This window comes from Micromonospora sp. CNZ295 (genome assembly GCF_004217535.1).
The window spans coordinates 3,993,165-4,050,371 of the sequence record NZ_SHKZ01000001.1; the positions used below are offsets into that span (position 1 = coordinate 3,993,165).

The 57,207-nt window shown below is 70.6% G+C and carries 50 protein-coding genes and 3 pseudogenes (2 of these 53 running past the window's edge); 20 read left to right on the top strand and 33 right to left on the bottom strand.

The window, feature by feature from the left end; genetic code table 11:
- The 3 genes from EV376_RS18760 to EV376_RS18770 all read right to left on the bottom strand — a co-directional run.
- A protein-coding gene (locus EV376_RS18760; protein WP_130325030.1) for an ABC transporter ATP-binding protein crosses the window boundary here: on the bottom strand, window positions 1-686 show its 5' portion. It extends 379 nt beyond the left edge of the window; 686 of the gene's 1,065 nt are visible here — the first part of the coding sequence; its start codon is at window positions 684-686; its stop codon lies off the left edge, out of view.
- Window positions 687-761: 75 nt separating this feature from the next.
- Window positions 762-2,438, bottom strand: coding sequence for an ABC transporter substrate-binding protein (locus tag EV376_RS18765; protein WP_130325032.1), 1,677 nt, complete (start codon window positions 2,436-2,438; stop codon window positions 762-764).
- 106 nt (window positions 2,439-2,544) lie between these two features.
- Window positions 2,545-3,546: a LacI family DNA-binding transcriptional regulator gene (locus tag EV376_RS18770; protein ID WP_130325034.1), complete on the bottom strand. Its 1,002-nt coding sequence runs from the start codon at window positions 3,544-3,546 to the stop codon at window positions 2,545-2,547.
- 298 nt (window positions 3,547-3,844) lie between these two features.
- Between EV376_RS18770 and EV376_RS18780 the strand changes: the two genes are divergently transcribed.
- Window positions 3,845-4,465, top strand: a complete 621-nt coding sequence (locus tag EV376_RS18780) for an L-threonylcarbamoyladenylate synthase (RefSeq protein ID WP_130325036.1) — start codon at window positions 3,845-3,847, stop codon at window positions 4,463-4,465.
- Window positions 4,466-4,492: 27 nt separating this feature from the next.
- Here EV376_RS18780 and EV376_RS18785 read toward each other — a convergent pair whose 3' ends face one another.
- From EV376_RS18785 to EV376_RS18825, 9 genes are read right to left on the bottom strand one after another with little or no spacing between them, the layout of a single operon-like run.
- The gene (locus EV376_RS18785; RefSeq protein ID WP_130325038.1) at window positions 4,493-5,401 is read right to left on the bottom strand and encodes an SRPBCC family protein; all 909 of its coding nucleotides are present in this window, start codon (window positions 5,399-5,401) and stop codon (window positions 4,493-4,495) included.
- Complete coding sequence (locus EV376_RS18790) at window positions 5,401-6,522, bottom strand: XdhC/CoxI family protein (RefSeq protein WP_130325040.1); 1,122 nt, start codon at window positions 6,520-6,522, stop codon at window positions 5,401-5,403. The genes EV376_RS18785 and EV376_RS18790 overlap by 1 nt, the downstream gene beginning before the upstream one ends.
- Before the next feature lie 49 nt (window positions 6,523-6,571).
- The gene (locus EV376_RS18795; protein WP_130325042.1) at window positions 6,572-7,177 is read right to left on the bottom strand and encodes a nucleotidyltransferase family protein; all 606 of its coding nucleotides are present in this window, start codon (window positions 7,175-7,177) and stop codon (window positions 6,572-6,574) included.
- Window positions 7,174-8,574: a VWA domain-containing protein gene (locus EV376_RS18800; protein WP_207228206.1), complete on the bottom strand. Its 1,401-nt coding sequence runs from the start codon at window positions 8,572-8,574 to the stop codon at window positions 7,174-7,176. Before EV376_RS18800 ends, EV376_RS18795 begins: the two co-directional genes overlap by 4 nt.
- Window positions 8,567-9,445, bottom strand: coding sequence for an AAA family ATPase (locus EV376_RS18805; protein ID WP_486482690.1), 879 nt, complete (start codon window positions 9,443-9,445; stop codon window positions 8,567-8,569). The genes EV376_RS18800 and EV376_RS18805 overlap by 8 nt, the downstream gene beginning before the upstream one ends.
- Window positions 9,442-10,401: an XdhC family protein gene (locus EV376_RS18810; protein WP_130325044.1), complete on the bottom strand. Its 960-nt coding sequence runs from the start codon at window positions 10,399-10,401 to the stop codon at window positions 9,442-9,444. Before EV376_RS18810 ends, EV376_RS18805 begins: the two co-directional genes overlap by 4 nt.
- Window positions 10,398-12,791 carry an aerobic carbon-monoxide dehydrogenase large subunit gene (locus EV376_RS18815; protein WP_130325046.1) on the bottom strand — a complete coding sequence of 798 codons (2,394 nt, stop codon included), beginning with the start codon at window positions 12,789-12,791 and terminating at the stop codon, window positions 10,398-10,400. Before EV376_RS18815 ends, EV376_RS18810 begins: the two co-directional genes overlap by 4 nt.
- Complete coding sequence (locus EV376_RS18820; protein WP_130325048.1) at window positions 12,788-13,333, bottom strand: (2Fe-2S)-binding protein; 546 nt, start codon at window positions 13,331-13,333, stop codon at window positions 12,788-12,790. The genes EV376_RS18815 and EV376_RS18820 overlap by 4 nt, the downstream gene beginning before the upstream one ends.
- Window position 13,334: 1 nt before the next feature.
- Entirely contained in the window at window positions 13,335-14,210 is an 876-nt protein-coding gene (locus EV376_RS18825; RefSeq protein WP_130325050.1) for an FAD binding domain-containing protein, read from the bottom strand.
- Window positions 14,211-14,362: 152 nt separating this feature from the next.
- On the opposite strand from EV376_RS18825, the gene EV376_RS18830 reads away from it, so the two are divergent.
- Window positions 14,363-15,430, top strand: a complete 1,068-nt coding sequence (locus tag EV376_RS18830; protein ID WP_130325052.1) for an NYN domain-containing protein — start codon at window positions 14,363-14,365, stop codon at window positions 15,428-15,430.
- A gap of 59 nt (window positions 15,431-15,489) precedes the next feature.
- Here the strand turns inward: EV376_RS18830 and EV376_RS30250 are convergent, their stop codons facing one another.
- The 4 genes and pseudogenes from EV376_RS30250 to EV376_RS18855 form a co-directional block, all read right to left on the bottom strand.
- Window positions 15,490-16,140 (bottom strand): hypothetical protein, encoded by a 651-nt coding sequence (locus EV376_RS30250; RefSeq protein ID WP_165438029.1) that lies wholly within the window; start codon window positions 16,138-16,140, stop codon window positions 15,490-15,492.
- Between the two features lie 280 nt (window positions 16,141-16,420).
- Window positions 16,421-16,808 (bottom strand): annotated as a pseudogene (locus EV376_RS18845) (DUF6114 domain-containing protein); the annotation flags it as partial.
- A gap of 78 nt (window positions 16,809-16,886) precedes the next feature.
- Complete coding sequence (locus EV376_RS18850) at window positions 16,887-17,498, bottom strand: DUF6230 family protein (RefSeq protein ID WP_130325060.1); 612 nt, start codon at window positions 17,496-17,498, stop codon at window positions 16,887-16,889.
- A 285-nt stretch (window positions 17,499-17,783) separates the two neighbouring features.
- Complete coding sequence (locus EV376_RS18855; protein WP_130325062.1) at window positions 17,784-19,046, bottom strand: FAD-dependent oxidoreductase; 1,263 nt, start codon at window positions 19,044-19,046, stop codon at window positions 17,784-17,786.
- 131 nt (window positions 19,047-19,177) lie between these two features.
- Here EV376_RS18855 and EV376_RS18860 point away from each other — a divergent pair, with 131 nt between their 5' ends.
- From EV376_RS18860 to EV376_RS18875, 3 genes are all read left to right on the top strand, one after another.
- Window positions 19,178-20,734: a helix-turn-helix domain-containing protein gene (locus EV376_RS18860; RefSeq protein WP_130325064.1), complete on the top strand. Its 1,557-nt coding sequence runs from the start codon at window positions 19,178-19,180 to the stop codon at window positions 20,732-20,734.
- Window positions 20,735-21,006: 272 nt separating this feature from the next.
- Window positions 21,007-21,549 carry a DUF6817 domain-containing protein gene (locus EV376_RS18870; protein ID WP_130325066.1) on the top strand — a complete coding sequence of 181 codons (543 nt, stop codon included), beginning with the start codon at window positions 21,007-21,009 and terminating at the stop codon, window positions 21,547-21,549.
- On the top strand, window positions 21,546-21,995 hold the full coding sequence (locus EV376_RS18875; protein ID WP_130325068.1) for a hypothetical protein: 450 nt from the start codon (window positions 21,546-21,548) through the stop codon (window positions 21,993-21,995). The genes EV376_RS18870 and EV376_RS18875 overlap by 4 nt, the downstream gene beginning before the upstream one ends.
- Window positions 21,996-22,047: 52 nt before the next feature.
- Here EV376_RS18875 and EV376_RS18880 read toward each other — a convergent pair whose 3' ends face one another.
- From EV376_RS18880 to EV376_RS18920, 9 genes are all read right to left on the bottom strand, one after another.
- A complete protein-coding gene (locus tag EV376_RS18880) occupies window positions 22,048-22,989 on the bottom strand; it encodes a sugar phosphate isomerase/epimerase family protein (RefSeq protein ID WP_130325070.1) in 942 nt (313 codons plus the stop codon).
- Window positions 22,990-23,007: 18 nt separating this feature from the next.
- Window positions 23,008-25,119, bottom strand: a complete 2,112-nt coding sequence (locus EV376_RS18885) for a PQQ-dependent sugar dehydrogenase (protein WP_130325072.1) — start codon at window positions 25,117-25,119, stop codon at window positions 23,008-23,010.
- Window positions 25,120-25,491: 372 nt separating this feature from the next.
- Window positions 25,492-25,785, bottom strand: coding sequence for a hypothetical protein (locus tag EV376_RS18890; protein ID WP_130325074.1), 294 nt, complete (start codon window positions 25,783-25,785; stop codon window positions 25,492-25,494).
- Between the two features lie 23 nt (window positions 25,786-25,808).
- A complete protein-coding gene (locus EV376_RS18895; RefSeq protein WP_130325076.1) occupies window positions 25,809-26,177 on the bottom strand; it encodes a hypothetical protein in 369 nt (122 codons plus the stop codon).
- Between the two features lie 112 nt (window positions 26,178-26,289).
- A complete protein-coding gene (locus EV376_RS18900; protein WP_130325078.1) occupies window positions 26,290-26,556 on the bottom strand; it encodes a hypothetical protein in 267 nt (88 codons plus the stop codon).
- Entirely contained in the window at window positions 26,553-27,296 is a 744-nt protein-coding gene (locus tag EV376_RS18905) for a hypothetical protein (protein ID WP_130325080.1), read from the bottom strand. Before EV376_RS18905 ends, EV376_RS18900 begins: the two co-directional genes overlap by 4 nt.
- An 88-nt stretch (window positions 27,297-27,384) precedes the next feature.
- On the bottom strand, window positions 27,385-28,305 hold the full coding sequence (locus EV376_RS18910) for a hypothetical protein (protein WP_130325082.1): 921 nt from the start codon (window positions 28,303-28,305) through the stop codon (window positions 27,385-27,387).
- Window positions 28,306-28,365: 60 nt separating this feature from the next.
- Entirely contained in the window at window positions 28,366-28,890 is a 525-nt protein-coding gene (locus tag EV376_RS18915; protein WP_130325083.1) for a hypothetical protein, read from the bottom strand.
- Between the two features lie 79 nt (window positions 28,891-28,969).
- Entirely contained in the window at window positions 28,970-29,506 is a 537-nt protein-coding gene (locus EV376_RS18920) for a DUF4352 domain-containing protein (RefSeq protein ID WP_130325085.1), read from the bottom strand.
- Between the two features lie 99 nt (window positions 29,507-29,605).
- Here EV376_RS18920 and EV376_RS18925 point away from each other — a divergent pair, with 99 nt between their 5' ends.
- The 5 genes from EV376_RS18925 (at window position 29,606) to EV376_RS18945 (ending at window position 41,705) form a co-directional block, all read left to right on the top strand.
- Window positions 29,606-31,513 (top strand): N-6 DNA methylase, encoded by a 1,908-nt coding sequence (locus EV376_RS18925; RefSeq protein WP_207228208.1) that lies wholly within the window; start codon window positions 29,606-29,608, stop codon window positions 31,511-31,513.
- A gap of 123 nt (window positions 31,514-31,636) precedes the next feature.
- Window positions 31,637-32,716 (top strand): serine/threonine-protein kinase, encoded by a 1,080-nt coding sequence (locus tag EV376_RS18930; RefSeq protein WP_486482691.1) that lies wholly within the window; start codon window positions 31,637-31,639, stop codon window positions 32,714-32,716.
- Window positions 32,717-32,729: 13 nt separating this feature from the next.
- Window positions 32,730-35,531, top strand: coding sequence for a DEAD/DEAH box helicase (locus tag EV376_RS18935; protein ID WP_130325087.1), 2,802 nt, complete (start codon window positions 32,730-32,732; stop codon window positions 35,529-35,531).
- The gene (locus tag EV376_RS18940) at window positions 35,528-40,462 is read left to right on the top strand and encodes a class I SAM-dependent DNA methyltransferase (RefSeq protein ID WP_130325089.1); all 4,935 of its coding nucleotides are present in this window, start codon (window positions 35,528-35,530) and stop codon (window positions 40,460-40,462) included. Before EV376_RS18935 ends, EV376_RS18940 begins: the two co-directional genes overlap by 4 nt.
- A gap of 64 nt (window positions 40,463-40,526) precedes the next feature.
- Window positions 40,527-41,705 (top strand): TIGR02391 family protein, encoded by a 1,179-nt coding sequence (locus EV376_RS18945; protein ID WP_165438030.1) that lies wholly within the window; start codon window positions 40,527-40,529, stop codon window positions 41,703-41,705.
- Window positions 41,706-41,900: 195 nt separating this feature from the next.
- Here EV376_RS18945 and EV376_RS18950 read toward each other — a convergent pair whose 3' ends face one another.
- Window positions 41,901-42,095 carry a DUF397 domain-containing protein gene (locus EV376_RS18950; protein ID WP_130325093.1) on the bottom strand — a complete coding sequence of 65 codons (195 nt, stop codon included), beginning with the start codon at window positions 42,093-42,095 and terminating at the stop codon, window positions 41,901-41,903.
- Window positions 42,088-42,969 (bottom strand): Scr1 family TA system antitoxin-like transcriptional regulator, encoded by an 882-nt coding sequence (locus tag EV376_RS18955; protein ID WP_130325095.1) that lies wholly within the window; start codon window positions 42,967-42,969, stop codon window positions 42,088-42,090. The genes EV376_RS18950 and EV376_RS18955 overlap by 8 nt, the downstream gene beginning before the upstream one ends.
- A 492-nt stretch (window positions 42,970-43,461) precedes the next feature.
- On the opposite strand from EV376_RS18955, the gene EV376_RS18960 reads away from it, so the two are divergent.
- The 5 genes from EV376_RS18960 to EV376_RS18975 all read left to right on the top strand — a co-directional run bounded on the left by EV376_RS18960 (window position 43,462) and on the right by EV376_RS18975 (window position 45,320).
- On the top strand, window positions 43,462-43,749 hold the full coding sequence (locus EV376_RS18960) for a DivIVA domain-containing protein (RefSeq protein ID WP_130325097.1): 288 nt from the start codon (window positions 43,462-43,464) through the stop codon (window positions 43,747-43,749).
- A complete protein-coding gene (locus tag EV376_RS18965) occupies window positions 43,746-43,997 on the top strand; it encodes a hypothetical protein (protein WP_130325099.1) in 252 nt (83 codons plus the stop codon). Before EV376_RS18960 ends, EV376_RS18965 begins: the two co-directional genes overlap by 4 nt.
- A 42-nt stretch (window positions 43,998-44,039) precedes the next feature.
- The gene (locus EV376_RS30255; RefSeq protein WP_165438031.1) at window positions 44,040-44,216 is read left to right on the top strand and encodes a hypothetical protein; all 177 of its coding nucleotides are present in this window, start codon (window positions 44,040-44,042) and stop codon (window positions 44,214-44,216) included.
- 253 nt (window positions 44,217-44,469) lie between these two features.
- Complete coding sequence (locus EV376_RS18970) at window positions 44,470-44,862, top strand: hypothetical protein (protein ID WP_130325101.1); 393 nt, start codon at window positions 44,470-44,472, stop codon at window positions 44,860-44,862.
- Window positions 44,859-45,320, top strand: a complete 462-nt coding sequence (locus tag EV376_RS18975; RefSeq protein ID WP_130325103.1) for an NUDIX domain-containing protein — start codon at window positions 44,859-44,861, stop codon at window positions 45,318-45,320. Before EV376_RS18970 ends, EV376_RS18975 begins: the two co-directional genes overlap by 4 nt.
- A 108-nt stretch (window positions 45,321-45,428) precedes the next feature.
- On the opposite strand, the gene EV376_RS18980 is transcribed toward EV376_RS18975, so the two are convergent.
- Window positions 45,429-48,464: an N-6 DNA methylase gene (locus EV376_RS18980; protein WP_207228210.1), complete on the bottom strand. Its 3,036-nt coding sequence runs from the start codon at window positions 48,462-48,464 to the stop codon at window positions 45,429-45,431.
- Window positions 48,465-48,617: 153 nt separating this feature from the next.
- Here EV376_RS18980 and EV376_RS18985 point away from each other — a divergent pair.
- Window positions 48,618-48,870, top strand: a pseudogene (locus EV376_RS18985) (hypothetical protein).
- Window positions 48,871-49,020: 150 nt separating this feature from the next.
- Here the strand turns inward: EV376_RS18985 and EV376_RS18990 are convergent.
- Genes EV376_RS18990 through EV376_RS19000 form a run of 3 tightly spaced genes read right to left on the bottom strand, consistent with a single transcriptional unit; the run spans window position 49,021 to window position 52,294 of the window.
- Entirely contained in the window at window positions 49,021-51,414 is a 2,394-nt protein-coding gene (locus EV376_RS18990; RefSeq protein ID WP_130325105.1) for a tetratricopeptide repeat protein, read from the bottom strand.
- 3 nt (window positions 51,415-51,417) lie between these two features.
- Window positions 51,418-52,029, bottom strand: coding sequence for a DUF6879 family protein (locus EV376_RS18995; protein ID WP_130325107.1), 612 nt, complete (start codon window positions 52,027-52,029; stop codon window positions 51,418-51,420).
- On the bottom strand, window positions 52,022-52,294 hold the full coding sequence (locus EV376_RS19000; protein ID WP_130325109.1) for a hypothetical protein: 273 nt from the start codon (window positions 52,292-52,294) through the stop codon (window positions 52,022-52,024). The genes EV376_RS18995 and EV376_RS19000 overlap by 8 nt, the downstream gene beginning before the upstream one ends.
- A gap of 95 nt (window positions 52,295-52,389) precedes the next feature.
- Between EV376_RS19000 and EV376_RS19005 the strand changes: the two genes are divergently transcribed.
- On the top strand, window positions 52,390-52,782 hold the full coding sequence (locus tag EV376_RS19005; protein WP_130325111.1) for a hypothetical protein: 393 nt from the start codon (window positions 52,390-52,392) through the stop codon (window positions 52,780-52,782).
- An 87-nt stretch (window positions 52,783-52,869) separates the two neighbouring features.
- Here EV376_RS19005 and EV376_RS19010 read toward each other — a convergent pair whose 3' ends face one another.
- Entirely contained in the window at window positions 52,870-53,190 is a 321-nt protein-coding gene (locus tag EV376_RS19010; RefSeq protein WP_130325113.1) for a helix-turn-helix domain-containing protein, read from the bottom strand.
- Window positions 53,187-53,561: a type II toxin-antitoxin system RelE/ParE family toxin gene (locus tag EV376_RS19015; RefSeq protein ID WP_486482692.1), complete on the bottom strand. Its 375-nt coding sequence runs from the start codon at window positions 53,559-53,561 to the stop codon at window positions 53,187-53,189. The genes EV376_RS19010 and EV376_RS19015 overlap by 4 nt, the downstream gene beginning before the upstream one ends.
- A 1,047-nt stretch (window positions 53,562-54,608) precedes the next feature.
- On the opposite strand from EV376_RS19015, the pseudogene EV376_RS19020 reads away from it, so the two are divergent.
- From EV376_RS19020 to EV376_RS19030, 3 genes and pseudogenes are all read left to right on the top strand, one after another.
- Window positions 54,609-54,908: pseudogene (locus tag EV376_RS19020) on the top strand (transposase); the annotation flags it as partial.
- 221 nt (window positions 54,909-55,129) lie between these two features.
- Window positions 55,130-56,326: a site-specific integrase gene (locus EV376_RS19025; protein WP_165438021.1), complete on the top strand. Its 1,197-nt coding sequence runs from the start codon at window positions 55,130-55,132 to the stop codon at window positions 56,324-56,326.
- Window positions 56,323-57,207, top strand: partial view of a tyrosine-type recombinase/integrase gene (locus EV376_RS19030; RefSeq protein WP_130324601.1) — the 5' portion only. It continues 66 nt past the right edge of the window; 885 of the gene's 951 nt are visible here — the first part of the coding sequence; its start codon is at window positions 56,323-56,325; the stop codon falls past the right edge of the window. The genes EV376_RS19025 and EV376_RS19030 overlap by 4 nt, the downstream gene beginning before the upstream one ends.

A 57,207-nucleotide genomic window follows, 5' to 3' on the forward strand; every position in this document is an offset into this window, starting at 1 on the left:
ATGTAGAGGATCGCGAGGTCGAGCCGTTCCTTGAGGTCGCGCAGCAGGTTGAGCACGCCGAGGCGGATCGAGACGTCCAGCATGGAGACCGGTTCGTCGGCGAGCAGCACGTCCGGGTCGGCCCCGAGCGCCCGGGCGATCGCGACGCGCTGCCGCTGGCCGCCGGAGAGCTCGTGCGGGAACGCGTCCAGGTAGCGCTCGGGCGGGGTGAGGCTGACCCGGGTGAGCAGGTCGGCGAGGGCCCGCTCCAGGTCCTCGGCGCTGCGCCCGGCGTTGCCGTGGATCCGCAGCGACCGGGTGAGGTGGTAGCGGACGGTGTGCACCGGGTTCAGCGACGCGAACGGGTCCTGCAGGATCAGCTGGACGCGTCGTACGTACGCCCGGAACGCGCGTCCGCCGCGGACCCGGGTGGACGTGCCGTGCAGGCGGATGTCGCCGGCCGTGCGGGGGTGCAGCTGGGTCAGCAGCCGGGCCACCGTGGACTTGCCGGAGCCGGACTCACCGACCAGCGCGGTGACCCGGCCCCGGCGCAGCGCGAACGAGACGTCGTCGACGGCGTGCACGGCGGCGGTGGTCCGGGAGAGGAGGTCGCGCAGGCGCCTGCGGACGGGGAAATGCTTGGTCAGGCCGACGGCCTCCAGCACCACCTCGTTGACCGGCGCCTCCGCGCTTTCGCTCGACGTCATGGGCGAGTTCCTGTCTCAGGGGTGGGGCCTCCGCCCCGGCCGTCCCGTGGCCGGCCGGGGCGGAGGCGTCGGGGATCAGCTGCCGGCGGGCTTGAGGTGCAGGACCACGTCCAGCGCGTTGGGCTGGGTGGGCTGCATCGCGCCGTACGGGTTCGAGTCGTCGGGCCAGCCGGTCCAGTTCTTGGTGCTGTACGCGCCGCCGATGTTGTCCGCGCCGACCGGGATCATCGGCATCTGCTCGACGAAGATCTTCTGCAGCGTGTGCAGCGCGGTGGTACGGGCGGCGTCGTCGGTCGCGTTCGCGTAGGCCACCAGGGCGTCGGTCGCCTCCTTGTTGTTGAAGCGGCCGAAGTTGCCCGCCGGGGAGGCGGTGCCGATGGGCTTGAGCACCCGACCGTCCATGATGGTCCGGTAGATGTCGTACGGCGTGGCGCCGCCCTCGGTCCACCGGAAGGTCGCGTCGAAGTTGCCCTGCTCGACGTTGCGGAACCAGGCGTCCTGGTTGGCCTTGTCGACCGTCGCGGCGATACCGATCTTGGACAGGTTGTCCTTCACGATCTCCAGGCTGGTCTGGTAGTCGGACCAGCCGGCCGGGTCGGTCAGGGTCAGCGTGACGGCCTTGCCGGTCTTGTCCTTGAGGGTGTTGCCCTCCAGCTGGTAACCGGCGCCGGCGAGCAGCGCCTTGGCGCCCTCGACGTCCACCTTGTGCTCCTGGCCCTTGAACTCCGGGGCGATGAAGGCGTCACCGGCCGGACTGGGCAGGCCCGTCACGCTCTTCACCAGCGGGTGGAAGTACTCGGCCTCGGCCGTGACGAAGATGTCCTCGCGGTCGATGACCATGTTCATCGCGCGGCGCAGCGCCGGGTCGTCGAACGGCTTCTTGGTGGTGTTGATGTAGAGGCCGTGGATGCCCAGGATGGCCGGTGCCCACACCTTGTGGTGGGCCGGGTCCTTGTCGACGAAGACGGTCTTGTAGTTGGGGATGAAGACGAAGCTCCACTCCGACTCGCCGTTGGCCAGCGCGGTGGTCTGCGCGCTGTTGTCGGTGTACGACGTGAACCGCAGCTCCTTGACCTTCGGCGGGTCCTGCCAGTAGCCGCTGTCCCGCACGGTCAGCGTGGTGGTGGCCGGGGTGAAGGACTTCAGCGTGTACGGGCCGCTGCCCACCGGCTGCTTGACCGGGTCGGTCGTCGGGTCGCTGATCTTCTCCCAGATGTGCTTGGGGACGATCGGCACCCGCCACAGCACCTTCTGCTGGTTGACGAACTGCGGGCTGGACGTCTTGATCGTGACCTCGTTGCCGCTGGCCGTCGCCTCCGTGTACGGCACGCCCTGGTCGTTGAGCGCCGGGAACTTGACGAGCAGGTTGTAGGTGAACGCGACGTCCTCGGCGGTGACCTTCGGCCCGTCCGACCAGGTGGCGTTGTCGCGGATGGTCACCTTGACCGAGGTGTAGTCCGCCGACCACTCCGCCTTGGTGGCCAGCCAGGGCTTCATCGGGTCGGCCGGCTTGACCGGGTTCCACATCATCAGCGGCTCGTAGAGCTGCCACCGGTAGCCCAGCGAGGCCGCGGCCGAGGTGGTGAGGAACGGGTTGTTGTTCTCGGTCTGCGGGCCGTTGGGCATGCCGACGTTGAGGACGGTGGCGGCCGGGCCGCTGTCCCGGTTGGCGTTCGGGCTGTCGCCGCAGGCCGCCATGGTGGTGGCCACCGCGCCGGCCAGCGCGATGGCGAGGAGCCGTCGTCTTCTCATGGGGGTCTCCCTCGGTGTTCCCCGAGCGGGGATGTGATGGATGGAGGGTGTGCGGTGTTACCACCGGTGGGCGGTGCCCGCCGGCGTCGTCGGTGTCGGTGTGCGGTCAGGTGGCGCGGGTCGAGGCGCGCACGGTGAAGCCGGTGGGGATGACGATGGGGGAGTCGGGCAGTGGTGTGCCGTCGAGGTGGGAGATGAGCGTGCGGGCGGCCGCCGCCCCCATCTCCCGCAACGGCTGGCTCACCGAACTCAGTGGCGGGTGGGTGTGCCCGGCCAGGGGCAGGTCGTCGAAGCCGACGACCGCGACGTCGTCGGGCACCCGGCGGCCGGCGTCCATGAGGGCCTGCAGGGCCCCGGCGGCGGACAGGTCGTTGTGGGCGAACACGGCGTCGAACGGCACGGCGGCGGCGAGCATGCGCTGCACCGCCGCCCGGCCGCACTCGAAGGTGAAGTCCCCCTCCACCACGCGGTCCGGGTCGATCGGCTGCCCTGCCTCGGCGTAGGCCTCGGCGAAGCCGTCCGACCGCTCCTTCGTGCAGCCGAAGTGCGCCACGCCGGTGACCACCACGGGTCGCCGCCGCCCCAGGTCGAGCAGGTGTCGCGCCGCGGCCCGGGCGCCGGCCCGGTTGGTGGTCTGCACCGACGGGAAGCGGGGCCGGTGCGCCCGGTCGTCGATGAGGATGACCGGCAGGCCCTGCTCGTGCAGGGCCGTGATGTAGTCCAACGTGCCCTCCGGCTCCACCACCAGCAGGCCGTCGAAGGACTTCGCCGAGACCTGGGAGGCGAACCGCCGCATCGACTCGTCGCCGCGGTTGCAGCTGAACAGCAGCAGGCCGTACCCCTCGTCCTCGACCACGTCCACCGCGCCCTGGAGCACCTCGCCCATCCACGGCCAGGTCAGGGCGGGCACCAGCATCCCGAGCACCCGGGTCCGGCCGCGGGCCAGCCCGACCGCCCGCGCGCTGGGCACGTAGCCGAGGGCCGCGATGACCGCGCGCACCCGGTCGGCCGTGCTCTGGTCCACCTCGCCCTTGCCGTTGAGCACCCGGGACACGGTCGTCTTGCTCACGCCGGCCCGGCTGGCCACATCGGCAATGGTGATCGGCACGGAGGCGCTCCTCGGCGACGGTCGGAACCGGTTGCGGAACCGGTTGCGGAACCGGTTCCGTCGCAGTCAACTAGAGTGACCACGGTCACGTCAATAACGCGCCGGTAACAATGGTTAACCTTCTTGCCTGTGCCTGTGCCTGTGCCTGTGCCTGTGCCTGTGCCTGTGCCTGTGCCTGTGCCTGTGCCTGTGCCTGTGCCTGTGCCTGTGCCTGTGCCTGTGCCTGTGCCTGTGCCTGTGCCTGTGCCTGTGCCTGTGCCTGTGCCTGTGCCGGCCGGCAGCGCCTAGGCTCTGGCGCATGGCGAGGTACTACGACGTGCACCCGGACAACCCGCAACCCCGGATCCTCCGGCAGGTCGTCGACCTGGTCCGCGACGGCGGCCTGATCGCGTACCCCACCGACTCGTGCTTCGCGCTCGGCTGCCGGCTGGGCAACCGCGACGGGCTGGACCGGATCCGCGCCATCCGCGACCTCGACGAGCGGCACCACTTCACCCTGGTGTGCCGGGACTTCGCGCAGCTCGGCCAGTTCGTGCACGTCAGCAATTCGGTCTTCCGCCTGGTGAAGGCGTCCACCCCGGGCAGCTACACGTTCATCCTGCCGGCGACCAGGGAGGTGCCGCGCCGGATGCTGCACCCGAGGAAACGCACCGTCGGCGTACGGGTGCCCGCGCACACCGTCACCCAGGCGCTGCTGGCCGAGCTCGGCGAGCCCCTGGTGTCGAGCACCCTGATCCTGCCCGGCGAGCAGGAGGCGCTGACCCAGGGCTGGGAGATCAAGGAACGGCTGGACCACGTCCTCGACGCGGTGCTGGACGCGGGCGACGGCGGCAAGGAGCCGACCACCGTGGTCGACCTGTCCGGGGACGAGCCGGAGGTGTTGCGCCGGGGCGCCGGCGACCCGTCCCGCTTCGAGTGACCGGCGCCCGGCTCCGGGTCGGCCCGCTCAGCCCAGCCACGCCGTCAGCAGCGCGCCGACCAGCGCGCCGGCCAGGAACGTCAGGGCGTACGGCGCGACCCGTCGGGCCGTCGCGCGCACCCCGGTGACGGCGAGCAGGTCGATCGGCTCGGCCGGGCCGCGCGGGGCGGGCACCGCCGGGGCAGCCGCCGCCGACGGGGCGGCGGCGGGCTGAGCGGCCGGCGCGGCGGGCGGGCCGACGGACGACGCCGGCACGCTGTCGTCGGCGACGGCCGTCAGCGCGGTGGCGCCGTCGGTCGACGGGCCGGCCGCGGTGGCGGCCCGGTCCTCGACGGCGGCCGTGACCCCTCCGGCGTCCGGCGCGGCAGCCGTGACCCCTCCGGCGTCCGGCGCGGCAGCCGTGACCCCTCCGGCGTCCGGCGCGGCAGCCGCGGTGTCGCCGGGGTCCGGCGCGGCGGCTGTGGACCCGCCGGCGGGGGCCGTGGCGGCGGTCGCCGGGGCGAGCTTCCCGGCGAGGCAGGTGGTGAACTGCTCCAGCAGGCGGGCGCTCACGTCCGCGATCATCCCGCGCCCGAGCTGGGCCACCCGCCCGGAGATGGTGAGGTCGGTCAGCACGGTGACGGCGGTGACGGCACCGTCGGCGCGCAGGGTGGCGTGGACCCGGGCGGACGCCGAGCCGGCCCCCTTGGTGTCCCGCCCGGACGCCTCGACCACCACCCGGTGCGCCGTGGCGTCGCGTTCGACGAACCGGCCCCGGCCGGCGAACGTCATGACCATCGGCCCGAGCTTCACGCGCACGGTGCCGGTGAACTCGTCGCCCTCGTACGAGGTGAGCGCCGCGCCGGGCATGCACGGCACGATCCGTTCCAGGTCCAGCAGCACCTCCCAGGCACGGTCGACGGGTGCCGCCACGACGAAGTTCTGTTCGAGCTGCATCAGTACCGATCCAGGTTCTCGTGAATGGAACCGTCCAGTCCGGACAGTCGTTGGCCACTGCCGCCCCACCGCGCGGCGATCAGCTCCGCGGCGATGCTCACCGCGGTCTCCTCCGGCGTCCGCGCGCCGAGGTCCAGCCCGATCGGCGAGGCGAGCCGGGCGAGCTGCTCCGGCGTGACCCCCTCGGCCCGCAGCCGGGCGACCCGGTCGTCGTGGGTGCGCCGGGAGCCCATCGCGCCGACGTACGCGAACGGGTGCCCGAGCGCGACCCGCAGCGCCGGGACGTCGAACTTGGGATCGTGGGTCAGTACGCACACCACCGTGCGCCGGTCGACCCGGCCGGCCTCGATCTCGCCGGTCAGGTAGCGGTGCGGCCAGTCGACCACCACCTCGGCCCCGGGGAACCGGCGGGCGGTCGCGAACACCGGCCGGGCGTCGCAGACGGTGACCCGGTAGCCGAGGAAGCCGCCCAGGCGGGCCAGCGCCCCCGCGAAGTCGACCGCGCCGAAGACGATCATCCGTGGGGGCGGCGCGAACGCGGCGACGAACACGGTCAGCTCGTCGCCGAGGCGTTCGCCGTCCACCCCGTACCGGACCGGACCGGTCCGTCCGGCGGCGAGCATGCCGCGGACGTCGTCGGTCGCGGCGTCGTCGAGCCGGGCGGCGCCGAGGCTCCCGGCGCGCCGGTCGGGCCAGACGACCAGCCGCCGGCCCAGCCGGTCGGCCGGGCCGCGCACCACCGTGGCCACCGCGACCGGCCGGCCCGCCGTGACGGCCTCCGCCACCTCGCCGAGCTGCGGGTACGACGACCGCTCAACCCGTTCGACGAAGATCTCGATGGTGCCGCCACAGGTCAGCCCGACCTCGAACGCGTCGTCGTCGCTCACGCCGTACCGGGCGAGGCTCGGCTCGCCGGACTCGGTGACGGCCAGGCCGAGGTCGTAGACGGCGGCCTCGACGCACCCGCCGGAGACGCTGCCGACCGCCGTACCGCCAGGCCCGACGAGCATCACCGCCCCGGGTGGTCGGGGCGCACTCTGCCAGGTGCCCACCACGGTCGCCATCGCGACCGGCCGGTCCGCCCGCCACCACCCCAGGAGATCGTCGAGCACCTCGCGCATGCTCACCCACCTCCGGCGGTAGTTGACGGCACAACCATCACTATGACCCTCACGGGACCGTGCCGCCAGGGTCGATCCCGAACCGGCGGGCATCCTCGGCGGTGTCCACGTCGGCCGGGTCGGCGAGGCCGTCGCAGGGCACCTCGACCACCGCCGTGCCGGCGGCGCGCAGGTACCGCCGGGCACCCACGTCGCCGGCGGCCTCGGCGGCGATCGCCGCCCAGTGCGCCCGGCCGAGCAGCATCGGGTGGCCGCGTCGGCCGCTGTAGGTCGCGCAGGCGAGGGTGTCCTCGCCGCCGAGCGCCGCGACCCGGCGTACCGCCTCCGCGCCGACGCCCGGCGTGTCGACGAGCAGGACGACCGCCGCCGTGGCGTCGGTCCCGGCGAGGGCGGCGAGCCCGGCGCGCAGCGAGGAGCCGAGCCCGCTCGCCCAGTCCGCGTTGACGACCACGGTCGCCGCGGTCAGGTCGGCGACGGCGCGCACCCGGTCGGCCGCCGCGCCGAGGACGACCACCACCGGCGCGCAGCCGCCCTCGCGCGCGCTGCGCACCGCCCGCTCGGCCAGTGGCCTGCCGTCCAGCCGCAGCAGCGCCTTCGGGCCGCCGAGGCGGCGTCCGGCGCCGGCGGCCAGCACGAGGCCCGCGACGCCGCTCACCGCGACCGCCGGCCGGCCGGGGCGCGCGCCGCCGCGGCGGCGCGGCCGGGCGGTCCCGCCTGCCCGAGCGCCGCGAGCAGGTCGTCCAGGGCCGCCACGTCGTGGGCGCTGACCACCGCGTCGCAGTACGGCCAGGCCGCCGCCATCCCGCCGACGAGCGGTCGGTACCGGGCGCTCTTCGTGCGCGGGTTGGCCCAGACGATCCGGTACGCCAGCCGCGACAGCCGGGCCATCTCCCGCCCCAGCCGCGCGGCGTCGCCGGTGTCCCAGCCGTCGGAGATGACCAGCACGACGGCGCCACGCGCCAGACCACGCGCCCCGTACCGGTCGTTGAACTCCTTCAGCGTGGCGCCGATGCGGGTGCCGCCGGACCAGTCGGGCGCGGTCCGCCCGGCCCGCTCCAGCGCCGACGCCGGGTTGCCGCTTCGGCCGAGCCGCCGGGTCAGCCGGGTCAACCGGGTGGCGAACGTGAACACCTCGGCGTCGGCCCCGCCGGCCGCACACCAGAGCAGCTGGAGCATCGCCCGCGCGTACGGCGCCATCGAACCGGAGATGTCGCAGAGCACGACGAGGCGGCGCGGCCGGTGGCGGGGTCGCCGCCGGCTCAGCCGTACCGGCTGGCCGGCGGTGCGCCGGGCCTGCCGCAGGGTGGCCCGCAGGTCCACGGTGGAGCCCCGGGCGGCCGGCCGCCTGCGCCGGGTACGCCGCAGCGGGGTGGCCAGCCGCAGCCGGCGCATCAGCTCGGCCAGCCGCGCCAGCTCGTCGGGGGTGAGGTCGGCGAAGTCCCGCTCGGCGAGCCGCTCGGTGGCGGCGGCGAGTGCGCGGTGCGGCGTCTCGGTGGCCGCGCGGGTGTCGCGGTGACCGGCGTCGGCGAACCACGGCTGGCCGCCGGCCGGATGGGGCCGCTGGGCCGGTGCGGGCGGGGCGGCTGGCGCCCCGCTCAGCGCGGGGTCGGTGTCGCCGGCGTCGCCGCGCTGCTCGCCGGGGTCGGCGAAGCCGCCGAAGACGAGGTCGAAGACCCGGTCGAAGACCGGCCGGTCGTGCGGGTCGGCCAGCAGCGTGGCCGTGGCGCACCAGTAGAGGGCGCGGGTCGTGGTGGGCCGGACCAGCAGGACGGCGCGGGCGAACCGCTCGCTGCGGTCCGGCCCGACCGGCATCCCGGCACCGTGCAGCGCCGCGCCGAACCGGGCCGCCAGCGCCGCGAGGTCGGTCGGCTCCGGGTCCGCCGGACGGCAAAGGGCCGGCGACACCGGGCGTCCACCGGCCGGCGCCGCCGGGTCGCGGGCGGCCGGCGTGGCCGGGTCGCGGGCGGCCGGCGTGGCCGGGTCGCGGGCGGCCGGCGTGGCCGGGTCGCGGGCGGCCGGCGTGGCCGGGTCGCGGGCGGTCGGCTCAGGCATCGCCGACCAGTCCGGCCAGCCCGGCCTGGCGTACGGCCGTCAGGTCCTCGTCGTACTTGACCACGGCGGCCAGGGTCCGCGCGGCGGCCGCCTCGTCGAGCACGGCGATCCCGAGCACCTGCAGCGCCGCGGCCCAACTGATCGCCTCCGCGACGCCCGGCGGCTTGTACAGGTCGAGCGCGCGCAGCCGCTGCACCGCCGCCGCCACCTGGTCGGCGAGCGGGTCGCCGACCCCGGGCACCCGGCGGCGGACGATCCGCGCCACCCGGCCGGCGTCCGGATAGCCGATCCAGTGGTAGAGGCAGCGGCGCTTGAGCGCGTCGTGCAGGTCGCGGGTGCGGTTGGAGGTGAGCACCGCGACCGGCGGCAGCGCGGCGCGGCGGGTGCCCAGCTCCGGGATCGTCACGGTCGCCTCGGCCAGCAGTTCGAGCAGGAACGCCTCGAACTCGTCGTCGGCCCGGTCCACCTCGTCGATCAGCAGGACGGCTGGCCGGGGACCGGGGTGGTCGACGGCGGCCAGCAGCGGCCGGGCCAGCAGATAGTCGGGGGTGAACAGGTCCGCCTCGCGCAGCGCCTCCCCGCCGGCCTCGGCCAGCCGGATGGCCAGGAGCTGGCGCGGGTAGTTCCACTCGTACAGGGCCTCGGCGACGGTCAGGCCCTCGTGGCACTGCAACCGGATCAGCCGGGTGTCCAGCGTGGCCGCGAGCGCCTTGGCCGCCTCGGTCTTGCCGACGCCGGGCTCGCCCTCCAGCAGGATCGGCTGGCCCATCCGCACGGCGAGGAACAGCGCGGTGGCGAGCGCGTCGTCGGCGAGGTAGCCGGCGGAGTCCAGGCCGGAGCGCAGCGCGTCGACGTCGGCGGGACCCGTCACGCGTCGTACCGGGCCGGGTCGGCGGCGAACGCGGCGCGGCACCCGGCCGCGCAGAAGTACCAGGTCCGCCCGCCGTGGTCGAGCCGCAGGCTGGTCGGGGCGACGGCGACGCTCATGCCGCAGACCGGGTCGACCGCGGTGGCCAGGTCCACCACCGGGAGCTGGGTGCGTGCCCCCGGGACGGCGGCCTCGGTGTGGTCGCCGCCGTGGCGCTGCGCCGGGACCGGTGTCTCCCCGGGCTCCGCCGCCCGCACCTGCACCAGTTCCGCCAGCACCGACAGGGCCACGTCGCCGGGGGTGCTAGCGCCGAGGTCCAGCCCGGCCGGGCTGCGTACCCGGCCGGCGAGGTGGGCTGGCAGGTCGGCCTCGGCCAGCGCCGCCGGGGCCCGCGTGCGGCTGGCCACCAGCGCGACGTACGGCACGTCGGCCTCCACCGCGGCGCGGACCACCGGCGCCTCGTCATGGCCGTGCGAGGCGACGACGACGGCGGCCGCGTCGCGGGGGATCGGCGCGGCCGCATCGGTGGTCAGGGTGACGGCGTACCCGGCCGCCGAGCCGACCTCGGCCAGCGCCTGGGCGATGGGGGTGTCGCCGAAGACGTGCACCAGCGGCGCGGGCACGACCGCCTCCAGGAAGATGTCCAGGGTGCCGCCGGACAGGCACGGGTTGTCCACGACGACCATGCCCTCGGCGGCCGGTTGTCCGTCGGCCGCGGGGGTGACCCGCAGCAGCGTCGACCGGCCGGTCCGCAGCACCGCCAGGCTCTGCAGCCGTACGGTCGACTCGGCGCACGCGCCGCCCACGAAGCCCTCGATCGTCCCGTCCGGCAGGACGATCGCCCGGTAGCCCGGCTTGGCGCTGGTGGGCCGCTCGGCGCGGACCACGGTCGCGAGGACGAACGGGGTGCGCTCGGCGCGCAGCCCGTCCGCCCTCGCGAACAGGTCGACCGGTGTCATGACAGCGCCAGGTCCGTCCGCAGCGGCCGGCCCTGGATCGCCGACCACACGTTCGCCGGGGTGAGCGGCATGTCGGCGTGCCGGACCCGGTACGGCTTGAGCGCGTCCAGGACCGCGTTCACCACCGCGCAGGGCGAGCCGACGGTGGCGGACTCGCCCACGCCCTTCGCCCCGATCGGGTGGTGCGGCGACGGCGTGACCGTCGCCCCGAGCTCCCAGGACGGGCACTCCATGGCGGTGGGCAGCAGGTAGTCCATGAACGACGCGCCGAGGTGGTTGCCGTCCGGGTCGAACGCCATCACCTGCATCAGCGCCATGCCCACCCCGTCGGCGAGGCCACCGTGCACCTGACCCTCGACGATCATCGGGTTGATCCGTACGCCGCAGTCGTCGACCGCGACGAACCGGCGCACCTTGACCTGCCCGGTGTCCGGGTCGACGTCGACCACGCAGATGTACGCCCCGAACGGGTAGGTCAGGTTGGGCGGGTTGTAGACGGTCGTCGCGTCGAGGTGGCCCTCGATGCCCTCCGGCAGCTCCAGGCTGGAGTGCGCGGCCATCGCGATCTCCTGGATGGACTTGCCCTGCTCGTGGTCGCCGCGCACCTGCCAGCGGCCGGATTCCCACTCCAGGTCGTCGGGGGAGACCTCGAGCATCGCCGACGCGACGATCCTCGCCCGTTCGCGGACCTTGCGGGCCACGATCGCGGTGGCGGCGCCGGACACCGGCGTCGACCGCGAGCCGTACGTGCCCAGGCCGAACGGCGTCTGGTCGGTGTCGCCGTGTACCACCTCGATGTCGTCGGTGGGCAGGCCCAGCTCGTGCCCGACGATCTGCGCGAAGGTGGTCTCGTGCCCCTGGCCCTGCGACTGCACCGAGATCCGCAGCACCGCCTTGCCGGTCGGGTGCACCCGCAGCTCGGCGCCGTCGGCCATGCCGAGGCCGAGGATGTCCATGTGCTTGCGCGGCCCGGCGCCGACCGCCTCGGTGAAGAAGGCGACGCCGATGCCCATCAGCGGGCCGCGCCCGTGCTCGGTCCGGTGGGCCAGCTTCGCCGCCTGCTCCCGGCGCAGCTCGTCGTACCCGGCCATCTCCATGGCCAGCCGCAGCGCCTTCGGGTAGTCGCCGGAGTCGTACTCCCAGCCGGTCGCGCACGTGTACGGGAACTGCTCGGGCCGGATCAGGTTCTTCATGCGCAGCTCGGCCGGGTCCAGGTCCAGCTCGTACGCCAGCACGTCCACGATCCGCTCGACCAGGTACACCGCCTCGGTGATGCGGAACGAGCAGGCGTACGCCACGCCGCCGGGCGCCTTGTTGGTGTAGACGCCGGTGACCTTGCAGTGCGCCGCCTCGAGGTCGTACGAGCCGGTGAAGACGTGGAAGAACCCGGCCGGGAACTTGGTGGGCTGCGCGGTGGCGTTGAACGCGCCGTGGTCGGCCAGCACGTTGACCCGTACCGCCAGGATCTTCCCGTCCCGGGTGGCCGCCACCTCGCCGCGCATGTGGTAGTCGCGGGCGAAGGCCGTGCTCATCAGGTGTTCGGAGCGGTCCTCCACCCACTTCACCGGCTTGCCGCTGACGATCGAGCCGACGACGGCCAGCACGTACCCCGGGTAGATGCCGACCTTGCCGCCGAAGCCGCCGCCGATGTCCGGCGAGATGATCCGGATCTTGTGTTCGGGCAGGCCGGCGACGAGCGCGTAGACCGTGCGGTGCGCGTGCGGCGCCTGCGTGGTGGTCCACATCGTCAGCTTGCCGGTGACCTTGTCGAAGTCGGCCACCGCGCCGCAGGTCTCCAGCGGCGCCGGGTGTACCCGCGGGTAGAGCATGTCCTGCGTCACCACCACGTCGGCGCGCGCGAACACCTCGTCGGTCCGGTCCCGGTCGCCGGCCTCCCAGTCGAAGATGTGGTTGGTCGACTTGTTCTCCAGGTCGTCGCGGATCACCGGGGCGTCCGGGTCCAGCGCCCGTTTCGCGTCCACGACCGGGGTGAGCGGCTCGTACTCCACCTCGATCAGCTCGACCGCGTCCCGGGCCGAGTAGTGGTCCTCCGCGACGACGAACGCGACCTCCTGGCCCTGGTAGCGCACCTTGTCCGTGGCGAGCACGGCCTGCACGTCGTACGACAGGGTGGGCATCCAGGCCAGGTTGAGCCCCTTGAGGGTCTCCCCGGTGATGACCGCCTTCACCTTCGGGTGCGCCTCGGCCGCGGAGGTGTCGATCGACACGATGCGGGCGTGCGCGAACGGGCTGCGCAGCATCGCGCCGTGCAGCATGCCGGGCAGCTTCACGTCGTCGACGTAGGTGCCCCGGCCGCGCAGGAACCGGGCGTCCTCCTTGCGCAGCGTCCGGCCGAAGCCGACGGTGGCGCGTTCCTCCGTGACCGTCATGCCGGCACCTCCTGGGCGCTCTCGTCGGCGGCGTCGCGCGGCGTGGGCACCGGGCCCGCCGTGGTCTCGTCCGTGCCGGCCGTGACCTGGTGGGTGGCGGCCCAGCGGACCGAGCGGACGATGTTCTCGTAGCCGGTGCACCGGCACAGCTGGCCGGAGATCGCCTCCCGGATCCGCCGCTCCGACGGGTCCGGGTCGCGGTCGAGCAGGGCCCGGGCGGTCATCAGCATGCCCGGCGTGCAGAAGCCGCACTGCAGCCCGTGACACTCCATGAAGCCCTGCTGCACCGGGTCGAGCTGCCCGTCGACCGCCAGGCTCTCGACCGTGCGGACCTCGTGCCCGGCGGCCATCGCCGCCAGGATGGTGCACGACTTGACCGGCCGGCCGTCCAGCAGCACCACGCAGGTGCCGCAGTTGGACGTGTCGCAGCCCCAGTGGGTGCCGGTCAGGCCGAGCGTCTCGCGCAGGAAGTGCACGAGCAGCAGCCGTGGTTCCACCTCGCGGGTCTCGTCGGCCCCGTTGACGTTGACCGTGATCTGCACGTCAGCCCTCCTCGCCCCGGGCGCGGGCGGCGGCCCGGCGCAGCGCCCGCGTGGTCAGTTCCGCCGCCAGGTGCCGCTTGTAGTCCTCCGGGCCGCGCTGGTCGGCGGCCGGGCTGCACTCGGCGGCGGCGGCCAGGCCGGCCGCGACGAAGGTGTCCTCGGTGGCCGGTGTGCCGCGCAGCACCGCCTCGGCCCGCGGTGACACGAAGTGCGGCGCGCCGACGGCGGTCAGCCCGACGCCCGCGTCGACGACGGTGTCGCCGGAGAGCCAGAGCACCGCGCCGGCCGCGGCGACCGGGTAGTCGCCGACCCGGCGTTCGACCTTCTCGTACGCGCTGCCGCTGCCGCCGCGGATCGGCACCCGCAGCTCGACCAGCAGCTCCTGCGGGGTGAGCACGGTCTCGTACGGTCCGCGGTGGAGTTCCCGGACCGGGACCGTGCGGGTGCCGTCGGGCCCGCGCAGCACGGCGGTGGCGTGCACCGCGGCGAACACGGCGGACAGGTCCTCGGACGGGTCGGCCTGGCACAGCGACCCGCCGACCGTGCCGAAGTTGCGCACCACCGGGTCGGCGATCACCCGTTCCGCGTCGTGGAAGATGGGGAAGTGCTCGCCGGCGACGGCGGAGTCGAGCAGCTCGGCGTGGCGGGTCAGCGCCCCGACGCGCAGCTCGTCGCCCTCGACGCGGACGTAGGACAACTCGTGGAGATCGTTGATGTCGACGAGCGCGTCCGGCCGGGCCAGCCGCAGCTTCATCATCGGAATCAGGCTGTGCCCGCCGGCGACGACGCGCGCCTCGGGGCCGTGTCTGGTCAGGAGCTCGATCGCGTCTTCGACGCTGGTCGCTCTCTCGTAGGCGAATGGTGCCGGAACCTGCATCCGCACCTCCGTGGGCGTGAACCGCCGCACGCGGCGGTCATCGAGGATGCTCGCACGAACGGTGTTGATTCTTGCCCCGTCAACCACCTGTGGGCAATCCCCGTTGACGCCAATCCCGTCCGCCGTCCGGGCCGGCGCGTAGGCTGGCAGTCGTGGATCAAGAGGACCGCATCGCCCTGTTCCTCGACTACGAGAACCTCGCCCTCGGGGTACGCGACCACCACGGCGGCCCGCCGTTCGACTTCCGTCCCATCGCCGACGCCCTGGCTGAGCGTGGCCGGGTCGTGGTGCGGCGGGCGTACGCCGACTGGTCGTTCTTCGACGAGGACCGCCGGATGCTCACCCGCTCGCACGTCGAGCTGATCGAGATACCGCAGCGCATGGGCGCGTCCCGCAAGAACGCCGCCGACATCAAGATGGCCGTCGACGCCATCGAGCTGGCCTTCGAGCGCGACTACATCTCCACGTTCGTGATCTGCACCGGCGACAGCGACTTCACCCCGCTGGTGCACAAGCTGCGCGAGCTCAACAAGCGCGTCATCGGCGTCGGCGTGGAGAAATCCACCTCGGCCCTGCTGCCGCCGGCCTGCGACGAGTTCCTCTACTACGACCGCCTCGAAGGGGTGGAGATTCCGGCGCCCCGGACGCGCCGGGGACGCCCCGCGCGGGCGCCGGAGCCGCAACCGGTGGAGCAGCAGCCGCAGCCGGAGGTCGAGGAGCCGGCCCGCGACGTCGACACGCTCGCCGCACTCGTGGCGCAGACCGTCGCGGGGCTGCAGGGCAGCTCCGGCGGTGAGGTGACCGCCTCGCAGTTGAAGCGCACGCTGCTGCGCAAGGACCCCACGTTCAGCGAGTCCGACTACGGGTTCCGCACCTTCGGCGAGCTGCTGCGGCACCTGGCCGACCGGAACGTGGTGGAGCTGGCCGAGGGGCCGGCCAAGGGCGACCCGGAGGTGTCCCTGCCCGAGCACGGCGACCAGGAGACCGCGTTCGGGCTGCTCCGCTCGGTCGTCGCCGACCTGGCCGGCGCCGACGGCAGCGTCCCCCTGTCCGGCCTGAAGAACCAGCTCCGCCGGGCCCGGCCGGACTTCAGCGAGAAGAAGCTCGGCTACCGCAGCTTCCTGCAGTACTGCCGGGCGGCCGCCACGGCCGGGGCGGTCGACCTGCGGTGGAGCCCCGACGTCGACGACTACCTGCTGACGGTCGCCCGTCCCGAGTAGCGCGGCGAACCTGCCCGCGGGACGCGGACGGTCGGGGAGAGTTGCCCGGCCGGCGCACCTCACGGTCCGTCGAGGGTGAGCTGCAACCTCGGTCCGGCAGCCAGCACGTCGCCGGTGACGAAGGCCAGGTCGATGGCGGGGTAGGTGAAGGTGACCGGGCCGGCCGACGCGACCGGGACGGCGTACGCCAGATTCGGCGTCAGCGTGAACTCGACGCCGCCCAACCGGCCGGTGACGCGGGTGGCGTAGAACTCCACCGCGCCCTGCACGGTCAACCGCTGGCTGGCCAGGCGCGTGCCGCGCCCGGTCGGTCCGGGCGAGCGGAGCAGGGCGTCGTCGATGACGGCCCGGTCCATGCTGAACTTGAGCGTCTGCACCGTGCCGTCGGCGACGGGCAGGTCGACGATGCCCTCGAGGCGCAGGCCGGTCATGGTCATGGCGGAGCCGGTGATGGTCGACCCGGTGCCCGCCACCACCGGTTGCCCCGGCTCGGCGGCGATCCACGGCAGCGGCAGTCCGCGCTCCCCGCCGCCGTGCGGGCCGGGTGTCGGGTCAGGGCTGACACAGGTGGCTCCGGGGGTCGTCGGCGGAGGGGCGTCCGCGTGGGCCGACGCCGGCGCGGGCAGGGCCGGGACGCAGGCCCGTGCCGGTGCCGGCGGGGTCAGCGCCGCGGCGGCAGACAGCCCGAGCAGTCCGAGCAGCACCGCCATGAGCCGCTGATCGCGCTGCCCGGACGCCGGCGGCGACTGCGCCGGCCTTCCGGTCCGCCGGCCAGGCCGACGGTGCGATCCATACCCGAGGGACGTCGGCGGGGCCGCCCGCGGCCGGCTGCCGTCCCCGCCGGACATCAGCGTTCGTGCCGGGGCTGGCTCGCGGTCGGGGTCTCGTCGGCGCCGGTGCCGCGCTCCGCCGTCTCATCGTCGCCGGCGGACTCGTCCGACGCCGTACCGCCGCCGGCGGAGCCGCTGCCGGACCTGGCGCTCGGCCGGGTGCCGGGCACCCAGGCGAACGACAGGGCGCTGCCGACGCCACCGAGCAGGAAACCGACGAAGAAGCCGCCCAGGTTCACCGCGATCAGGGAGAAGAGCGCGGCGACCGCGGCGATCACGGCGTAGAGGATCCGGTGCTGCGGACTGAACCACATCAGCAGCCCGCAGGTCACCAGAACCGCGGGGATCAGCCAGGAGAGGAAGCCCACCGGTCCCAGCTGGAAGGCGAGCGCCCCGAACGAGACCTTGGTGGTGCCGAGGATCGCCAGGCCGGCCAGCGCGGTGAGCAGGCCGCCCCAGAACGGGCGGGTCCGCCGCCACCCGTGGAAGCCGTGCCACGCGTCGCGGAACCGGTTCGGCCGGGCGGCCTGTCGTTCGGCAGTGGCCACGTGCGTCTCCTGCCGGGTGCGGTGTAGGGACAGGTACGGGCGCGCGCGGCCTGCGCCGTCGCGGGTCCCGGTGGCAGCTCAGAAGCACTCCCGGGCGGCGGCGCCGACGTTGACCTTCAACTTCAGCCCGGTCAGGTTGAACGTCCCCGCCTGGGTGGAACGGGCCGCCTGGCGGAGGTTCGTGATGGTCACCGAGTCGGCCTGCTGGCCGAAGGATCCCGGCTCGCCGCGGGCACCGGCCGGACCGCCCTCGAGGGTCGACGCGTCCTGCCCGATGTTGATGTTCTCGAACACGACGTCGCCCTCGAGCGAGACCACGTCCAGCAGCAGATCCTTCGCGGTGGCGGGCCGGCCACCGCCGCCGGCGGTGATGGTGAGTACGACCGGAGCCCCGGGCGTCTTCACCGACTGACAGAGGTCGAAGATCTCCGCCTCGCGGATGCCGGTGACGGCGACGGGGTGCCGGGTGCCGTCGACTTCCCTGGCGACGCCGCCGTACTGGACGAAACCCTCACCCTGCAATCTCGACGCGGAGATCTTGAACGTCTGACCGGAGACGAGGAACGAGGCCGCGAGCGCGCCGTCGGCCACGGCGAACACGATCGCCGCAGCCACCGCCGCGACCGACACCATCATGGCGGCGAACCGCGACCAGCTGGTGTGACCTGGGTTGTCGAGCCGATCCTGCACGATTCCTCCTCGAGGTGGAGGTCGCGCGGAGTGGCCGGACGACGTGGCGGCCCCCCACCGGACCTCGCCACCTGTTACCGGTGGGGAGCGAGCGTGCGATGGTGTTGCAACCGTGAAGCGCAGGTCATGAACCCGCTAAGCCAGAAGCTAACACGGGCCGTGACGGTCCGTGGTTGTCAGCTCGCGGAAGGCCAGAATTGCGCCGGCCACACCACGCCGGATGGCGCAAACACCCCAGAACGGCAGCCCGGACGCTGGCGGTGAAATCCGTTGCCGGTCGCCGGATCAGCGCAGCGGGTCGAAGGGCGCCAGCTCCGCCGGCTTGCGGCCGGTGGTGATCTGCTCGGCGAGCAGCTGACCGGTCAGCGGGCCCAGCGTGATGCCCCACATGCCGTGGCCGCCGGCCGCGAAGACCCGCCGCGACCGGGTCCCGCCGATCAGCGGCAGGCCGTCCGGCGTGCAGGGCCGCGAGCCCACCCACTCGTCGACGCGGGCGTCGAGGTCCGTGCCCCGCAGCAGCGGCCGGGCCGCCTCGGCGATGGCCCGCACGCGGCGCTGGTCCAGCGGCGCCTCGGCCTTGCGGAACTCCATCATCCCGGCGACGCGCAGCCGGTCGCCCAGCGGCGTGCACGCGACGCGCTGCGCCGGGAAGTACACCGGCCCGGACGGGACGTGCTCGATCCGGACGCTGAAACTGTAGCCGCGGCCGGCCTGCACGACGGTGCGGACGCCGAAGCGCCGGGCCAGCTCGCCGAGCCAGGTACCGGTCGCCAGCACCACCGCGTCGTACCGCTCGTCCCCACCGTCGGCGGTCAGCACCCGGACGGCGGAGCCCTCGTCGCGGACGTCCACCACGTCCGCCCCGGTCACCAGCGACGCCCCGCGGGCGCGCACCGCGTCGGCGAGCGCGTGCACGTACTCCCCGGGGTTGACGAACCGCTGGCCGTGCAGCCGGATGGCAGCGCCCACCGCGTCCGACAGCGACGACTCCACCTCCCGCGCCTCGGCGCCGGTGAGCACGTCGAACTCGATTTCCTGGCCGGCGGAACGGATGTGCGCCAGCTCGTCGAGCAGCACCGAGCGCTCGGCCTCGGTCCGGTACGCGGCGAGGAATGACTTGGCCTCGTGGGTGCTGGCGGCGACGCCGCCGTCGGTCAGCGCGTCGAACGCGTCGAACGCGCGCCCGTTCATCGGGATGTACGCGCGCATCGCGGTGCGCCACTTCGCGGCGGTGCTGTGCCGGGTGAAGCCGGCCATGAAGCGCAGCAGCTTGGCGTCGGCGCGCGGCGGCACGTACACCGGCGACGACGGGCTCAGCACGGCCCGCAGCCCGTACTTCAGCACCGCCGGCTCGGGCAGGGGAGTGGTGATGCCCGGGGTGAGCCAGCCGGCGTTGCCCCACGACGCGCCCGCCGCGACGCCGGTGCGGTCGAGCACGGTGACCCGCACCCCGCGCTCCTGCAGGAACCAGGCGGTGGCCAGGCCCACCATGCCGGCGCCGATGACGGCGACGTGCTGGGGGGCGGGCGGGGGCGTTGTGGCGGACATAGCGTCTCTCCTCCGGAGCACCTGGTATATGCCCATCGTGTCCCGCCCTGCGGGATTCGTCATTGTCCGCGCAGGCCAATGATGCCGCCGTTCATTGGCCGCAGCGGACAACGTCATGGCATGATCCGGTCATGATCACGGTGGCCGGGGTGGTCGACGCCGTCGGCGCGGCGCTGCTCAAGATCGTCGCACCGGGCGCCGGGGTGGAGGTCCGCGACGTCACCCTCGCCGAGCTCGACGACGCGCCGATCGGCGAGGCCGGCGACCTGGTCCTCGGCGCCGGCATCACCACCCCCGAGGCGGCGCTCGCCGCCGTCGAGCGCAGCGCCGAGGTCGCCGCGGCCGGGCTCGTCCTCAAGCCGCCGCTGGCCGCCCACCCGGACGTGACTGCCTCCGCCGCCGCCCGCGACCTGGCCCTGGTCGAGCTGCAACGGCACGGCTCGTGGACCCAGCTCGTCTGGCTGCTGCGCGGCGTCATCGACCGGGCCGTCGCGCCCGGCCCGCCGGAGACCGGCGAGGCCGGCGTGTACGACGAACTGTTCGCCCTCGCCGACGCGACCGCCGCCATCGTCGACGCGCCCGTCACGATCGAGGACGCCCAGTCCCGCGTCCTCGCCTACTCGTCCCGGCAGGACCGCACCGACCCGGCCCGCGTCTCCACCATCGTCGGTCGCCGGGTCCCCGGCGACGTCGTCGCGCACTTCCGCTCCCGCGGCGTCTTCCGCAAGCTCGCCACCGGCAGCCAGCCGATCTACGTACCGAAGGGCCCGGACGGCACCCTGCCCCGGCTGGTCATCCCGATCCGCGCCGGCGGCGAGCTGCTCGGCTCGATCTGGGCCGTCGTCGAGGGCCCGGTGCCGCAGGAACGCCTGCGCGACCTGCAGGGTGCGGCGTCCGGGCTGGCGCTGCACCTGCTCCGCCTGCGGGTGCAGGCCGACGTGACCCGCCGGGTGGCCGCCGAACGGCTACGCGCCGCCCTGCGCTCCGCCGACGGGACGACCCGGCGGGACCTCGGCCTGCCCGACGGCCCCTGGCGGGTCGTGGCGCTCGGCGCGCACGGCGGCACCGGCGGGACGGTGGACAACCTGGCCCTGTGGGAGTCGATCGCCCGCCGGCACGGCTGGCGGCAACCGCTGATCACCGACGTCGACGACGTCCTGTTCGCGGTCGTCGCCGACCAGGGCACCGCGCCCGGGTCCCGGCGGTGGCTGGAACGGCTGGTCCACGACGTCGCCGTGCAGGACCCGGGGCTGTGCGCCGCCTCCGGCAGCGTCGCCGGGGAGGTCGCCGACCTGCCCCGCTCCCGCGCCGAGGCCGCCGAGCTGCTCGCGCTGCACGGCCCGGCCCGGCGGCGCACCCCGGTGCTGCGCTTCGAGGACGCCTGGGCCGACGTCGTGCTCCACCGCATGGTCGCCGCCGTGCCCCAGGCCGACCTGCTGGTCGGCGGCCCGCTGCCGGCCCTGGTCGAGCACGACCGCCGGCACGGCACCGACTACGTCGCCACGGTCGCCGCCTGGCTGGAGCAGCAGGGCGACCCGACGCGGGCCGCCGGCCAGCTGCACGTGCACCCCAACACGCTGCGGCACCGGCTGCGCCGCCTCGGCGAGGTCGTCGACCTCGACCTGGAGTCGCCGCGCGCCCGGCTGGCGCTGCAGATCCAGCTCGCCGCCCTGCGCCACCGGCCCTGACCCGCGGCGGACCCCGGGCCTGCGTCGCGAGGGGCCACCGTGCCTCCGGGTGCGGGTCGGCATGACCCGCCTGGCGGTGATCGGATGGCCTGGTGGAGTTCACGGTGGTGGACGTGCCCGAGCGGTTCGAGGCGCGCGACGAGACGGGCGCGACCGCCGGGGTGGTCACCTGTGCCCGGTCGACGCGCAAGGTGAGGTAGGCGGCCGTCATGTGACGCGGCCCGCACCGTCGCGGACATCGCGGTGGACAGCGCGGTGCCTATGGTCGGAGCATGAACACCGACGAGGTACGAGCCTGGCTCCGGGAGCGGGGAGCCGAGCGGATCGACCATCCCGGTGGCACCCTCTACGCGCACCTGTGCCGGGTCCAGGAACGCCTCGCGGCCCTCGGCTGCGACCCCGACGTGCAACTCGCCGGCCTGACGCACGCCGCCTACGGCACGGACGGGTTCGACGTGGTACTCCTGGACCGCAGCGACCGGACCACCCTGCCCGACCTCGTCGGGGCCGCCGCCGCGGACCTGGTGTACCGGTACGGGGTGTGCGACCGCCGGCGCAGCTGGCGGCGGCTCGCGGCGACCGGCGTGGTCCACGACCGGTTCACCGGCGAGGTGACCACGCTGGGCGGCGCGGACCTGCGGCGTTTCGTCGATCTCAGCGTGGTCAACGAGCTGGACGTCTTCGCGCAGGATCCGTCGATCCTGGACCGGCACCGCGCGTACTTCCGCGAGCTGTTCACCGCCTGGATCCCGGCGATGTCGCCGGCGGTGGCGGGCGAGGCGCGCCGGCTCCTCGACGGCGGGGCGGGGCGATGAGCGGGGACCTGCCGTTCGTCGACGAGCACCAGGTCGTCGTGGCGGCGCCCGTGGCTGCCGTGTGGCGGTCCCTGACCGCGCAGGTCACCGACTCGTTCGGGCGTGCCGGTACGGTGGCGCACCTGGTGGGCGCGGACCCGCGGCGGGGCGCCGGGACGCCGCTGGACCAGGGTGCGACCCTGCCCGGGTTCCTGGTCGCGGAGGCCGTGCCGGAATCCTTCGCGCGGCTCACCGGCCGACACCGGTTCTCCCGGTACGCGCTGACCCTGACCGTGGCCGCGCAGCCCGACGGAACGTTGCTCAGCGCGCATTCCGACGCGGCCTTCCCGGGGCCGCACGGGCGGCTGTACCGTGCCCTGGTCATCGGCTCCGGCGCACACCGCCTCTTCGTCCGGCGACTGCTGGACGCGGTCCGGCGTCACGCCGAGACTCCGTCGTCCCGGTGACGCCAGGGCCGGCGGTCGTGCACCGCCGGCCCTGGCGGCGCCCCGCGGTCGGTCAGTACCGCAGCCGGCGCAGGTAGCGGTAGCCGACCTCGGCGGTCTGCTGCGGAGTGACGTCCGGCGTGTCGTTCTCGACGATGTACTCGAGCACCGAGTGCGCCCGGAAGATCCGGCCGAAGTCGATCATCCCGGTGCCCAGGTCCGCCATGTCGCCGGTGGACTCGTGGCGGTCCTTGACGTGGTACTGCAGGACGCGCTGTGGCGCGGAGCGGATCACGTCCAGCGTGAAGCCCTCCGGGTCGGCCACGCCGTCGCCGGACTCGATGCCACCGGTGACGGCCCAGTAGAGGTCGACCTCCAGGTGTACGAGCCTGGGGTCGAGTTCGGCGGTCAGGATGTCCCACGGGCGCTTGCCGCTACCGAGGTCGATGGTGAACTCGTGCGCGTGGTTGTGGTAGCCGTAGCGCAGGCCGGCCGCGCGCGCCGCGGCGGCCTCGACGTTCATCTGCTCCGCCCAGCGCTTCCACTCGTCGGCGTTCTCCGAGTACAGGTACGGCACCACCAGGAACGACTGGCCGAGGGTGACCGCGTTGTGGATCTTCTCCTCCAGGCCGGCGGCGTCGGCGCTGATCCCGTCGTGGCTGGAGGTGGCCTTGATGCCGATGCCGTCCAGGAACTGGCGCAGCTGGGCCGCGGTACGGCCGAAGTAGCCGAGCGCCAGCTCGACACGCGGGTAACCGATCCGGGCCAGGTGGGTGAGGGTGGCGTCGTAGCCCGGGGTGCCCCAGAGCGCGTCGCGTACCGTCCACAGCTGGATGCTGATCAGGCCCGGCGGCACCCGGCGCCGACCGGTGGGCTTGACGGTGGCCTCCGCGTCCCTCGTGGCGAGCCCCGCGCCCAGGCCCACGCCGGCGAGCACCGCCAGCGATCCGCCCAGCAGGCTCCGCCGGTCGAGGGACCGCCGCAGCGCGGCTGTCCCGTCGTATCCGTAACACATGATGACTCCTTCGTGGTTCTATGCGGCCGGCACCAGGACGACCTGGTCAGTTCCGGTCAGCGACGGCAGGCCGTCGCCGCCGGCGTCGGTATAGGAGGCGACGAAGACACCGGTCAGGTTGTCGTTGACCGGGTCGTGACCGGACGGCACCGTCGTCTGGATCGAGCCGGTGCAGCCGTTGGCGGTGGTCTGCGGGTGCCCGTGGTCGTCGTGACCGAGGACGTACGTGACGCTGACCCGCGAGCAGTCGACGGGCTGGTCGTCGGTCACCCGGACCTCGAACTGCACGACGTCGCCGAACGAGAAGGCCTGGCCGTCTGCCGGCCGGACCAGCTCCACCACGGGTGTGGCGTTGCCGACCACGATCCGCACCGAGGCGGAGGCCGACAGCCCACCCGGGTCGCTGACCCGCAGGGTGGCGTCGTAGCGGCCGTTCCTCCGGTAGGTGAACGTCGGGTTCGCCGCACGCGAGTCGACTCGGCCGTCGTTGTCGAGGTCCCACGCGTACCGCAGCCGGTCGCCGTCGTAGTCGGTGGTGCCCACGCTGGAGAACGTGACGGTCAGCGGCGTCACCCCGTCGGTCGGCGTCGCCGACACCTGGGGCACCGGCGTGTGGTTGCCCGTCCAGCCGGTGTAGTCGATCCGGGCCAGCTGCGCGTCCGGGTTCTCGCTGAAGTAGCCGTCGCCGTACTCGAGGACGTAGAGCGCCCCGTCGGGGCCGAACTCCAGGTCCATCGGGTTGTCGAAGACGAACGAGGGGAGCACCGGCTCGATCCCGGTCACCGCACCGGTGGCGTCCCGGCGGAAGCCCTTCACGTAGTCCCGGGTCCACTCGTGGAACAGCGGGATGCCGTCGTAGTACGCCGGCCACGCGATCGGGGCGCGGCCCATGGTGGTCGGGCGGGAGAACTGGTACGCCGGCCCGGCCATCGGGCCGATGCCGCCGGTGCCCAGCCCGGGGAACTGTGCCGAGGGGCCGTAGCTGTACCAGACCTGCGGCTGCTCCACCGGCGGCAGCTGGCGCAGGCCCGTGTTGTGCGGCGACTCGTTGACCGGGGCCGTGCAGTCGAACTGTTGCCCGGACCGGCCGGTCGCGAAGTCGTGGTCCACGTACGGCAGCTGTGCGGTGGCGCAGTACGGCCAGCCGTAGTTGCCGGCCTTGCGGGCCGCGAACCACTTGCCGTGCCCGGCCGGTCCCCGCGACGGGTCGGGCTCACCAGCGTCCGGCGAGTAGTCGCCGACGTACAGCTCGTCGGTCTCGCGGTTCAGCTCGATGCGGAACGGGTTGCGCAGACCCATGAGGTAGATCTCCGGCCGGGTGCCGGCTGTGCCGGGGCGGAAGAGGTTCCCCCGGGGGATCGTGTACGACCCGTCGGCGCGGACCCTGATCCGCAGGATCTTGCCGCGCAGGTCGTTGGTGTTGGCCGAGGTGCGCTGCGCGTCGTACGCGGGGTTGCGGCCGGCGCGTTCGTCGATCGGCGCGTACCCGCCGGACTCGAACGGGTTGGTGTCGTCCCCGGTGGACAGGTACAGGTTGCCCGCCGAGTCGAACACGATGTCGCCGCCGACGTGGCAGCAGATGCCGCGGTCGACCGGGACGTCGAGGATCTGCTGCTCGGTGGACAGGTCCAGCCTGTCCTTGACGAACCGGAACCGGGACAGCCGGATCACGCCCTCGAACGGCGCGAAGTCCTCCGGCGTACCCCAGGCGGGCGCGTCGCCCTCGTTGACGCCGGGCGTCGACGGGTCGTCGACCGGGGTGTCCAGCGGCGGCGAGTAGTACAGGTAGACCCAGTTGTTACCGGGCTTGCCGAAGTTCGGGTCGATGGCAACGTTCTGCAGGCCCTCCTCGTCGTGCCGGTAGACGTCCAGCGTCGCGGCGAGGGTGTTGCGGCCGGACCGGGGATCGTGCAGCCAGACCTCGCCGGCGCGGGTCACGTGCAGCACCCGGCTGTCGGGCAGCACGGCCAGGTCCATCGGCTCGCCGGGCCGGTCGTTGAGGGTGACCTTCTGGAAGTCGCTCTCCGGCGGCGCGGCGGTCGTGCCGGGTTCGGCGCCGGCGGCGGTGGGGGTGGCGACGAGCGCCAGGGTGGTGAGACCCGCTACGGCGAGCGCGAGTCGTCTCGTCATCTGCCTCTCCTTGTGCTGGTGACCGGTCGGGGCAGGTGTGCTTCTCTCCTTCCTTGTGGACTGTCGTCGGGCAGCGCGAAGCCACCCGGCGGTGCGCCGGGTTGGTGTGCGTAGGGTTCCGAGCGGTTAGGTGGGGGCCAGGTCAGGTCGACGAAATACATCGACACGGGTCGACGTTACAAAAGGCGTACACACCTGTCCATAGCTTTCATCGTCGACGGTGCAACTTTTTCACGTGCCAACGAAAGTTCGCCGGAGTGGACCTACCCAAGTGGACGGTGGATCTTTCCGGGAGGGTAACCGGTCGCGAAAAGAAGCTTCAACACTGAGCTGTCTTCGGGTTGAAAAATTTCACGCACGGCTGTCGATCGGTCAGGCGAGGCGGTCGAGCGTGGCGGGCACCAGACCGTGGCCACGCGCCACGTCGATGAGCTGGCGCAGCAGTCGACGCGGCGGACGGCGGCCGGCCGTTTCCGAGCTGACGTCGATACACCAGGCGGCAGCACGATTGATGTGCCGCAGATCCCAGCGGACCTCGGTCTCCTCGATCCGCAGGCGTCCCGTGCCGACCACTCCGGACGGGGTCGCTTCCGGTACGCCGTCCAACCGCAACGCCGCACACAGGCGGACCACCTGGCCATCGTCCAGCTCGCCGGCGAAGAGCACCCGGTGGACGTCCGGGCCGGCGTTCAGCCGCAGCGGCGTACCCTTTTCAACCGGAGGTCGTCCCGGAACCGGCCGCGGAGCGCGTCCTCGTCAGGCAGCGCGCCGCCACCGAGGCGCCGGTAGGTCGCCTCCGCTGTGGACCGGTCGACGGCCGTGAGGCGGGCCCGGAGCGCTGGGTCGCTGCGGACCGCCCGGGCGAACGCCGAAGAACTCCACCAGCCGCCGTCGGCCGGGGTCCAGCCGGCGCTGCGCAGCCGCGCGGCGCAGAGGTCGTCGGTCAGGACGAACTCCTCGACCAGCAGTCCTACCACCGGAGCGTCGTTCTTCGCCGCATGCAGGAGGTAGTAGTCGAGCTCAGTGGCGGAGTCGCGCCTGGCAAGTCCCGTCGTCACGGCCCGACGGTATCGCCGGACGTGGCACGAGCGGTGTACCTGGCTCGCTGAGGTACGGGTCGGGCTGGCGGGCCCGAGAACGGCCGGCCGGGCTCCTGGTTCGGCAGGTAGGTCACCGGTTCCCACCCCACGGGCGGCCGGCGGCCCGCAGGTGGGACACGAGCGTCTCGACGGGGATGCCGAGGACGGAGGCCAGCAATGCCAACGGCTCCGGGTGACCCTTCGCGGTGATGTCGTCGAAGATCGCCAGCAGGCCACGCAGCCGGGTGTCCGCCGCCTCGGGACCGGCGGGCAGCTGGGCGATCCGCCGCTGCACGTACCGGTGGGTGACGATGTGGTGCGCGGCGGCCGGTTCCGTCTCGTGCTCGTTGGTGTTCATCGGTGCGTGTCTCCCCTTTGGGTCAGTGGTGGGTGGCGTGCCAGTCGCGCAGGAACGCGTCGACCAGGGCGTGGGCCCGGGGACGGACGTCGAAGGTGCCGGCGGCTGACCAGCTCCGCCAGCCGGACGAGCGTGGGCTGGGTCGACCAGCGGCGCGGGCGCAGGCTGTAGCCGCTCGGCATCACCGGGGTCTCGCCGGCCTGCCAGCGGCGCAGGTAGCGAAGGGCGGCCAGGCTGTCCAGCAGCACGGTCATCCCGGTCGGCGCCTCGTCGTACCCGGAGAGCAGGAAGTCGACCGCGCGCAGCTCGTTGATCAGCACCCGGGAGCGGCCGGTCGGATCCAGCCGGCCGGTGCCCCGGCCGCGGAGGCCGTAGCGTCCGTCGCTGACGACGTACGCGATGCCGCCGGAACGGCCCTTCCAGCTCGCGTCGGTCGCGGCGACCAGCGGCGCGGACCTCCCCGCCCAACGGCCGACCCGGGCGCGACCGTGCTGCTCGCCGGGCCCCGGCCGGCACGCCGAGCCGTGCGCCGCGGCCTGCTGCTCCGCCCCGTCGAGCAGCTGCCGCGCCGAGTCGAGCTCATCCCAGTGCACGGCGGTTATGGCCAGCCGCACGGCGTCGCCGATGCGCTGGCAGTCGCCGCAGCGGGTCGGCCGGGTGTAGGACCGGAGAGCGACGGCCCGGTCCTGCAGGGGAGCGGGGAGGTGGTCCAGGGCGCGCAGGAATTCATCGGTACGCACGACGCCTCCTGACGTCTCGCGAGGGATGGGGAGGGGGCCGGGCGGTGTGTGCTCGCCGCGGCGCTGTGGAGCTGATGTCGCAGACGGATCAGGCCGGCGTGATGGTCCAGTTGCCGTCGGCGGTGATCTGGACCAGGGCGGGTGCCTCCAGGGGACGGACGCCGGAGTAGCCGCCGATCTCGTTGATCAGCAGGCCACCCTCACCGGTCTCCAGCGAGTAGGCGTAGACGACGAAGTTCGAATCGCCGCGGGAGTGGGTGATCTTCGCGGCGGTCGCGTCGCCCCCCAGCACGAGCACGTCGTCGCCCTTGCCGGCTGCCTTCCCGGTGGGAGCCTTGGTGGCCATCTGGTCCACCGTGCCGATCGTCAAGGTCCAGGACCCGGATGCCTCGATCTCGAACTGGGTGGTCAGCGAGCCGTCCTCGAGATTGATCCACCGCTTGCCGGAGTAAGAGCCGATCTCGTTGACGAGCAGCCCGTCGCCGTCGCTGCTCACGATCGTGTTGCTGGAGCACTTGCAGGTGAACTTGATGACCGCCAGGTCGGTGAGGTCGGGGATGCGCACCACATCGTCGCCGCGTCCCTTGATCACCTTCGGCTTCGGAGCCGGCGGCGTCGTCGGTTCCGGTGCGGTCGTCGTGGGTGCGGCCGTCGTGGGAGCGGCCGTGGTGGGGGCGGCGGAGGTCGGCACCGCGGTGGTGGGTGCGCTGCTGGTGGGCGGCGCCGACCGCGAGCTGCTGGCACCGGCGGTTTCATCGGGGTCGCCGGCACTGATGGCACCGATGACGGCGCCTCCGCAACAGAGGGCGACGACGAGGGCGAGCCCGCCGACCAGCCAGGCCCGCGCGTTGGAGCCCTTGCCCGGCACCACAGCTCCGGAAAGGGTGGCTCCGGGCGGAGGGGGCGGGGCTGCCGGCATGGCGGGGGCGACCGGGGTAGGGGGCGGCTGCGGCGCGGGGCCGCTCGGCTCGGCGGGTTGCTCGGGCCCGAGCCCGTGCTGATTGGTCATGACGAGTCTCCTGGGCGATGTCGAGGAGGGTCGAAAATGGACTCGGACGAGCCCGAGTGATCAGTCGGTGGTGGTGAGGACCATCTGGAGTCCGTGGTCCGGGTGGTAGCTCCAGGAAGCGCGCATGCTGTTCCACTCGCCGGTCTGTCGACCGTCGAGCGCGCGGGTGGCACCGATCTCCGCGACGATCGCGTCCGGGATGTCGAGCGCCTGCCAGTAGCAGAGCAGAACGGTGTAGGGGAGGCCGGTGTCTTCCTCGCCGGCGCCGTGGAGGGTCAACGTCCTGCCCTCGTCGCCAAGCTCGGCGTAGGGGGTGCTGCCGGGGCTGCACTCTTCCCGGGCGGCGGCGAGCTCGGTGTGCTTCTCCACCGCTTTGCCTTCGGCCTCGGAGTCACCGCTCAGCAGAGCGGCGGCACCTCCGACACCGATGAACAGCAGGGCGGTTGCCGCTACAGCGAGCAGCAGCTTCCCGTTGGGACGCCCGCTCGTCCGCGCCGCGACTGGCGTCGCCGCCTCGTCCGAATCGGCAGAGGTCAACGGGGTTGCGGCCTGGTCGGGCGGTACGGGCGCGGTCGGGTCGGTCATGGCGTACTCCTGGTGTGAACGGCGAGCTGTGAACAGTCGGGGCGGGCGGGAGGTAGGCCCGCCCCGACGCGGGGGAGGGTCAGCTGAGCGCGACCTCGACGCCGCCGGAGAACGGCGAGTCGTGCAGCTCGAGCTTGGTGAGCTTGACCTTCTTGGGGATGTCGAAGACCACCACGCCGGTGACCTGGTTTCCGGGGTTGATGTCGTTGAGGAAGGTCTCGGCGTTCTTGTTGGCGTACAAGGAGGCGCCGCCGTCGGACGAGTACTCGGTGCCCTTGGCGTCGTACGCCTTCTGGCTGCTGCCGTCGAACATCTGAGCTTCCTTGCCGATGTTCTTGACGTTGATGGTGACCAGGCAGAACTGGCCCTGGGCCTTCTGGCCGAGCAGGTCGGAGCCGACCTTGGCGACGCCGCACTTGGCCGACTTCACCGTGAACTCGAACTTCCCGTCGCGGGCGGGCTGGCCGATCTTCGCGGTCTTGGGCTTGTCCTCGCCCTTGGCAGCGGTGTCACCGCCACCCGAGGTGGAGCTGCCGGCCTCGTCGGTGGCGCCGGCGCCGCAGCCCAGCGCGATGAGGGCGGTGGCGAACAGAGCGAACGTTGTGGTCTTGCGCATCGTTGTCCTCCAGGTGTGAACGTTGCGGTGTCAATGAGAGCATGAGCCGTGAACACTGTCAACGGGCATGATGCTTGACACGTATGACACACTGCGGAGGTGCAGGTGAACCCGACCATCACGGCAGCGGAGATCGCCCGGCTCGCCGGGGTCGGCCGCGCCGCCGTCAGCAACTGGCGCAAACGCCACCCCGACTTCCCGGCCCCGGTCGGCGGCACGGCGGCCAGCCCGGAGTTCGACCTCGGAGAGGTCGAGTCGTGGCTTCGCGAGCAGGGCAAGCTCCCCGAGCTGTCCCGCGCCGAGCGACTGTGGCGGCACCTCGCCGCCGCCACCGAAAGCCCAGCCGCCGCGCTCGCGAACGTCGGCACCCAGCTCCTCAATCGACAGCGGGGCGGGAAACGCCCGACGGTGGACCGGGCTGTCAAGCCGCTGCTGCCGGACATCGACGCCCTCGCCGACGAGCTCACACCGGCGGCCGCCTTCGACGAACTGTGGCGACGCTTCTCCGCGCCCGCCCCCGGCCGACCCTGGGCGACACCCGACGAGCTGGCCGACCTCATGGTCCGGCTCGCCACCGCCGACGGCGGCACCATCCTCGACCCGGCCGCCGGCTCCGGCGCCACCCTGCGGGCCGCGGTCCGCGCCGGCTGCACCGAGGCGTACGGGCAGGAACTCGACCAGGACCTCGCCACCCTCGCCGGGCTCTGGCTCGCGCTGCGCGGAGTGCCCGGTGAGGTCCGCTCCGGCGACTCGCTACGCGCCGACGCCTTCCCCGGCCGCACCTTCGACGCAGCCGTCTGCCACCCGCCGTTCGGCGTCACCACCTGGGGCCACGAGGAACTCAGCTACGACCCGCGTTGGGAGTACGGCGGAGTGCCACCGCGTACCGAACCCGAGCTGGCCTGGGTCCAGCACTGCCTGGCACACCTGAACGCTGGCGGGCACGCCGTACTCCTCATGCCACCGACTGCCGCCGGGCGCCGTACCGGCCGGCGGATCCGCGCCGAAATGCTGCGCCGCGGCGCACTCCGCGCCGTCATCGCGCTGCCCAGCGGGGTGGCCGCGCCGCACGGCGTACCCCTGCATCTGTGGGTGCTGCGGCGCCCCGCCCCCGACGCGCCGCCACCGGCGCGGACCCTGCTGGTCGACGCCGCCGACGGCGACCTCGCCGAGCTGGCCCCACGGATTCTCGCCACGTGGCAGGCCTTCGCCGCTGCCCCCGACGCGGACGTCGAGGAGGCCGGCTTCGCCCGCGCGGTCCCGGTCATCGAGCTGCTCGACGAGGAGGTCGACCTCACGCCGGCGCGCCGCCAACCCGCCGGCGGGGGCGAGCGGACGGGGGAGCAGATGGTACGCACGAGAGAGCGGCTCGCCGCCGTCGTGCGGGACCTGCCGGCGCTGATCCCGCAGGTCAGCACCGCGCCCGACACGGGCACGACGCTGGCCGTTCCGGTCGCCGAGCTGGTCCGCAGCGGGGCGGTGCAGCTGCTGGGGCCGGTACGGGCGACGCGCGACACCGACGAGCCGTCGGAGCTTCCGGTGCTGCACGCGCGGGACGTCATCGAGGGGACCGCGCCGTCATCACGCGGCGACCGGCCGGCGGGAGAGCCCATCTGGCTCGCGTCGGGCGACGTCGCCGTGCCGGTGGTCGCCCGCCGGATCACCGCCCGGGTCATCACCGACGAGAAGGCCGTTCTCGGCGCGAACATGTACCTGCTGCGGCCCAACCCGGCCGCGCTGGACCCGTGGTTCCTGGCCGGGCAACTGCGCAACACGGCGAACGAGAAGCAGGCGTCCAGCCTGTCCGGGACGCTGCGGTTCGACATCCGGCGGGCGTTGGTCCGGCGGCTGCCGCTTGAGGAGCAGCGGGCGCACGGGGAGGCGTTCCGACGCCTCGATGCGTTCGAGTCGGCAATCCGACAGGCCGCCGTTCTCGGGGCTGAGCTGGCGCAACTCACTGCCGATGGCTTGGCCCAGGGCAGTCTCCGCCCGCACGAGGAGCCATGAACGTGCGGTGCGGAGGAACCGCCGTTCGGCTGCTGGCATCGTGATCGTCCAACGTTGTACGGTCATTCGTCCGCCGGGCGTGGGGCCGGCGGCGGGCGCATCGGTGCAGGTGGGTGTCACTGCGTGGGGGGTCTGATGGCGCTGGAGAAGGTCGGCGGGTACGAGGTGGTCCGGCCGCTCGGCTCGGGCGGCATGGGCACCGTGTACTTCGCGGTCTCGCCCACCGCCGATCGCGTGGCGCTCAAGGTGATCAAGAAGGAACTGCTGGCGGACTCCGGCATGCGCGAACGGTTCGCCGCCGAGGTGGAGAGCCTCAAGCTGGTGTACGGGTCCCGGGTCGCGCGCCTGGAGGACGCCGACGCCACGGGCGATCCCGCCTGGCTCGCCGTCGAGTACGTGCCCGGTGCCACGCTGCGGCAGCACGTGGACGCGAACGGCCCGCTGTCGCTGCCGATGGCCGCGATGGTCGGCGCGATGCTCGCCGACGGGCTGGTCAGGGTGCACCAGGTCGGGCTCCTGCACCGGGACCTCAAGCCGCAGAACATCATCCTCGGCCCGGATGGCCCGAAGCTGATCGACTTCGGCCTGGCGGTGCTGATCGACCGCGAGCACTTCCTGACCGAGGCCGGTGCGCTGGTCGGTACGCCCGCCTACATGTCGCCCGAGCAGGTCCGTGGCGAGCGGGACCTGACGCCCGCAGTGGACATCTACGGTCTGGCCGCCACGCTGGTCTTCGCCCTCACCGGGCACGGCCTCTACCCGCCGACCAACTCCTGGAACCTGCTGCTGCGGATCACCGAACCGTCCGACCTGCCCGACCTCTCCGGCGTGCCGGGCGAGTTGGCGCCGTTGCTCGGTGCCATGCTGGCCCACGACCCGACCGCGCGGCCCGGGCTCGACGACGTCCGCTCCCGGCTGCTGGCGGTCGCCACCGCGAGCAGCGGCAAGACGGCCGTCGACCTGCGCCAGGAAGTGGCCGCGCTCACCTACGACGGCGACACCGAATTGCTCGTCCCGCCGGACCTCGTCGATCCGAAGGAAGACCCCGAGGACCTGCTCGTCGTCGAGGACGACAGCACGGCGGAGGTGCCCGAGACGACACCGACAAAGGTCGACCCCGAGCCGCCGACCAAACCGGGCCCCGACGTGACCTGGCTGGTCGAGAAGATCCGCCGTCAGTACGCCCGCCGCTCGACCCTGTAGGAAGGCCCCACCGATGACCACCTCCCAGGAGGCCACGTTCGCCCCGGGCTCCCGCATCGTCGTCCGGGACGAGGAGTGGCTGGTCCGCAGTGTGAAGACCGGCACCGCGGACGGCACCATGATCAAGGCCGTCGGCGTCTCCGAGTTCGTGCAGGACGTCGAGGCGACCTTCTTCACCGCCCTGGACGACATCCAGGCGATGCGGCCCGAGGACACCGTGCTGGTCCGGGACACCTCGTCGCGCTTCCGGCAGAGCCGGCTCTTCCTGGAGGCCGTGCTTCGGCGTACGCCGCTGCCCCGCACCGAACGCGGCCTTGCCCTGGCCGACCGGTTCCTGCTCGACCCGCTGACCTACCAGCAGCGCCCGGTCGAGCTGGCGCTGTCCGGGCTGCGGCCGCGGATCCTGCTCGCCGACGTGGTCGGCCTCGGCAAGACCCTGGAGATCGGGCTGATCCTCGCCGAGCTGATCCGGCGCGGCCGAGGGGACCGCATCCTGGTCGTGTCGCCGCAGCAGGTCCTCGAACAGTTCCAGCGGGAACTCTGGACCCGCTTCGCGATCCCGCTGGTGCGGCTCGACTCGACCGGCATCCAGCGCATCCAGCAGGAGATCCCCGCCGGGCGGAATCCGTTCACCTACTTCAAGCGGGCCATCATCTCGGTCGACACCCTCAAGGATGCCGGCCAGTTCGGCCACCACCTCGACGCCACCACATGGGACGTGGTGGTCATCGACGAGTCGCACAACCTCATCAACAAGGGCACCCAGCGCAACGAGCTGGCCCGCCGGCTGGCGGCGAAGACCGACGCGCTGCTGCTGGCCAGCGCCACCCCGCACAACGGCGACCGGGAGTCCTTCGCCCAACTCATTTCGCTGCTCGACCCGGCGGCCATCGCCGACCCGAAGAAGTACGAGGCCAAGGACATCGTCCACCTCTACCTGCGCCGCACCAAAATCAGCCCCGAGGTGCGCGATCAGATCGGCGACCGCTGGGCCGACCGCGGCCCGTCCCAGGCGGTGCACTGCCCGGCCAGCCCGATCGAGGAACAGATCTTCGACGAGCTGACCGACGTGTGGCTGGCCGGCAAGTGGAGCGACGAGGCGGTCACCGGGCAGCACCGGCTCTTCCCCTACACGCTGTTGAAGTCCTTCCTCTCCTCCCACCGCGCGCTGCACGAGACGGTGAAGACCCGGCAGAAGAAGGCCGCCGGCACCGAACGAAAGGCGCTGGACCGGCTCGCGGAGCTGACGTCGGCGATGACCGACCGCGACTCCAGCAAGCTCCAGAAACTGGTCGCGGAGCTGAAGAAGATCGGCGTCGGCAAGGGCAGCGACACCCGGGCCGTGGTCTTCTCCGAGCGGGTGCCCACCATCAAGTGGCTCGCCGAGGTCGTACCCGGCCTACTCGGTCTCAAGCCGAACGCCGTCCGGGTGCTGCACGGCGGCGTCGCCGACCAGGACGAGCAGCGGATCCTGCAGGAGTTCGAGCTCGCCGGCAGCGAGGTGCGGCTGCTCTTCACCGGCGACGTCGCCTCCGAGGGCGTCAACCTGCACCAGCAGTGCCACCACCTGATCCACTACGACATCCCGTGGAGCCTGATCCGCATCGAGCAGCGCAACGGCCGCATCGACCGGTACGGGCAGCGCCACCAGCCGCGGTTCCGGGCGCTGATCCTCACCTCCGACCGCGAGGACGCCAAGGACGACCGTACGGTCGCCGAGAAGCTGCTTCAGCGGGAGGAGACCGCGCACCGCAGCCTCGGCAGCGTGGAGGCCGCGACCGGCCTGTACGACGCGAAGGCCGAGGAGGACCGGCTGGTCCGTGACCTGCTCAACGGCAAGACCGTCGACGAGTCCTACGAGGCCGCCCACGCCGAGATCGACGTGATGGCCGACCTCTTCGGCGAGATCGGCACCGCCCCCGTCGCCGCCGACGTCGCGCAGGCCCGGGTGCCGAAGCTCTTCGATTCCACCCGCGACTTCGTCGACGCCGCCCTGTACGAGATCTACGACGACCGGCCCGAGGACCACATCGACCTGCGCCGCGAGGACGAGCTGCTGACCTTCCTCGCCCCCGACGACCTCGTGCACCGGCTCACCGACCTGCCCCGCTCCTACCTGCGCGCCCATCGCGAGGGCGAGGAGCTGCGGCTCAAGGTCACCTTCGACCGCAGGCTCGCCCAGCGCAAACTCGACCAGGCCCGGCAGAGCAAGACCCCGATGTGGCCGGAGATCGCCTTCCTCAGCGACGTGCACCCGATGGTCGACTGGCTGGTCGACAAGGTGCTCATCCGGCTGGGCCGCCAGCAGGCCCCGGTGCTCACCGCCGACGTGAGCGCGCCGACCTACCTGATCCAGGGCGTCTACGCCAACCGCCTCGGCCAACCGACCGTGGTGCAGTGGATGGCCGTTACCGGCCTGCCCGCCGCGCCGGCGATCCGCCCGATGGACGAGGTGCTGCGCGAGGCCAACGTCGGTCCGTCCATGGTCAACCGCGCTGAGGCGGTCGACACCGAGCCGCTCAAGCAGCTTCTGCCGCAGGCCGTCGATGTCGCTCGGCAGCACCTGGCGGGCAAGCGCGCCGAATGGATCGCGGCCAACGCCGAGCCCCTGGAGCAGCACCGGCGGCGGCTGGAGACCTTCCGGCAGGCCAGCCTCTTCGACGAGCTGCCCGCGCCGGCGCGCGAAAAGCGCCGCCAGCGCGTCACCGCAACCGTCGCCGAGCAGCACGACCTGCTCGACCGCCTGGAAACCGACGGTGACCCGCTGCTGCGGGTGCTCGCCGTCCTCGTCCCGTCCCCGGAGAACGTCGCATGAGCTTCGAGTCGCTGACCAACCGCGGCGAGTACCTCTCCGCGCACTACCTCGCCGAAATCCTGCCCACCACGCTTAAAGGCGGCCTGGTCAAGCAGTGGGCCGAGCGGGAGAAGGCCGGCGGGCCGACGCCGCGCACCGGGCTGCGCGGCCTGCGCCGCCCCTTCTTCGACGCGAAGACCGAGCTGACCGACGTCGACTTCTTCGACCCGGAGCGGCTGCGCAAGCTGCACCAGGAGCTGCTGAAGGCGCTCGGCTTCGAGCCACAGCCGCAGATCATCACCGTCGAACGGGTTGGCCACGAGCAGCAGATCAAGGTCGCCCACGCCGAGCTGGGCACCGGCCACGGCATCGTCGCGCTCGACTGCGGCTGGGCCGTCGACACCGAGGCCGCCCAGGATCCGGACGCCGCCGGCCGGCTGCTCGACCCGGTCACCCTGGCCGGCAACGAGACCATCGAAACCGGCGCGAAGCTGGCCTCCTGGCTCTTCGCCGCCGAGCAGCCACCCCGGTACGTGCTGATCCTCAGCGGCGGCGTGGTCACCCTCGCCGACCGGGCCGTCTGGGGCGAGGGCCGCTACCTGGCCGTCAGCCTCGACACCGCGTACGCCCGCAACGACGACCGGGAGTACGACGTCGTCGCCGCGCTGTTCGGCGCGGACTCGCTGCGCCCGCCCGCCGAGGGCGGCACGGAACCCCTCGCCGAGCTGGTCGCCGGCTCCCGCCAGCACGCGGTCGGCGTCTCCAGCGAACTCCGCGAGGGCCTGAAGGTCTCCGTCGAGCTCATCGCCAACGAGGTCCTCGACCGGATCCGGCAGGCCGGTTACCAGCCGCAGCAGGTGATGGAGCTGGACGAGCTGGCCAAGGAACTCGGCCGGGAAGCGCTGCGCTACCTGTACCGGATCCTCTTCCTGCTCTACGCCGAGGCCCGCCCCGAGCTGGGCGTGCTACCGGTCAACGACCCGCAGTACGTCGAGGGCTACAGCCTCGCCCGCATCGGTGACCTGGTCGCCCGCCGGCTCGCCCCGTCCGCCGAGGGCGGCTTCCACCTGTACGAGTCGCTCGACCTGCTGTTCCGCATGGTCAACGAGGGCCACCGCCCGCGCGGCGGCGCCGAGGTCGACGAGAAGGCCAGCGAGGGCGAGGGGCTGCGCTTCGAGCCGATGCGCTCGGACCTGTTCCTGCCGGAGAAGACCAAACTCATCGGCCGGCTCATCGCCGTGCCCGGCAGCGACCCGGACGACCCCGACGGCCCGAAGATCGACACGCGGCTGCGCAACAAGGTGCTCTACCAGGTGCTGCGCCGGCTGATGCTCACCAAGGGCGGCAAGAAGCGCCGCGGCGGCTTCATCTCGTACGCGCAGCTCGGCATCAACCAGCTCGGCGCGGTCTACGAGGGCCTGATGTCGTACACCGGCTTTGTCGCCACCGAGCAGCTCTACGAGGTCGCCAAGGGCGGCGACCCGAAGGACGGCTCGTGGATGATCCCGGCGTCGAAGGCCGACGAGTACGACGACAGCGTGTTCGTCTACAAGGAGGACCCGTACACGGGTGTGCGCAGCCGGGTCAGCTACGCGCCCGGCGCGTTCGTCTACCGGCTCGCCGGCCGGGACCGGCAGACCAGCGCCTCCTACTACACCCCGCAGTCGCTGACCGAGGTCACCGTCCAGCTCGCCCTCAAGTACCGCCTCGACCAGGACGGCACCACCACACCGGCGCGTGAGCTGCTGGACTGGACGATCTGCGAGCCGGCGCTGGGCTCCGGCGCGTTCCTCAACGAGGCGATCAACCAGGTCGCCGCCGAGTACCTGCGCCGCCGCGCCCGCGAGTTGAAGGTCGACCTGGACCCGGAGCAGTACCACCTGGAACTCCAGCGGGTGAAGGCGTACATCGCGCTGCACAACAGCTACGGCGTCGACCTCAACCGCACCGCCGTCGAGCTGGCCGAGGTGTCGCTCTGGCTGAACGTCATGCACGCCGGCCTGCAAGCCCCCTGGTTCGGCCTGCACCTGCAACGCGGCAACTCGCTGATCGGCTGCGGCCGCAAGACCTACGAGCCGAAGCAGCTCGCCGACAAGTCCTGGCTGACCACCGCCCCGGCGGAGAAGCCGTTCCGGGACGGGCCGATCGACGCCGGCAGCATCCACCACTTCCTGCTTCCCGCCGACGGGTGGGGCGCGGTCGCGGGGGAGAAGGAGGCCCGCGAGCTGGCACCGACCGAGACCGCCAAGCTCAAAGCCTGGCGTACGGCGATGAAGCGGGTGCCGTCCGCCAAGGGGAAGAACTCCCAGGTCAAGCGCTTGCAGGCGCTGGCCCGGCGGGTCGAGTTCCTGTGGGGGCTGGTGCAGCAGCGGCTCGCCATCTCCGAGCGGGAGATCCGCCGCGACATTGCGGTCTGGGGCGCCGACGACCTGCCGGCGGTGACCGAGGCGGTGCCCCGGGAGAAGATCCTCGCCGACCTGACCGCGCCCGGCACGCCGTACTGGCGGCTCAAGACCCTGATGGACGTCTGGTGTGCGCTGTGGTTCTGGCCGCTGGACAAGGTCGGCCTGCTCGACGGCTCGGACCCGGCGGCATACCCGGCCGCGCCCGTCCAGGTATCGCACGTCAAGGACGTTCCGGCGTACGAGGAGCAGGTGGTCTACGAGACGCCGGACATCTTCGGCAACGTGGAGCCCCGGCAGATGACCCTGCCGACCAAGGCGACCGGCACCCGCCGGATGACCGTAGCCGAGCAGCTCCGCAAGCAGGTCCCGCTGACCAACCTGGACGACTGGCTGACGTTCGCGGAGGCGCTGATCGGGCGCAGCGACGTGGACGAGAACACCGAACGCTTCTACGGCCGCAAGCTCGACAGCCTGGCCGAGATGAGTGAGCTTGAGCAGAAGCTCGACGGCGTGATCGGGGTGGACTCGCCCTGGATGCTGGCTGACCGGTTCCCGTGGCTGCTGGCCGCCGAGCGGATCGCCGAGCAGCAGGGCTTCTTCCATTGGGAGTTGACGTTCGCCCAGGCGTTCGCCAAGGGCGGCTTCGACCTCCAGGTAGGCAACCCACCGTGGGTGCGGCCGCGTTGGCAGGAAGACCTCGTGCTCGCGGAGTTCGACCCATGGTTCGCGCTCAAAGATAAATCGACGGCTTCTGCTTGGCGCGAGCGCAGGGCGCAGGCATCACTTCGTTCGAAGATCTACCTCTTGAGGGAGCTCGTTGGAGTTGTGGGGATGGTTTCGTTTCTTTCGTCTCCCTCTGCATTTCATCTCCTAGAAGGAACTCAGCCTGACCTGTACAGGGCCTTCATGTGTCGATGCTGGACCAGTCTTGGTCCTGCGGGCATCGTTGGATTGATTCATCCTGATAGCCATTTCGGTGGAGTCAAGGAAGGTCGACTTCGAGGCGCCGCCTACCGGCACCTTCGTCTTCACGCACACTTTCAGAATATGCGCCTTCTCTTTCCGGAGGTTGACTGGAACAAGCAGTTCGGGATCCACATATATGGGAATCGCCGCCGCGACATTCGTTTTGTCCACCTTAGCTGGTTATATGCCACCGAGACGCTAGTTGAGTCGCTCAATCATTCTGGGTCGGGCGAGGTGCCTGGAGTAAAACATAATGGATCGTGGGATTTGCGTCCCCACCGTGACAGACTTGTGGAAGTCGATGCTGGCACGCTTCAAGAGTGGGCGCGTTTGGCTGGCGTGTCTCGTAGTGCATTGGAGCAGACGCCTCTCCTCTATCCGGTGACGACCGGAGAGCAGAAGGCGATCGCAGGGCTAGGCAGGTTCGAATTGCGCCTCGGGATGATGACGCCTGCAATAAGTCGCGGATTTGACGAAAAGGGAGCCAAAGAAGCTGGTCTTATCGAGTGGCGAGGTTCCGATCCGAGTGATTGGTCAGAGGTGATTCTGCAGGGTCCTCATCTGGGGGTAGCAACTCCCTTGGCGAAGCAGCCGAACATTCCCTGCAAGAGCAACAAAGACTACGAGCCTTGGCTTCTGACTGCAATCGGATCAGATGTGGTGCCTCGTACGAACTATCGACGCGCGACTGATCGTGGCGCCTTCTTGGATGCTCAAAGTGAGTGGAGCGGACGGAGGTATACGCAGTACTTCCGCGTTGCCTGGCGAGAGATGATTCCTCTGAGTACGGAGCGTAGCCTATTTGCCGCCCTGATTCCCCCAGGGCCAACTCACGTCCATGGCATCCGTTCCATGGCTCTCGGCACTGACCGGGAGACGGTGCTCACTGCTGGATTTTGGGCCTCCCTGCCTCTAGATTACCTACTGCGTACTACTGGCAGAGGTCATCTAGACGTGACAGAGGCGCACACTATGCCTGCGCCCGAGTCGTTTCATCCTCTGGCTGAGGCGCTTATTCTGCGAACACTGAGGCTCAACTGCCTTACCTCCGCCTACGCGCCCGTATGGGGAAAGTTGTACTCGGATGGTTGGGCAACCGACGAGGACTGGGCAGTACCGTGGCCCGAACTTCCTGAGGCAGTGTCACTTGGCAAGGTGGCATCGCGATGGGGAAAGGACACACCTTTACGAACTGAGAGAGCGCGGCGGGCCGCGCTGGTAGAAATAGATGCATTGGTTGCTGCATGGCTGGGTATAGGGGCCGATGAACTAATATCGATGTATCGAGCGCGATTCGCGGTTCTGAGCAGTTATGAGTCAGCGATGTGGTTCGACGGTAGGGGGCGACGGATCACTCGCGACTATTATGCACACGGGGTGGGGCAAACCAACACGACGTTCCTACGACTGACTGAGTATCTCGATGATCCAGAGCGAAATCCGGTGCCGGAGGGGTACATGGCGCCGTTCTACCAGGCGGATCGGGAGAATGAGTATCGGCAGGCGCATGCCGTCTTCAGTAAGCGGCTTCGGGACGCGATTGACGGGGGCTGGAAGCCTTCCCGAGTTCCCCCCACATAGTGGATAAGTGAACTGGATGTCACCTAGCCGAACGGATTACGTGATTGAGGGGAGGCGGCAGTCAATGAGCAGAGTCTCGTTGGCTAATAGAACGTTTCTGGAGGCCGTTCTGGGAATGGGTGGCGGCTACGTTCTAGACTTCACGAACTCATCGTTCGCGCTCCTGTTTTCTGATCTCAATATCGACATTTTTGATGAGAAGTACGCCGAGTACGGCGTCTCTAAGGCGAACAGGCTAAGAGCCCTTTGGAGAGTTGGATCAGACTCAGAGGCCTCCTCGGCTCTGGCTACGCTTGCTGACTACATCGAGGCCAAGAAGGCTGCTGGCGGTTGGGGCGAAGACATCACCGACGAGCAGATTGTCAGGATCCGAATGATCGCCCACGAGCTTGCTGGCACACCACCCAGTGGGCTGATTGGCGGCCCCGTGGCTATTACCACCGAAGCGACTGTAACCGCTAACAAGATCTCCCTCGAGATCCACGAAGACATCTATAGCCACATAGGGCAGTATCTCGCGACTGGGGACTACTTCCATGCCGTCGAGGAATCCTACAAGCTCGTGCGTGAGAAGCTTCGAAGCATCACCGGTAGTGAGAAGGCGACCGAGGCGTTCGCAGCGAGAAATTACGAGAAGATTTTTGGCCACCAGCCAGCGAGCGATGTCGAAAAAGACTTCTTTGAGGGTGTCAAGTTTCTCAATATGGCCATCCAGTTCCTGCGGAACGAGAAGGCGCACACGCCGGCTACACCTTTAGAACCCAATCTTGCCATCCATTATATTTCGCTTGCGAGCCTAGCCTACGATCTGGTAACGCGTTACGTGAGCGAAGAGACTATCCAGGAGATTGAGAGCCTGATCACTGCCAAGCGGCGCAGCTACCGATCGGCAACGGCCTTTTATACGGACTTCGAAGACGGCAGGTGGCTCCAGGGCCTGGAGCTTCCAGTTGATCTGGCGTCAGCGTCGGTTCGCAAGGCGCTGAAGGAGAAGTGGCTCGAAGAGGCCGACTTTACAAGAAGTTATGATCACAGCAATATCGTCCTGATGCGACTCGAGGTGGTCGTCGACCAGCTCAGCGAGGTCGACTTGGATCAGTTGCTGGATCTACCTACGCGTGACAGCTACGGTAACGATCAGGCCGCTGGCGTTCTGCCGTTTTTTGAGTTCGTTCGTCGGCAATACCCATGGAAGCTTTCCCGGAAGGCAAAGACTTGGATGGACGAAAACAAGAACGATTGACAGTTGTTGTCCCTCAGGGTTGAGCCTCCAGGGTCGCGGCCAAAGGAAATACCATGCGTCTGGATGAGGGCGCTTTGCTTGGATCTTGTCGCTCGTCCGGGCTCATGACAATTGTGAAGCTGTCGGTGCTGCTTGAAGCGTTGACTCTGCGAGGGCCATGATCGGGCGGCACGACGGGTTGCTCGTCGGACTCCGTCAGTGCGCGGACTTAATGAACCGGACGAAGGCGGTCCAGGGGGTGGGGGAGAAGGTGAGGGCGGGCCCGGCCGGGTCCTTGCTGTCGCGTACGGCGACGAGGCCGGGGAGGTTGTTGGCGACCTCCACGCAATCGCCGCCGTTGCTGCCGCTGCGGGTGCTCTTCCGCCACTGAGCGTTGGCCAAGTCAGCCACGGTGGACCTCCCCAATGATCTTGTTGATGAGTTGCCTCGATTGTGCCTCATCATGCGTCAGATCATCGAGGCTCGCCCACACCTGCTCGTAGGCTGCGTATTCCTCCGGTCGGTCCAGGTAGAGCGCCCCAGTCCACGACTCGCAGTAGACCACCGGCGGCTCGGGCGTGGTCCGCTTGCCGGGTGGGAAGTCCAGGATGACGAAGGTTCCCGCCTCCGCGCCTCGATGGATCCCGGCGGTTAGCGGAAGCACCCGCACAGAGACGTTGGGTAGCTCCCCGGTCTCCAACAGGTGACGAAGCTGGTCAGCCATGGTCGCTGCGTTGCCGACCGTGCGGAGCAGCGCTGCCTCAGCCAGGATCACTTCCAGCTTCGGCGCGCGGGGGAGCCGTCGGTGAAGCAGGGCCTGCCGCTGTAGCCGTACCTCGACCAGGCGCTCCCGCTCCTCTTCCGTCACTTCGTGCCTGTGCTGATAGACCGCCAAGGCGTAGGCACGTGACTGAAGAATTCCAGGGATCAGCGCTTCGTCGAAGCGACGGATGAACGCTGCCGCGGATTCGAGGCCGACATACAGCTCGAACCAGTCGGGGATGGCGTCGCCGTAGGAGTGCCACCAGCCCTTGGCTTTGGTTTCGTTGGCCAGGGCGACGAGGGCGGTGGTCAGCTCGGGGGTGGCGGCGTACAGCTCGCACATGGCCTTGACGTCGACGGCGCGGGTGGGGCCGAGGCCGGTCTCGATGCGCCACATCTTCTGCCGGCTGCACTGCATGGCCTCGGCTGCGCCGTCGAGGGTCATGCGGGCTTCGGTGCGCAGGTCGCGTAGTGCTCGCCCGAGCTGTCGCCTGGGGACTGTCGAGCCCATGTCGTCGGCCATCGGCCACCCCTTTCGTGTTGTGTTTTGTTACATTCGGACGCCATCGGTGAAACGTGGAACGGTTGCCTAAGAAGTGGTTGCCCTGCGCTTCGTGCTGGCAAAGCGACTTACGCGTCTGACCATACAAGACACCCCCGACAACAGTCATCACCACGCAATTCCCATAGGCGGCTAATCGTGCTTGCCTCTTCCAATACGCAACACTGCTGGGCCTTCCCCTGGAACGTCTTGCGGCTCCGACAAAGAAAATCGACGCAGGTCAGGGAAATCGTGGCGGTACATGTTGCTGGTCCACCGGAAACTGTCCCAGGATGACCAGTGCGGCGGCCGAGGTGACCCCGGATCGGCCGCCGCACTCTCCAGACAACCCCTCGCCGACCAGCCCGGATGCCGTACCGCTGAGCGAAGCTGCGGCGTCCGGGCGGGGTGGGTCCGCCCGTGCGGGGAGGGCGGGTGGACCCACCCCATCCACGACCAGGAAGGCAGGCACCGATGAGCGTCCGCAACCAGAGGCCGTTCCCGGAGGGCGGTGGGACGACGTACCGCTCCCGCGCGTACCCCAGTCTGCTGCCGTGGCAGGTGCGTGAGCGCCGCTTCCCGCCCGCCCGGCTCGGGCGCCGCGGCCTGAACCCCGATGAGGTGTACGCCTTCCTCGACCGGGTCGCCGTCGACATGGCCGCCGTCTACGACGCGCTCGCGCAGAGCCGGCGGGAGACGCTGCGGATCAAGGTCGCGCTGCGCCGGTGGCAGTCCGAGCAGGCCGAGGGCGGTCGCCGGTGAGCGGACGGTACGTGATTCACCTGCCCGTCGTCGCCGCCGACCTGCCGGCCGCGCAGCGCCTGGCCCGGGTCGTCGGGCGCTGGATCACCGTGCTGCCGATGATGGACCCGGGGGAGATGACCGTCTCGGAGGAGGACAAGCAGTTCCTGCGGCACCGCGTCTTCTGCGACCTGCGGATGCCGGGCGGTCGGCGCTGCGTGCTCCGCGACGGCCACGACGGCGAGTGCTCCCGCCGCCTGCGCCGCTGATCTGCAACGTTAACGGGATTGTGTCGTGAGAAGTGAGCAGCCATGAAGGTACGAGAAGCCATCACCACCGCCGGCGGCCAGCGGGCGAACGAGGACCGCGTCGGCCACCGCGGCACGCTCGCCTGGGTCATCGACGGCGCCACCGATCTGTACGCCGACGCGGCGCTGCCCGCCGACAGCGACGTGCAGTGGCTTGTCGACACCTCGGTGACCGCTTGACCCGGGCCGGTGCCGACGCCTACCGAGGTTCCGCCGCGAGCCTGCTGACGTCGATCGCTGCGGAGGTGGCCCACGAGCAGGCGGTCCTGTCATTCCCCGCGAGCAGGGTGCCGCCCGCCTGCTCGATCGCCGTCTGCGTCGACCAGGGCACCGGGTACGACCTTGCCCGCATCGGCGACGCCACCGCAGTGGTCGCCGGCGCCCGCGGGTGCACCTGTCCACCGACTACTTCGACCGTCGCGAAGCAGCAGCGGTGGCGACGGGTGAGGGCGAGGCGGATCGGGTCGTTGCGGCAATGCACCGGCGACGGCTGCACACGATGACCTCCGGTGATGTTGAGTCGGTCTTCTCGGGGCACCCGGATCGGCGGCTGCGCCCCCACACCGCGTGCGGCGACTGGGCCGCCACCGAGTGCATTCTGCTGTGTACCGACGGGTTCGCCCGGCTGATCACCGACTACCGGCTCTACCGGTCGTGGACCGAGGTCATGACCGACGCGCGTGATCGGGGGCTGCACTACCTGGAGAAGCTGATCCGGGATGAGGAGAACGCGCCAGGTGGTGGCGGTGGCCGGTTCAAGCGGGCGGACGACATCGCAGCTCTCCTGCTTACTCCCAGCACACCAGAGGAAGGACTGCCCCCATGACCGAGCGACCGCCATATCTGATCGAGAGAAGCCCGGGATACTTCGAATACCAGCTACCCATCTCGGTCAAGCTTGTCATCGACCACCACGGCCGGGTGCCGCTGCTGCGCAACGAGCGTGACGAATGGGAACTGCCGGGCGGCAAGCTCGACGTCGGCGAGACTCCCGAGGAGGGGGTCTGCCGGGAGGTCGCCGAAGAGCTCGGCCTGACCGTCACGCAGGTCGACATCATCGACTCCTGGGTGTACGTGATCACGCCGGTGCGGCACGTCTTCATCGTGAGTTTCGGCGCCACGTACGTCGGCGACGAGGAACTTGTCCACTCGGCCGAGCACAAGGAACTCGGCCTCTTCGGCTACGACGAGATTCCTGATCTGCGCATGCCCGAGCCCTACAAGCGCACCATCCGCCGCTGGCGCGAGCGCCGACTGACCGGACCAGCGGTCCCGACCTGCTGAGGGCCGGGCAGGTCGGCCGGCTCGCTCGCGCCGCACGGACGTTCACGATCCTATGTGCCCTGAGCAGTATCGGCCGCTCCTTCGACCTGGCGGCAGGAGAAGCGTCCATCAGTCGAGCATCTCCAAGACGATTGCCCCGATCTCCGGAGTGGCCGGGTGGCCCGCGAGTGCGGCTCGAACCCGCCGACGCAATGTCACGAAGTTCGCGCCTTCAACCAGGTGAAGCCCGGCGACAGTCTCAGATTGCTGCCATCCAAGGTCCGCGAGTCGTTGGTGCATGGCGTTCGCGTCATCGAACTGGGGGATGGGCAGCTTCCACACGTGCTTGTCGATGTCGCGCTCGTCTTTGCCGTAGGACATCATCGGCCGGACAAGTTCGGTCAGCGCGCTGCTGTTCAGGATCGCCGAGAGGAAAAGGCCCTCCTCGCGGGTGGCGATCGGAGCCCAGTAGAGCTTGTGTTCGATGACCGCGGTCGGGTCGTCGACGATCGCGGCGGCGACGTGCATCCCGGAGGCCGAGTAGACCAGCCGCAGCGGCGGTGCGGGAAGTTGCGCGGTCAGCTTGTGCCGGAAGTCGAGCTGCTCGCCCAGGGTGAGGCGCGCGTTGCTGCGGTGCTCCTCCCAGACGGTTTCGGCCTGTTGCCACCATTCGGCGAGACCGAAGTAATAGTCGAGCCGGGATCCGGGCCTGGTCATCAGCGTGGAACCGTCGAGCGGTAGCACCGCCTTCTTCGCCGGCAGGATCCGGTACGGCAGCAGGCACTCGCCGAGCAGCACGGGTCGGATGAACTCGCTCTCCACGACGCCTTCGAGTGCGGGCAGCTCCTTCCACGGGGCCTTCTCCAGGTTGCTGCGCGCCGAGCGCACGGAATGGCGGCCGGCACCGAGACCGAGTCGTCCGCCGGAATCCGTCTCGACGAAGAAGAGCAGCTTCGGCACGATCGTGGCGCCCTGAGTGAACCGTGGCTTGTACGGCGACTCGATAAGCGATCCGCCGGCGATCAGCTTGGCTGGCTCGCGGGTGACCATCGGCTCGACCTCGTGCCAGGATCGGGCGTTCGCCGGCACACGTCCCGTCCACCGCTCGGTCGCCACGGGCAGTCGGCGGTAGGTGCTCAGGGTGGCCCGTTCGCCGAAGACGACACCGGCACCGCGCGGGAAGGGATGGGGACGTAGACGCCGCAGGTCCCAGGAGCCGGTGAAGGCGACGGCGGTTGGCTCGACCGTGTCCTCGTACCATCCCCTGCGGAAGCCCGCGAAGTACTCTCGATCGAGCACCGAGTTGGGCAGGACAAAGGCGAACGAACCGTCGTCGCGAAGGTACTGCTGGATCGCTCGGGTCACGAAGAGAGCCGAGAGATCCTGGTTCGTGGCGAATTCCCGGCCGTGCCACAGCCCGCGGTCCCGGGAGAGTTCTCTGAATCGTGTCTGCATGTCCCGAGGCATGTGGCGGTAGGAGAGCCAGGGCGGGTTGCCGATGAGGACGTCCACGCGGTTGCCGTCCATCGCGAGCCAGACGGGTCGGGCCAGGTTGCGCAGGTAGTAGCTCCAGATGTGGTCGCGGCCCTCGTCGTGCAGCCGGCACATCGCCTCGAAGGTGCCGCGAATCATCGGCTGGTCATCCGGCCGGATCTGTTTGTGATGAAAGAACGCAGCCAGCGACGGCGGGTTGTCCGGATCTCGTGGTTTTGCCGCGACGCCGGCGAGCCCCGCGACGATCTGATCGAAGCGGCTCGGCTCGTCGAGCAGGCGTTTCGGGAAGCGGAGCCACTCCTCGACCTCGCTGGCGTTGTAGCCGGCGCTGATCCGTACGTGCTCCTCGGTGAAGAGGTCGCGCCGCTCCCGCCACTGCATGCTGTCGCCGAGATAGACCGGGACGGTGATTGGGCCTCGCTGGTCGGTCAGCCGCTGGTGGCCGATGGCGAGCAGGTAGGTCACGCGGGCGAGCGCGACGGCGACCGGGTGCAGGTCGACGCCGACCACGTGGTGGGTGAGTTGCGTCAGCGCGGCATCCAGCGGCACCTGCGCCGTCTCGGCGGCGGCGAGGTACCGGCGTACGGCGTGGAAGAGGAACGTGCCGGAGCCGCAGGCGGGGTCCAGCACCCGCTGCTGTAGCGGATCGGTGACGACGGTGTCGACCAGGTGCTCGGCGAGCCAGTCGGGCGTGTAGTACTCGCCCATCCGCTTGCGCGTCTCGGGACCGATCATCGACTCGTAGAGCACCTTGAGGATGTCGTGGTCGGCCCGCAGCCAGTCGAACCGGGCCAGCCGCCTGGTGAGTCCCTGGATGAACTCCCGACCGCCGGGCACCTCGGTGGTCCAGCCGAAGAAGTCGTGCTCGACCACGCCCAGGATGCGGGCCTTGTCGAACCGCTGCCCGGTGATGAGGTCGTGCGGCTGCAACTCCAGGGCGTCGATGCCGACCACCAGGTGCGCGATGATGTACGCGCTGTTCATCAACAGCGTGTGCTCGACGAAGAGGTCCGGGTCGTCGACGAACTGCGTGCCCAGGGCGCTGTCCAGCAGCTCCGCCCACAGCTTCCGTTTCAATTTCACGGTCGGCAGCTGCTCGTGCTCCGCGTAGAGCGCGGCGAGCGCGGCGCGATCCAGCTTGTGAGAGGTGCTCTGTGCGCCGAGGCGGCGTGCCACCTCGCCGGGAGCAGCCCGGACCCGGTGGCTCGTCGCCAGCACGCCTTCCAACCAGTAGAAGAGGGCCATGCCGTCGGGGCGGGTCGTGGCCAACGTGTAGGTGTCGATGAGGGCCATCCGGTCGCCGGCCAGCTGGTATGCGCGCCAGGTGCCGCCGTCGGTGAGAATTCCGACGTATCGCTGGCCGCTCTGCAGGCTGCGCGACCGGACGTAGCCGCCGAGCTGCCGCTCGGCCTCCAGCAGCGGACGCCCGGTCTGGAGGCGTCGCTTGACCTCGATGATGGTGTAGCCGACTTCGATGTCGATGCGTCGGCCGCCGCCGGCCGGGGCTTCAAGGTCGACGTCGAGGTGGGAGTCGGAGAGCCCGAAGTCGCCGGCCAGCAGGAGCTGGCGGATGTCGGCCTGCAGGGTTGCTTCGCTGCGGGTGGCACGCCGGTCGGCGATCCGCGCCAGCAAGGGCTGCAGTGCCGGGGGAAAGCCGTCGGGCGCGCGCACCGGCGACCGGGGTGCGGAGTGGCGGCTCCGGCTTCCGTCTGGCGTACCGTCCGAGCGGGCCATATATCAGTCTGGATATTGCGACTGCCGAATCCAAGAGGTGATGAATCACTGTCGGATTATGGACATCTCACTTACAGTGATCTGGCCGGGCTGCGCCAGGCGCGAAACGTGATCCACCTGCCCGCTGTTGCCGCCGACCTGCCGGCTGCGCAGCGCCTGGCCCGGGTCATCGGCCGGTGGATAACCGTGCTGCCGATGACAGACCCCGGGGAGATGACCGTCTCCGAGGAGGACAGGAAGTTCCTGCGGCACCGCGTCTTCTGCGACGTGCGGCTGCCGGGCGGCCGGCGCTGCGTGCTCCGCCGGCCACGACGGTGAGTGCTACGGCCGCCTGCGCCGCTGATCCGCGGGTGCTGCCTCCCGTCGCGCGCCGGTCGAGATCCCCGAGCAGCGACATGACTGAGCGGCATGATTATGACTGGCAGTCATACTGCTCAACCGGGACATGCCTGCCTCGAGCGACACGCCGATGGCGGCACCGCGCTTGGTCGCATCAGCCAACGCCATCTTGGAGCGTCGACTCGATGGCCCGGCGAAGTGCCGCCGCTCGGGCGTCCGGAAAGCCGGTCAGCCGCTCGACCGCCTCGCTCCACCACCGGTGTGCCTCCTCCGGGCGCCCGGCATCGTGTAGCGCCGCCGCGAGGTGATCCAGCGTCAAGGCGAGCTGCCAGTCATCCCCGAGCTGCCGGTGGACCGCGGCCGCCCGGAGGTGGAAGGCAATAGCCTGGTCCGGCTGCCCCAGCTCCCGGTACGCCTCCCCGGCACCGTCCAGCGCCATCGCCTCCCGGCTGCGGTCACCCAGTTGCCGTTGGATGGTCGCTGCCCGGTGCACCGCCTCCAGCGCCTCGGCGGGGCGGCCCACCGCACGCAGCACCCGCGCGTACTCGACCAGCCAGTGCGCCAGCCACACCGGGCTGCCGCGTTCGGCGATGGCGAGCGCCGCCTCGATCGCGGCGCGGGCCTCGTCGGTGCGGCCGAGCTCCCGCAGCGACATGCTGAGAAAGAACAGCGAATTGCCCTCCTGGCCCCGGTCATCGATCTCCCGCTGCACGGCGAGCGCCTGCTCCAGCAGCGTCACGGCGTCGGCCAGCTCGCCGAGTTCGTACTGCGTCTCCGCGAGATTGCTCAGCAACAGCGCCTGCCACCTCCGGTCGCCCCGCCGGGCAAAGATGTCCAGGCTCTCGCCGAACCGTGCCAGGGCGTCGGTGAGACGGCGATGCCGCAGCGCCAGCAGACCGAGCGCATTGATCGACACGGCGGTGCCGTGCTCGTCGCCGATCTCCCGCCGGATCGCCAGCGCGGCCCGATGGTGTTTCTCCGCCTCCCTGAGTTGGCGAGCCTGGAAGTGTGCTTTCCCCAAGCTCTCCAACGCCTCCGCCTCGCCACTGCGGTCACCCAGCGAGCGAGCCGCGGCCAGGCCGATCCGGGCGGTGGCGAACCAGGAGTCGAACGCGTTCTGATGCATGAAGACGCTGCGCAGCAGGACCGCCAGGTGCCAGGCCACCCGTGGCAACCCGGCCCCGGCCGCGATACGGGTGGCGGCGACGAGATTCTCCTGTTCGAATGCGAACCACGCGTCGGCCTCCGCAGCGGTGGCGAAGGCCAACGGGGTGACGTCGGCGAGCGGTTCCAGTCGCACCGACCGGTAGAACGGAAGGGCACGGCCCAACGCGGCGTCCGCCGTGTGCAGGTACCAGGTGAGGACCCGGCCGAGCGCCGCCCGGCGGCTCTCGTCGCTCTCCAGGTGCCGGACCTGGTCCACCGCGTACGCGCGCAACAGGTCGTGCAACTGATAGCGGCCGGGTGCACTGTGCTCAAGCAGGTGCGCGCCGACGAGCGCGTCGAGTGGCTGCCTGACCTCCGCCACCGACAAACCAGCCAGCGCGGCGGTGGCCGGGGCACTGAAATCGGGGCCAGGGTGCAACCCGAGCAGCCGGAACAGCCGCGCGGTTGCGGCATTCAGGGCCCGGTAGGACCACGCGAAGACCGTGCGTACCGCGTCGGCCTCCTCGCCGTCCTCGGCGGTGAGGGCGTCCCACAGGGCCGACTCGTCCCGCAGATCCTGGATCAACTCGGCGAGCGGCATGAACGGCCGCCCCGCCGCCCGCTCGGCGGCGATACGCAGCGCCAGCGGCAACCTGGCACATAGACGGGCCAGCTCGGCGAACTCGCCCGGGTCATCGCCGCTGCGGTACCCGGCGGTCACGCCCTGCAGCAACGTCACCGCGTCGTCCTCGGACAACATGCGCAGGCTCAACCGCCGGCCGCCGTCGCGGCTCACCAGACCGGACAGCATCGTCCGGCTGGTGACAATCACCAGGCAGCTGCTCGTGCCCGGCAGCAGCGGACGCACCTGCCGGACAGTGGCGGCATTGTCGAGGACGACCAGGACGCGTCGGTCAGCCAACCGGGAGCGGTACAGTGCCTCGCGGTCCTCAATGTCGGTTGGTACGGCGGACGGCGGTACGCCCAGCGCCCGCAGGAAGCGGTCGAGTACCTGCTCGGGCCGGCTGGGCTGGCCCGGATCGTAGCCACGGAGGTTGGCGTAGAGCTGGCCGTCCGGAAACCGGTGGCGTACCGCGTGCGCCCATCGCAACGCCAGAGCCGTCTTGCCCACGCCGGCGGTGCCGCAGATGACGAAGAGGCTTGCGTTGACCGCCTCGTCGCCGAGCAGCCGGTTCAGCGCGCGCAGTTCCTCGACCCGATTGACGAAGCCGCGCACGTCACCGGGCAACTGGCGGGGAGGGGGGTGCACCCCGGACGTGTCCCCGGAGTGGAAGTGCACCCCGCCGTAGACGTCGCGGGCCTGGACGAGGTCAGCGGGGCCGGACAGCGCGGACCGGTTGACATGTTCCGGTTGCCGTCCGTCCGTGCCCCCGCCGACCATTGGTCAGTCCAGGCGCGGAGGCTCCAGCGGCGCCACCGCTCGCGCGAAGTACTCGTCCAGCGGCTCACCATCGGCGTACAGCGACTCGATGAACTCCTGGCACCGCCCCACCACAGCCGGATTGCGCCACCGCCGGGCCGCTTCGAGCACGCCGTCGGCGTCGTAGATCGCCTCGTACATGACGTCGGTGCCGAGGGTGTAGATCTCCGGCAGTGGCCCGTCGGCCTCCGCGGCGACGACGCGGGCCGGACCCACCACCCGGGTCAGGCCGCCGTACTCGTGCCGCAGTCGCAGCACGTGCAGCTCCCATTGCAGGTACGCGGTCAGCGGCTCCTGCACCACCCGCACCCGACGAGTGGCGAACCCACTGTCGGCGATACGGCGGTAATAGTCCTCGAACTCGGGACGTCGGGCGTCGAGAATTCGCAGGGACTCATCCCAGTGGCCCGCGGCGAACGCCTGCCAGCCCTCGTCGTTGGGCTCCCTGAACGTCTGTTGCCGTTCCAGCTTCCAGAAGCCCGGCGGACCGGTCTTCCAGAACCGCTGCTCGAAGTCGGCCCAGTAGTCGTCGAGGGCCAGCAGTTCGCCGGGATCTCCACCGAGGAGGTCACGCATCAGGGATGTCCACCTTCGCCGCGATCATGGTCGATCGAGGGATGATGATAAGCCGCTCACCCGGGTCGACAGAAACTCCGTCCGGCAGCCGCGCTTGGTATGTCTCGGTGAGGTCCTGGCCGATAACCGCAATGTCGCCGTTGCTCAACTCCCAGATGTCAGGACAACTGCCGTCGCCGGAGGTGTTGCCCAGCTCGTGCGACGACTTGCCCCAGCGGCGACTGAGCTCGGCGGACGGGTCCGCCTGCCAGCGGTGTGTGCTCATGCCGACCCCTCAGGAATCGTGTTGGTGTGGACACGCATAGTAACATCGAGGTCGCTTGATCACCCTTCTGTTCGTCTCAAGATTCGAGGATCACAGTGGACGATCCGCTCATGCTCGCAGCGGCGACGACGCTCGTCGCCTGGGCCGCCACCAACCTCGCCGAAGGCGCACGGTCAGCCGTGACCGGGCTGACCGAGTTTCTGCGTCACCGGTTCCGGCGAGAGGCCGCGTCGCAGGAGATCGTTGAGATCGCTCTGGGCGAGGGGAGGCCCGATGCGGTCCACCGCCTCGCCGCACTACTGCAACAGGAAGCCGTCCGCGATCCCGACTTCGTTGCCGAGTTCCGCGCTCGCTTCGCGCAGACCCAGGCTGTCGTCGCGGCCAGCCCGGGAAACGTTACAAACAGCGTTTCCGGCGGCGTCAGCGGGTCGACGGTGCAGGCGCGCGACATCCACGGCGGCATCTCTTTTGGCGCCAGCCCCACCTGACATCAGAGGCCGGACGGCGGCAACTGGCCAGGAAGCTCGGAGGTGAGCCTTGTCCAAGGAACGTAACGGTATGCTTGCGCTTGGAGGTCAAGCGACCTTCAACTGCTCGTCGCCGAAGTCAGCGATCAGTTTGAGCGTGCCGCCCAGAGCAGAGATGTAGCGGTTCAGTACCTCCTGGGTGGACACGTCGCCGCGCTCGATCTGGGAGACGCGTGCGACCGTCACACCCATCCGGTCGGCTACCTGCTCCTGGGTCAGGCCGCGCCGCTTGCGCATCTCGGCGAGCCGCCAACCGCGAGCTTCATCGAGCATCTGCCCGACGGCAGCGTCGAAAGCCTCGCGTCCGCCGGCGGTCTCCACCGCGCGGTCCAGATGGCCAGATTCTCGCCAGCGTCGAACCTCGCTCATGATCCTTCCTCCCTCTCGCGTTCCTTGAGATACGTTGCGTACAGCTGCTCCGCCTCGGGAATCGCGTCTCGATACCAGCGTCTCCACTGACCCGACTTGTCGCCAGCAACCAGGAGGACTGCCGACCGCCAGGGATCAAGCGCGAACAAGATCCGGATCTCGGATCGACCCGTAGACGGTGGCCGCAACTCCTTCATGTTGGAGATACGCGAGGCTGTTACGGTGTCGACCAGGGGGCGGCCCTCTGCCGGACCATTCCGCTCGAGGACGAGGATCGCCTGATTCACGAGGCGGTGACAGTCTCGATCTGACTCGTAGAGATCATCGAGGAATTCCTCGACCTGGGCGGTCATCAGGATTTCCCACTCCACGTGTCCCCCTTTCGACCGAAGCCGACTCAAGAATATCCTAAACCTCGCACACGCGTTGTCAGTGGGTGTCGCCTGCAAATGAGGTCAGCTCTCGGGGACTTCGGCGTGCGTGGTCTCCACGCTGAAGCCGTCTGCGTACGTGTGGTGACCGACTACAGGAAGGCGGCGCGTGCACGTCGTCGTCGCTCCAGCAAAGGGCGGACGGTGACGGGGTGTGGCAGCGCGGGCATCGTGAGTGGCAATCATCTGACAGCACTCACCTCTGCGTGACGAGACGATGGCGCTATGCCTCGGTATCGTGCGCGCCGTAACAACAACAGGCTCTGCAAGACGCGGGTGAAGGAGCCTGGGAGGCGCTGCCGCCACCATGTCGGGATGCCGGAGGCGGGGCCGCGGCACCCTAAGGATCGGAGATCCCCTCGACCATCCACATCTTTGCGCCCCCGGGCTGGTCGCCGAGGAACGCGGCGAGGCAGAGGCGGCATCACGGCGGCACAGGAGCGCCGTCGCCAAGAGCGCGTCGAGAAGGCCGCCGAGTACTGCGTCGCGGTGCTCAACGACGGATGGGCCAGTGTCGTTTCCGCGCGCGCCGGCGAGTATGCGACCGAGGAAACGTGGAACAGGTTGTTCAACCATCGGCGGCGGAGGCGGTGCAAGCGTCTGGCGCGGATGGCGGCGGCGATTCTGACTGGTAAGAAGATGCTGAACGAGCTGGTAGGCGCCATCGCGGCCCGGCTCGCCGCTCTCCTCGGCGGTGACCGAGTCGTGCAGGCGTTCCGCTCGTCAACTCGCGTCGAACATCCCGCTGCCTACAGACGCCAAGATGGTCGCCACAGCGCGAGGTCTGCAGGTGACCGGAGTGCTGTTGTGCCTAGTACGGCAGCCCGGGTTCGTTATGTAGATGACCGGCGATGAGTTCAGCTGGGTCGGGGCTGGTCGGCGTGTCTGCGGGCATGGAGGCGGCCGCCGGTTGATCATGCACTGTTTGTGAGGACAAGTGAAGATCGTGCGGCGGCCGCTGGGCACAGCGTAGATGCCGAGGGATGGCTGGCGGAGTTCGACACCGGGTTCGCGTGGATCGCGGGCCGGTTCTTCCGGGTCGAGCCGCGCCGGCAGGCCAGGTCGTTCCTGCTCGGGTTGTTGTCGGATGTGGACAGACGGTCGTGTTGGCAGTTGGCTGAGCAGGCTGGGGATGCGTCGCCGCATGCGATGCAGCGGCTGTTGGGGGAGGCGGTGTGGGACGCCGACGCGGTCCGTGATGACGTACGGGGCTATGTGATCGACGCGTTGGGCGACCCGGGCGGGGTGCTCATCTTGGATGACACCGGTGACCTGAAGAAGGGTGTGTAATGCCGAGTTCGGCATTACACACCTTATGACGAGCCGGTGGTTATGCCGCGTTGCTCGTGAGCCATGCTGGTCAGCGCGCTGATTCTTCGGCGTCGCGCGGCATTACGCAGCGGTTGTCCGTCGTGGTCGAGGGTTTCTCGTGTCTGGTCGATGGGTCCATCGACAGACAGGAGAGGATCATGGACGCGGAGGATGTGAGACGGCGTCGCCGTCGAGTCGTGGTGCAGGGACCGCTCGCGCCGTTCGTTGACGGGCTGCGCGAGGACTTGGCGGGGCAGGGGTTCTCGCCGGACACCATCGTCGATCATGTGCACCGGTTGGCGGATCTGAGCCGCTGGCTGGTCGAGCGTGGTCTGGTCACGGGTGAGTTGACCAGCGTGGTCGTGCGGGAGTTTCAGCAGGAACGCCGGTCAGTTGGTGTCCGGGCCGGGACCAGTGAACGGGCGTTGGCGCCGGTGCTGGGGTATCTGCGCCGGCTGGGGGCGGTCCCGCCGCCTGCGGTGATTGCCGCGGTGGCGCCAGTGGATGTGCTGTTGAGCGAGTACCGCCGGTACTTGGAAGACGAGCGCGGGCTGGCCGCGGGCACGGTGAAGCACTACCTGCGATGCGCTCGGACGTTCTTGACTGGGCTGTCCGGGCCGCTGGAGGAGGCGCTGCTGGGGCTGTCGGCGGGGCAGGTCATCGACTTCGTGCGGGACTGGAGCACACGGCGGCGGAGTACGGCGTTGGACATGGTGACGCTGCCCGCGTTGCGGTCGCTGCTGCGGTTCTTGCACCTGACCGGGCGCGTTCCGGCCGGGTTGGCCGGTGCGGTCCCGGCTGGGCGGGGTCGGCCCCGCAAGCTGGCCCGGCTGCGGGCGGCCGATCGCGAACAGGTCCGGGCGGTACTGGCCGGCTGTGATCGGGACAGCGCGGTCGGGCGTCGGGACTACGCGATCCTGTTGATGCTGGCCCGGCTGGCGGTGCGTGGCGGTGAGGTGGCCCGACTGGAGTTGGCCGACATTGACTGGCGGGCGGGCGAGTTGACCGTGCGCGGCAAGGGCGGCCGGGTCGATGTGCTGCCGTTGCCGGCTGATGTTGGCGCGGCGATCGCCGACTACCTGCTGCACGGCAGAGCGGCCACCGCAGCGCGGAACGTGTTCATCACGGTGAAGGCGCCGTTCACCGGGTTGGCGACCTCGTCGGTGACCGTTCTGGTCGGTGCCGCGTGCGGCCGGGCCGGGGTGTCCCGGTTCGGGCCGCACGGGATGCGGCACGCGGCGGCCTGCGATCTGCTCGCGGCCGGCGCGTCGATGGAGGAGATCGGGCAGTTGCTGCGTCATGCCCAGCAGCGGACCACCGCGATCTATGCCCGGCTGGACCAGGCCCGGCTGGCCGAGTTGGCCAGGCCCTGCCCGCAGGGAGCACCGCGATGAGGATGCGAACCTGGGCGCAGCAGTACCTGGCGATGCGCCGCAGTCTGGGTTTCAAGCTTCGCGGCGAGGGCCGGATGCTGCTGGAGTTCGCCGACCGGCTCGACCACAACGGCCAGAGGACCGTCACGGTTGCCGCGGCGCTGGGATGGGCGAGCGAGCCCAGCGGCACCACTACCGCGCACCGGCAACGGCGGCTGGCGGTGGTGCGCGGCTTCGCCCGCTACCTGGCGGCATTCGACCCGGACTGCCAGGTCCCACCGCCCGGGCTGCTGCCCGGCCGGGCGCATCGGCCGACTCCTTACCACTACTCGGCTGAGGAGGTCGCGGCGTTGGTGCACGCCGCGGGAACGATCGCCGCGCCGCTGCCCGCGGCCACGATGCAGACCTTGATCAGCTTGCTGGCCGCCAGCGGTCTGCGGGTGGGCGAGGCCCTGGCGCTCGACCGCAGCGAGGTTGACGAGCACGAGGCGGCGGTGACGGTGACCGGCAAGAACGATCAGACCCGCCTGGTCCCGCTGCACCCCACCACGGCGCAGATGCTCGCCGGCTACGCCGCGCGCCGCGACCGGCTCTGCCCCACCCCGGTCTCGCCCGGGTTCTTCCTGACTGCCACCGGCCAGCGAGTCCAGCACCGCGGTGTTCACCAGATCTTCGCCAGACTCCTGGCCGCCGCTGACATCCACACTCCGCCCGGACGCCGCCGCCCCCGCATCCACGACTTACGTCATACCTTCGCGGTCGACGTCCTCATCGCCTGGTATGAGGCTGGTGTCGACGTGTCGGCCCGGCTTCCGGTGCTGTCGACGTTCCTCGGCCACAGCAGCCCGGAAGCCACCTACTGGTATCTGCAGGCCACTCCGCAGCTACTGGCACTGGCCGCG

Coding starts and splice junctions, on each gene's coding strand:
- EV376_RS18765 (WP_130325032.1), bottom strand. CDS start 2,438: ATGAGAAGACGACGGCTCCTCGCCATCGCGCTGGCCGGCGCGGTGGCC.
- EV376_RS18780 (WP_130325036.1), top strand. CDS start 3,845: ATGGCGAGGTACTACGACGTGCACCCGGACAACCCGCAACCCCGGATC.
- EV376_RS18785 (WP_130325038.1), bottom strand. CDS start 5,401: ATGCAGCTCGAACAGAACTTCGTCGTGGCGGCACCCGTCGACCGTGCC.
- EV376_RS18790 (WP_130325040.1), bottom strand. CDS start 6,522: ATGCGCGAGGTGCTCGACGATCTCCTGGGGTGGTGGCGGGCGGACCGG.
- EV376_RS18800 (WP_207228206.1), bottom strand. CDS start 8,574: ATGCCTGAGCCGACCGCCCGCGACCCGGCCACGCCGGCCGCCCGCGAC.
- EV376_RS18810 (WP_130325044.1), bottom strand. CDS start 10,401: ATGACACCGGTCGACCTGTTCGCGAGGGCGGACGGGCTGCGCGCCGAG.
- EV376_RS18815 (WP_130325046.1), bottom strand. CDS start 12,791: ATGACGGTCACGGAGGAACGCGCCACCGTCGGCTTCGGCCGGACGCTG.
- EV376_RS18825 (WP_130325050.1), bottom strand. CDS start 14,210: ATGCAGGTTCCGGCACCATTCGCCTACGAGAGAGCGACCAGCGTCGAA.
- EV376_RS30250 (WP_165438029.1), bottom strand. CDS start 16,140: ATGGCGGTGCTGCTCGGACTGCTCGGGCTGTCTGCCGCCGCGGCGCTG.
- EV376_RS18855 (WP_130325062.1), bottom strand. CDS start 19,046: ATGTCCGCCACAACGCCCCCGCCCGCCCCCCAGCACGTCGCCGTCATC.
- EV376_RS18860 (WP_130325064.1), top strand. CDS start 19,178: ATGATCACGGTGGCCGGGGTGGTCGACGCCGTCGGCGCGGCGCTGCTC.
- EV376_RS18870 (WP_130325066.1), top strand. CDS start 21,007: ATGAACACCGACGAGGTACGAGCCTGGCTCCGGGAGCGGGGAGCCGAG.
- EV376_RS18875 (WP_130325068.1), top strand. CDS start 21,546: ATGAGCGGGGACCTGCCGTTCGTCGACGAGCACCAGGTCGTCGTGGCG.
- EV376_RS18880 (WP_130325070.1), bottom strand. CDS start 22,989: ATGTGTTACGGATACGACGGGACAGCCGCGCTGCGGCGGTCCCTCGAC.
- EV376_RS18885 (WP_130325072.1), bottom strand. CDS start 25,119: ATGACGAGACGACTCGCGCTCGCCGTAGCGGGTCTCACCACCCTGGCG.
- EV376_RS18900 (WP_130325078.1), bottom strand. CDS start 26,556: ATGAACACCAACGAGCACGAGACGGAACCGGCCGCCGCGCACCACATC.
- EV376_RS18910 (WP_130325082.1), bottom strand. CDS start 28,305: ATGACCAATCAGCACGGGCTCGGGCCCGAGCAACCCGCCGAGCCGAGC.
- EV376_RS18915 (WP_130325083.1), bottom strand. CDS start 28,890: ATGACCGACCCGACCGCGCCCGTACCGCCCGACCAGGCCGCAACCCCG.
- EV376_RS18920 (WP_130325085.1), bottom strand. CDS start 29,506: ATGCGCAAGACCACAACGTTCGCTCTGTTCGCCACCGCCCTCATCGCG.
- EV376_RS18935 (WP_130325087.1), top strand. CDS start 32,730: ATGACCACCTCCCAGGAGGCCACGTTCGCCCCGGGCTCCCGCATCGTC.
- EV376_RS18940 (WP_130325089.1), top strand. CDS start 35,528: ATGAGCTTCGAGTCGCTGACCAACCGCGGCGAGTACCTCTCCGCGCAC.
- EV376_RS18945 (WP_165438030.1), top strand. CDS start 40,527: ATGAGCAGAGTCTCGTTGGCTAATAGAACGTTTCTGGAGGCCGTTCTG.
- EV376_RS18955 (WP_130325095.1), bottom strand. CDS start 42,969: ATGGCCGACGACATGGGCTCGACAGTCCCCAGGCGACAGCTCGGGCGA.
- EV376_RS18960 (WP_130325097.1), top strand. CDS start 43,462: ATGAGCGTCCGCAACCAGAGGCCGTTCCCGGAGGGCGGTGGGACGACG.
- EV376_RS30255 (WP_165438031.1), top strand. CDS start 44,040: ATGAAGGTACGAGAAGCCATCACCACCGCCGGCGGCCAGCGGGCGAAC.
- EV376_RS18975 (WP_130325103.1), top strand. CDS start 44,859: ATGACCGAGCGACCGCCATATCTGATCGAGAGAAGCCCGGGATACTTC.
- EV376_RS18990 (WP_130325105.1), bottom strand. CDS start 51,414: ATGGTCGGCGGGGGCACGGACGGACGGCAACCGGAACATGTCAACCGG.
- EV376_RS18995 (WP_130325107.1), bottom strand. CDS start 52,029: ATGCGTGACCTCCTCGGTGGAGATCCCGGCGAACTGCTGGCCCTCGAC.
- EV376_RS19000 (WP_130325109.1), bottom strand. CDS start 52,294: ATGAGCACACACCGCTGGCAGGCGGACCCGTCCGCCGAGCTCAGTCGC.
- EV376_RS19010 (WP_130325113.1), bottom strand. CDS start 53,190: ATGAGCGAGGTTCGACGCTGGCGAGAATCTGGCCATCTGGACCGCGCG.